Annotated in this window: 49 protein-coding genes and 1 rRNA gene (2 of these 50 running past the window's edge); 26 read left to right on the top strand and 24 right to left on the bottom strand. The window is 59.9% G+C overall.

Annotation, left to right across the window (positions count from 1 at the left end; all coding sequences use genetic code 11):
• A protein-coding gene (locus AB3G35_RS00275; protein WP_369782207.1) for an alpha-2-macroglobulin crosses the window boundary here: on the top strand, positions 1-4,729 show its 3' portion. It extends 161 nt beyond the left edge of the window; 4,729 of the gene's 4,890 nt are visible here — the last part of the coding sequence; its start codon lies off the left edge, out of view; it ends in the stop codon at positions 4,727-4,729.
• A gap of 848 nt (positions 4,730-5,577) precedes the next feature.
• On the opposite strand, the gene AB3G35_RS00270 is transcribed toward AB3G35_RS00275, so the two are convergent.
• The gene (locus tag AB3G35_RS00270; RefSeq protein WP_016783546.1) at positions 5,578-5,871 is read right to left on the bottom strand and encodes a hypothetical protein; all 294 of its coding nucleotides are present in this window, start codon (positions 5,869-5,871) and stop codon (positions 5,578-5,580) included.
• 91 nt (positions 5,872-5,962) lie between these two features.
• Between AB3G35_RS00270 and pbpC the strand changes: the two genes are divergently transcribed.
• From pbpC to AB3G35_RS00255, 3 genes are all read left to right on the top strand, one after another.
• A complete protein-coding gene (pbpC, locus tag AB3G35_RS00265; RefSeq protein ID WP_369782206.1) occupies positions 5,963-8,299 on the top strand; it encodes a peptidoglycan glycosyltransferase PbpC in 2,337 nt (778 codons plus the stop codon).
• Positions 8,300-8,623: 324 nt separating this feature from the next.
• Entirely contained in the window at positions 8,624-10,168 is a 1,545-nt protein-coding gene (locus tag AB3G35_RS00260; RefSeq protein WP_369782205.1) for a collagen-like triple helix repeat-containing protein, read from the top strand.
• Between the two features lie 193 nt (positions 10,169-10,361).
• Positions 10,362-12,044, top strand: a complete 1,683-nt coding sequence (locus AB3G35_RS00255) for a ShlB/FhaC/HecB family hemolysin secretion/activation protein (protein WP_029611736.1) — start codon at positions 10,362-10,364, stop codon at positions 12,042-12,044.
• Positions 12,045-12,104: 60 nt separating this feature from the next.
• Here the strand turns inward: AB3G35_RS00255 and AB3G35_RS00250 are convergent, their stop codons facing one another.
• Together AB3G35_RS00250 and AB3G35_RS00245 are read right to left on the bottom strand one after the other, a co-directional pair.
• Positions 12,105-12,518 (bottom strand): response regulator, encoded by a 414-nt coding sequence (locus tag AB3G35_RS00250; RefSeq protein ID WP_016783550.1) that lies wholly within the window; start codon positions 12,516-12,518, stop codon positions 12,105-12,107.
• Between the two features lie 48 nt (positions 12,519-12,566).
• The gene (locus AB3G35_RS00245; RefSeq protein ID WP_016783551.1) at positions 12,567-12,788 is read right to left on the bottom strand and encodes a Flp family type IVb pilin; all 222 of its coding nucleotides are present in this window, start codon (positions 12,786-12,788) and stop codon (positions 12,567-12,569) included.
• Between the two features lie 333 nt (positions 12,789-13,121).
• Here AB3G35_RS00245 and cpaB point away from each other — a divergent pair, with 333 nt between their 5' ends.
• From cpaB to AB3G35_RS00205, 8 genes are read left to right on the top strand one after another with little or no spacing between them, the layout of a single operon-like run.
• Positions 13,122-14,051: a Flp pilus assembly protein CpaB gene (cpaB, locus tag AB3G35_RS00240; protein ID WP_016783552.1), complete on the top strand. Its 930-nt coding sequence runs from the start codon at positions 13,122-13,124 to the stop codon at positions 14,049-14,051.
• A 36-nt stretch (positions 14,052-14,087) separates the two neighbouring features.
• Positions 14,088-15,314, top strand: coding sequence for a type II and III secretion system protein family protein (locus tag AB3G35_RS00235; protein ID WP_016783553.1), 1,227 nt, complete (start codon positions 14,088-14,090; stop codon positions 15,312-15,314).
• Positions 15,311-16,516: a protein TadZ gene (locus AB3G35_RS00230; RefSeq protein ID WP_016783554.1), complete on the top strand. Its 1,206-nt coding sequence runs from the start codon at positions 15,311-15,313 to the stop codon at positions 16,514-16,516. The genes AB3G35_RS00235 and AB3G35_RS00230 overlap by 4 nt, the downstream gene beginning before the upstream one ends.
• A complete protein-coding gene (locus AB3G35_RS00225) occupies positions 16,513-17,787 on the top strand; it encodes a CpaF family protein (protein WP_016783555.1) in 1,275 nt (424 codons plus the stop codon). The genes AB3G35_RS00230 and AB3G35_RS00225 overlap by 4 nt, the downstream gene beginning before the upstream one ends.
• 10 nt (positions 17,788-17,797) lie before the next feature.
• Positions 17,798-18,682 carry a type II secretion system F family protein gene (locus AB3G35_RS00220; RefSeq protein ID WP_083369651.1) on the top strand — a complete coding sequence of 295 codons (885 nt, stop codon included), beginning with the start codon at positions 17,798-17,800 and terminating at the stop codon, positions 18,680-18,682.
• A gap of 1 nt (position 18,683) precedes the next feature.
• Positions 18,684-19,568, top strand: a complete 885-nt coding sequence (locus AB3G35_RS00215) for a type II secretion system F family protein (protein WP_016783558.1) — start codon at positions 18,684-18,686, stop codon at positions 19,566-19,568.
• Positions 19,569-19,582: 14 nt separating this feature from the next.
• Positions 19,583-20,272 carry a lipopolysaccharide assembly protein LapB gene (locus tag AB3G35_RS00210; protein ID WP_029611737.1) on the top strand — a complete coding sequence of 230 codons (690 nt, stop codon included), beginning with the start codon at positions 19,583-19,585 and terminating at the stop codon, positions 20,270-20,272.
• Between the two features lie 17 nt (positions 20,273-20,289).
• Positions 20,290-20,556 (top strand): DUF3613 domain-containing protein, encoded by a 267-nt coding sequence (locus tag AB3G35_RS00205; RefSeq protein WP_016783560.1) that lies wholly within the window; start codon positions 20,290-20,292, stop codon positions 20,554-20,556.
• 150 nt (positions 20,557-20,706) lie between these two features.
• Here the strand turns inward: AB3G35_RS00205 and AB3G35_RS00200 are convergent, their stop codons facing one another.
• Both AB3G35_RS00200 and AB3G35_RS00195 read right to left on the bottom strand, forming a co-directional pair.
• Positions 20,707-21,489, bottom strand: coding sequence for a response regulator transcription factor (locus tag AB3G35_RS00200; protein WP_086798943.1), 783 nt, complete (start codon positions 21,487-21,489; stop codon positions 20,707-20,709).
• A 117-nt stretch (positions 21,490-21,606) separates the two neighbouring features.
• Positions 21,607-22,080, bottom strand: a complete 474-nt coding sequence (locus AB3G35_RS00195; protein WP_086798940.1) for a prepilin peptidase — start codon at positions 22,078-22,080, stop codon at positions 21,607-21,609.
• Between the two features lie 71 nt (positions 22,081-22,151).
• Here AB3G35_RS00195 and AB3G35_RS00190 point away from each other — a divergent pair, with 71 nt between their 5' ends.
• The gene (locus AB3G35_RS00190) at positions 22,152-22,595 is read left to right on the top strand and encodes a TadE/TadG family type IV pilus assembly protein (protein ID WP_016783563.1); all 444 of its coding nucleotides are present in this window, start codon (positions 22,152-22,154) and stop codon (positions 22,593-22,595) included.
• On the top strand, positions 22,585-25,329 hold the full coding sequence (locus AB3G35_RS00185) for an ATP-binding protein (RefSeq protein WP_369782204.1): 2,745 nt from the start codon (positions 22,585-22,587) through the stop codon (positions 25,327-25,329). Before AB3G35_RS00190 ends, AB3G35_RS00185 begins: the two co-directional genes overlap by 11 nt.
• Positions 25,330-25,457: 128 nt before the next feature.
• Here the strand turns inward: AB3G35_RS00185 and AB3G35_RS00180 are convergent, their stop codons facing one another.
• The 7 genes from AB3G35_RS00180 to AB3G35_RS00150 form a co-directional block, all read right to left on the bottom strand.
• On the bottom strand, positions 25,458-27,371 hold the full coding sequence (locus AB3G35_RS00180; RefSeq protein ID WP_369782203.1) for a pilus assembly protein TadG-related protein: 1,914 nt from the start codon (positions 27,369-27,371) through the stop codon (positions 25,458-25,460).
• 213 nt (positions 27,372-27,584) lie between these two features.
• The gene (locus AB3G35_RS00175) at positions 27,585-28,172 is read right to left on the bottom strand and encodes a DUF4136 domain-containing protein (protein WP_016783566.1); all 588 of its coding nucleotides are present in this window, start codon (positions 28,170-28,172) and stop codon (positions 27,585-27,587) included.
• A gap of 28 nt (positions 28,173-28,200) precedes the next feature.
• The gene (locus AB3G35_RS00170) at positions 28,201-28,815 is read right to left on the bottom strand and encodes a DUF4136 domain-containing protein (protein WP_016783567.1); all 615 of its coding nucleotides are present in this window, start codon (positions 28,813-28,815) and stop codon (positions 28,201-28,203) included.
• Between the two features lie 23 nt (positions 28,816-28,838).
• Positions 28,839-29,588 carry a methyltransferase domain-containing protein gene (locus AB3G35_RS00165; protein ID WP_086798934.1) on the bottom strand — a complete coding sequence of 250 codons (750 nt, stop codon included), beginning with the start codon at positions 29,586-29,588 and terminating at the stop codon, positions 28,839-28,841.
• On the bottom strand, positions 29,585-29,890 hold the full coding sequence (locus AB3G35_RS00160; protein ID WP_016783569.1) for a nucleotide pyrophosphohydrolase: 306 nt from the start codon (positions 29,888-29,890) through the stop codon (positions 29,585-29,587). Before AB3G35_RS00160 ends, AB3G35_RS00165 begins: the two co-directional genes overlap by 4 nt.
• A 249-nt stretch (positions 29,891-30,139) precedes the next feature.
• A complete protein-coding gene (locus AB3G35_RS00155; RefSeq protein WP_169910375.1) occupies positions 30,140-30,994 on the bottom strand; it encodes a MaoC/PaaZ C-terminal domain-containing protein in 855 nt (284 codons plus the stop codon).
• A gap of 2 nt (positions 30,995-30,996) precedes the next feature.
• Positions 30,997-32,349 carry a 3-oxoacyl-ACP reductase gene (locus tag AB3G35_RS00150; protein ID WP_169906636.1) on the bottom strand — a complete coding sequence of 451 codons (1,353 nt, stop codon included), beginning with the start codon at positions 32,347-32,349 and terminating at the stop codon, positions 30,997-30,999.
• A gap of 122 nt (positions 32,350-32,471) precedes the next feature.
• Between AB3G35_RS00150 and AB3G35_RS00145 the strand changes: the two genes are divergently transcribed.
• Entirely contained in the window at positions 32,472-33,746 is a 1,275-nt protein-coding gene (locus tag AB3G35_RS00145) for an acetyl-CoA C-acetyltransferase (RefSeq protein WP_369782202.1), read from the top strand.
• A 105-nt stretch (positions 33,747-33,851) separates the two neighbouring features.
• Here the strand turns inward: AB3G35_RS00145 and AB3G35_RS00140 are convergent, their stop codons facing one another.
• Positions 33,852-34,886 carry a bile acid:sodium symporter family protein gene (locus AB3G35_RS00140; protein WP_086798928.1) on the bottom strand — a complete coding sequence of 345 codons (1,035 nt, stop codon included), beginning with the start codon at positions 34,884-34,886 and terminating at the stop codon, positions 33,852-33,854.
• Between the two features lie 82 nt (positions 34,887-34,968).
• On the opposite strand from AB3G35_RS00140, the gene AB3G35_RS00135 reads away from it, so the two are divergent.
• Positions 34,969-35,763: a helix-turn-helix domain-containing protein gene (locus AB3G35_RS00135; RefSeq protein WP_016783574.1), complete on the top strand. Its 795-nt coding sequence runs from the start codon at positions 34,969-34,971 to the stop codon at positions 35,761-35,763.
• A gap of 126 nt (positions 35,764-35,889) precedes the next feature.
• Positions 35,890-36,783 (top strand): PA4780 family RIO1-like protein kinase, encoded by an 894-nt coding sequence (locus tag AB3G35_RS00130; protein WP_016783575.1) that lies wholly within the window; start codon positions 35,890-35,892, stop codon positions 36,781-36,783.
• Between the two features lie 162 nt (positions 36,784-36,945).
• Here AB3G35_RS00130 and AB3G35_RS00125 read toward each other — a convergent pair whose 3' ends face one another.
• Positions 36,946-37,809: an MBL fold metallo-hydrolase gene (locus AB3G35_RS00125; RefSeq protein ID WP_083369648.1), complete on the bottom strand. Its 864-nt coding sequence runs from the start codon at positions 37,807-37,809 to the stop codon at positions 36,946-36,948.
• Positions 37,810-37,902: 93 nt separating this feature from the next.
• On the opposite strand from AB3G35_RS00125, the gene AB3G35_RS00120 reads away from it, so the two are divergent.
• The 3 genes from AB3G35_RS00120 to AB3G35_RS00110 are packed head-to-tail and all read left to right on the top strand — an operon-like array spanning position 37,903 to position 40,656.
• Positions 37,903-38,232 (top strand): metalloregulator ArsR/SmtB family transcription factor, encoded by a 330-nt coding sequence (locus tag AB3G35_RS00120; protein ID WP_016783577.1) that lies wholly within the window; start codon positions 37,903-37,905, stop codon positions 38,230-38,232.
• Between the two features lie 43 nt (positions 38,233-38,275).
• Positions 38,276-39,841: a TIGR01244 family sulfur transferase gene (locus tag AB3G35_RS00115; protein ID WP_369782201.1), complete on the top strand. Its 1,566-nt coding sequence runs from the start codon at positions 38,276-38,278 to the stop codon at positions 39,839-39,841.
• An 8-nt stretch (positions 39,842-39,849) separates the two neighbouring features.
• Complete coding sequence (locus AB3G35_RS00110) at positions 39,850-40,656, top strand: sulfite exporter TauE/SafE family protein (protein ID WP_086798920.1); 807 nt, start codon at positions 39,850-39,852, stop codon at positions 40,654-40,656.
• Positions 40,657-40,780: 124 nt separating this feature from the next.
• On the opposite strand, the gene cueR is transcribed toward AB3G35_RS00110, so the two are convergent.
• From cueR to AB3G35_RS00095, 3 genes are all read right to left on the bottom strand, one after another.
• Positions 40,781-41,191 (bottom strand): Cu(I)-responsive transcriptional regulator, encoded by a 411-nt coding sequence (cueR, locus tag AB3G35_RS00105; protein ID WP_016783581.1) that lies wholly within the window; start codon positions 41,189-41,191, stop codon positions 40,781-40,783.
• 9 nt (positions 41,192-41,200) lie between these two features.
• Complete coding sequence (locus AB3G35_RS00100; protein WP_369782708.1) at positions 41,201-43,588, bottom strand: heavy metal translocating P-type ATPase; 2,388 nt, start codon at positions 43,586-43,588, stop codon at positions 41,201-41,203.
• A gap of 84 nt (positions 43,589-43,672) precedes the next feature.
• A complete protein-coding gene (locus AB3G35_RS00095; RefSeq protein ID WP_016783583.1) occupies positions 43,673-44,053 on the bottom strand; it encodes a hypothetical protein in 381 nt (126 codons plus the stop codon).
• 147 nt (positions 44,054-44,200) lie between these two features.
• Between AB3G35_RS00095 and AB3G35_RS00090 the strand changes: the two genes are divergently transcribed.
• The gene (locus AB3G35_RS00090) at positions 44,201-44,401 is read left to right on the top strand and encodes a heavy-metal-associated domain-containing protein (protein WP_016783584.1); all 201 of its coding nucleotides are present in this window, start codon (positions 44,201-44,203) and stop codon (positions 44,399-44,401) included.
• A gap of 275 nt (positions 44,402-44,676) precedes the next feature.
• Positions 44,677-45,873: a multidrug effflux MFS transporter gene (locus tag AB3G35_RS00085; RefSeq protein ID WP_086798913.1), complete on the top strand. Its 1,197-nt coding sequence runs from the start codon at positions 44,677-44,679 to the stop codon at positions 45,871-45,873.
• Between the two features lies 1 nt (position 45,874).
• Here the strand turns inward: AB3G35_RS00085 and AB3G35_RS00080 are convergent, their stop codons facing one another.
• Both AB3G35_RS00080 and AB3G35_RS00075 read right to left on the bottom strand, forming a co-directional pair.
• Entirely contained in the window at positions 45,875-46,045 is a 171-nt protein-coding gene (locus AB3G35_RS00080) for a hypothetical protein (RefSeq protein WP_016783586.1), read from the bottom strand.
• A gap of 112 nt (positions 46,046-46,157) precedes the next feature.
• On the bottom strand, positions 46,158-47,183 hold the full coding sequence (locus tag AB3G35_RS00075; RefSeq protein ID WP_134051254.1) for a zinc-binding alcohol dehydrogenase family protein: 1,026 nt from the start codon (positions 47,181-47,183) through the stop codon (positions 46,158-46,160).
• A 124-nt stretch (positions 47,184-47,307) separates the two neighbouring features.
• On the opposite strand from AB3G35_RS00075, the gene AB3G35_RS00070 reads away from it, so the two are divergent.
• Positions 47,308-48,219: a LysR family transcriptional regulator gene (locus AB3G35_RS00070; RefSeq protein ID WP_369782200.1), complete on the top strand. Its 912-nt coding sequence runs from the start codon at positions 47,308-47,310 to the stop codon at positions 48,217-48,219.
• 139 nt (positions 48,220-48,358) lie between these two features.
• On the opposite strand, the gene AB3G35_RS00065 is transcribed toward AB3G35_RS00070, so the two are convergent.
• The 5 genes from AB3G35_RS00065 to AB3G35_RS00045 form a co-directional block, all read right to left on the bottom strand.
• Complete coding sequence (locus AB3G35_RS00065) at positions 48,359-49,312, bottom strand: adenosine deaminase (RefSeq protein ID WP_016783589.1); 954 nt, start codon at positions 49,310-49,312, stop codon at positions 48,359-48,361.
• A 98-nt stretch (positions 49,313-49,410) separates the two neighbouring features.
• The gene (locus AB3G35_RS00060) at positions 49,411-50,097 is read right to left on the bottom strand and encodes an SDR family oxidoreductase (protein ID WP_106117338.1); all 687 of its coding nucleotides are present in this window, start codon (positions 50,095-50,097) and stop codon (positions 49,411-49,413) included.
• A 157-nt stretch (positions 50,098-50,254) separates the two neighbouring features.
• On the bottom strand, positions 50,255-50,857 hold the full coding sequence (locus AB3G35_RS00055) for a YigZ family protein (protein WP_315249421.1): 603 nt from the start codon (positions 50,855-50,857) through the stop codon (positions 50,255-50,257).
• 13 nt (positions 50,858-50,870) lie between these two features.
• Entirely contained in the window at positions 50,871-51,521 is a 651-nt protein-coding gene (locus tag AB3G35_RS00050; protein WP_016783592.1) for a TetR/AcrR family transcriptional regulator, read from the bottom strand.
• A 38-nt stretch (positions 51,522-51,559) separates the two neighbouring features.
• Positions 51,560-52,480 carry a LysR family transcriptional regulator gene (locus AB3G35_RS00045; RefSeq protein ID WP_016783593.1) on the bottom strand — a complete coding sequence of 307 codons (921 nt, stop codon included), beginning with the start codon at positions 52,478-52,480 and terminating at the stop codon, positions 51,560-51,562.
• A gap of 124 nt (positions 52,481-52,604) precedes the next feature.
• On the opposite strand from AB3G35_RS00045, the gene AB3G35_RS00040 reads away from it, so the two are divergent.
• The 3 genes from AB3G35_RS00040 to AB3G35_RS00030 form a co-directional block, all read left to right on the top strand.
• Complete coding sequence (locus tag AB3G35_RS00040) at positions 52,605-53,954, top strand: aspartate aminotransferase family protein (RefSeq protein ID WP_016783594.1); 1,350 nt, start codon at positions 52,605-52,607, stop codon at positions 53,952-53,954.
• Positions 53,955-54,036: 82 nt separating this feature from the next.
• Positions 54,037-55,530: a CoA-acylating methylmalonate-semialdehyde dehydrogenase gene (locus AB3G35_RS00035; RefSeq protein ID WP_016783595.1), complete on the top strand. Its 1,494-nt coding sequence runs from the start codon at positions 54,037-54,039 to the stop codon at positions 55,528-55,530.
• A 574-nt stretch (positions 55,531-56,104) separates the two neighbouring features.
• Positions 56,105-56,651 (top strand): 16S ribosomal RNA (locus AB3G35_RS00030); it runs 990 nt beyond the window's last position.

The raw sequence follows: 56,651 nt of genomic DNA, 5'->3' as shown, positions 1-56,651 counted from the left end.
GTTGAATGTGGTGGATGTCTCCGAGGTGCAACTGGACGGGGCCAGCACCTTGTCCGTGAGCTTCTCGGTGCCGCTGGACCCGCAGCAGAACTTTGCCGACAAACTACACCTGGTAGACGCCAAAACCGGCAAGGTCGATGGTGCCTGGGAGCTGTCGGACAACCTGATGGAGCTGCGCCTGCGCCACCTTGAGCCGCAGCGCAAACTGATCCTCACCGTTGACCCCGGCCTGCGTGCGGTCAACGACGCCAAACTGGCCGCCGAGTACGTCAGCCGCCTCGAAACCCGTGATCTGCAACCCACGGTCGGTTTCGCCAGCCGCGGCAATCTGCTGCCCACACGTCTGGCGGAAGGTTTGCCGGTCATCGCGCTGAACGTCGACAAGGTCGATGTCGAGTTCTTCCGGGTCAAACCCGAGTCGCTGCCGGCATTTCTCAGCCAGTGGGGGCGCAACAGCAGCCTGCAGAGCTACGAAGCCAAAGACCTGCTGAACATGGCTGATCTGGTATACGCCGGGCGCTTTGACTTGAATCCGGCACGCAATACCCGGGAAACCCTGATCCTGCCAACGGCCGGCATCAAGCCCTTGCAGCAGCCGGGCGTATACCTGGCGGTGATGACCGCGTCGGGCAGTTACAACTATTCCACTCCTGCCACCTTGTTTACCCTCAGCGATATCGGCCTTTCCGTGCATCGTTATCAGAAGCGCCTGGATGTGTTCACCCAGGCCCTGGAAGGCGGCAGTGCCCTGGCCGGGGTCGAGCTGGAACTGCTCGACGGCAAGGGGCGCATGCTGGGCCAGGGCAAGACCGGCAAGGACGGTCACGCCGAACTGGCCTTGCCGCCCAAGGCCGAAGTGCTGGTAGCACGCCAGGGCGATCAAACCAGCCTGTTGCGCTTGAACACGGCGGCGCTGGATCTGGCCGAATTCGATATCGGCGGCCCGCAGGCGCATCCGTTGCAGTTCTTTGTATTTGGCCCGCGGGATCTGTATCGCCCCGGCGAGACCGTGCTGCTCAATGCCCTGCTGCGTGATCGCGATGGCAATCCGGTCAAGCCGCAGCCTGTAAGTGTTGAAGTGCGCCGCCCGGACGAGCAGGTCAGCCGCAAGTTTGTCTGGTCAGCGGACGCTTCGGGCCTGTATCAATACCCGCTGCAACTGGCCGCCGAAGCGCCGACCGGGCGCTGGCAACTGGTGTTCGATTTTGGTGACGGCAAGCCGCAGGTGTATGAGTTTCTGGTCGAAGATTTCTTGCCGGAGCGCATGGCCCTGGAGCTTAAAGGCAGCGACACGCCGCTAAGCCCTGAGCAAACCGCCGAGGTACAGGTAACCGGGCGTTACCTGTACGGCGCTCCGGCAGCCGGTAACCGCCTGAGCGGTCAGGTCTATGTGCGGCCGTTGCGCGAAGCGGTCAACGCGTTGCCGGGCTATCAGTTCGGTTCGGTGACAGAGCCGGAGCTGACTCAGGATCTGGAGCTGGATGAAAGCGTGCTCAACGCCGAAGGCAAGGAAACCCTGCGCATCGACAGCCAGTGGAGCGATGCCAGGTCACCGCTGCAACTGATCGTACAGGCCAGTTTGCAGGAGTCCGGCGGGCGTCCGATTACCCGGCGCCTGGTGCAGCCGGTATGGCCGGCAGAGCGTCTGCCGGGGCTGCGCGGCCTGTTTGACGGCACTGAAACCGATGGCGACGGCCCGGCTGAGTTTGAGCTGCTGGTTGCTGACAGCCAGGGCAACAAGCTGGCGGCCGACAACCTCAAGGTGCGCCTGGTGCGTGAACGCCGCGATTACTACTGGAACTACTCGGACAACGACGGCTGGAGCTATCACTACAACGAGAAGTTTTTGAACCTCAACGAAGAAACCCTCAGCCTCAAGGCGGGCGCAACCGCCAAGGTCAGCTTCCCGGTGGAGTGGGGCCCTTACCGTGTTGAAGTCGAAGACCCGCAAACCGGCTTGATCAGCAGCCTGCGCTTCTGGGCCGGTTATCGTGCCCAGGACAACGCCGAAGGCGGTGCCGTGCGCCCTGACCAGGTCAAGCTGGCGCTGGACAAGGCCGCCTATGCCGATGGCGATACGGCCAAGGTCACCGTGACGCCCCCTGCAGCTGGCAAGGGCTACTTGCTGGTCGAAGGCAGCGATGGCCCGTTGTGGTGGCAGGAGATCGAGGTGCCAGCCGAGGGCAAGGCATTCGATATCAAGCTTGACCCAAGCTGGGCACGCCATGACTTGTATGTCAGCGCGCTGGTGATTCGCCCTGGTGAGCGCAAGACCAATATCACGCCCAAGCGCGCCGTAGGGGTGCTGCACCTGCCGATCGACCGCAGCCAGCGTAAGTTGGCACTTACGCTCGATGCCCCTGAGAAAATGCGCCCCAAGCAACCGCTGACGGTGAAGTTTTCGGCTAAAAACGCTGATGGCAGTATCCCCAAACAGGCCCATGTGTTGCTGGCTGCCGTGGATGTCGGGGTGCTCAATATCACTGACTACCCAACCCCCGACCCGTTCACCAGCCTGTTCGGGCGCAAGGCTTACGGTGCCGACCAACTGGATATCTACGGGCAATTGATCGAAGCCGGGCAGGGCCGTCTTGCCAGCCTGGCGTTCGGCGGTGATGCAGCGCTGGCCAAGGGCGGCAAGCGGCCAGCCACCAGCGTGACCATCGTGGCGCTGCAAAGCGCGCCGGTGACGCTCAACGAGCAGGGCGAGGGTGTAGTCAGTGTGGATATCCCTGACTTCAACGGCGAGTTGCGCTTGATGGCACAAGCCTGGACCGACGATCGCTACGGCATGGCCGAAGGCAAGACCGTGGTCGCCGCGCCACTGGTGGCCGAGCTGGCCGCGCCGCGCTTTCTGGCGGGTGGCGACGAGACCAGGCTGGCGCTGGACCTGTCCAACCTCACTGACAAAGCGCAAACGCTGCGCGTGCAACTCAATACTGAAGGCCAGTTGAGCTTGCTGGCGGATACGAACCAAAGCGTGACCCTGAGCCCCGGCCAGCGTAGTACCTTGCACATACCGGTCAAGGCGCTGGGGGGGTATGGCAGTGGTCAGGTCAAGGTGACGGTCAGCGGCCTGGAGCTGCCAGGCGAGACCCTGGCACCCTTTACCCGCGAGTGGACGCTGGGCGTGCGCCCGGCGTACCCAGCCTTGCTCAGGCACTACCGCACGGTGCTCAACGATCAGCCGTGGAGCTTGCCGGACGCCGAGCTGCAAGCCTTTGAACCGGCCGGGCGCGAAGCCCTGCTGAGCCTGTCGAGCCGTCCGCCGCTCAACCTTGGCGAGCAGATTCGTGCGCTCAAGGCTTACCCGTATGGCTGTTCCGAGCAAACCACCAGCGGCCTGTACCCGGCGCTGTATGCCGATGCTGCACTGTTGCAGCGGTTGGGCCTTGAAGGTGAGCCGGACACCGAACGCAAACGCAAGATCGAGTTGGGCATCGAACGCCTGCTGGGCATGCAGCGCTACAACGGCAGCTTTGGCCTGTGGGGCGCGGACGGTCAGGAGGAGTACTGGCTCACTGCTTATATCACCGACTTCCTGTTGCGCGCCCGCGAACAGGGCTACGCGGTCCCGCCCGAGGCCTTGAAAAAGGCCAGTGAACGGTTGCTGCGTTATGTGCAGGAACGCAACCTGATCGAGGCCGACTACAGCGACAACCTCGACCACACCCGCTTTGCCGTACAGGCTTATGCGGCGCTGGTGCTGGCGCGTAGTCAACAGGCGCCGCTGGGCGCGTTGCGCAGCATTTTTGAGCGGCGCAGCGATGCCCGTTCCGGCTTGCCGCTGGTGCAGTTGGCGATTGCCCTGCAAAAAATGGGCGATCAACCACGCGCTGACCAGGCACTGGTGGCGGGGTTGGCTGCGACGCGCAAGGCTGATCAGTGGCTGGGCGACTACGGCAGCCCGCTGCGTGATCAGGCGTTGATTCTGGCCTTGCTGGAAGAGAACAACCTGATGAGCGGCCAGCGTGAACAACGTCTGTTCGACCTGTCCGATCAACTGGCGGCAAGCCCGTGGCTGTCGACCCAGGAGCGCAACTCGCTGTTCCTCGCCGGTCGTGATCTGCTGGGCAAGCCTGAGGCTGACTGGTCAGCGCAACTCAGCAGTGGCGGCCAGATTCGCGAACTGAATAATGCCAGCTCGGGTCTCAAGCTCGACGGGCCGTTGCTGGCCTCGCCCGTGACCCTGCGCAACGAAGGCAGCGTGCCGGTTTATCAACAGTTGACGATTTCCGGATATCCACAGCAGGCCCCGGCCGCGGGTGGCGAAAACATGAGCATTCGTCGTGATTACCTGGGCATGAACGGTGAGCCGCTGGACATCAAGGCGCTGCAAAGCGGTGATCTGGTTCTGGTGCATCTGGCCGTGACGGCCAAACAGCAGGTGCCGGATGCGCTGGTGGTCGACTTGCTGCCTGCGGGCCTAGAACTGGAAAACCAGAACCTGGGCCAGAGCGCGGCGAGCCTTGAGAACGCCAGTAGCCAGGTCAAGCAATGGCGTGAGTCGATGCAGAATGCCAGCGTGCAGCATCAGGAATATCGGGATGACCGTTATGTGGCGGCGTTGAAACTGGATGGCTATGGCACCACGCACCTGTTGTACCTGGCCCGGGCCGTGACCCCGGGCAGCTACCGCGTGCCGCCGCCGCAAGTGGAGTCGATGTACCGGCCCAACTGGCAGGCGGTGGGGGATACGGTGGGGGAGATGGTGATCAAGGGGCGTTAGGTGTGTGGCTGCTGAAGGGTTTAACTGGTGTTGCGGGTACATATGCGGCATTCGCGTTTAAACGGGATATTGGTTTCGCCCTTACGGCGAGTCACTTTTTCCAGACGCCGAAAAAGTAACCAAAAAGGCTTGCCCCTGGCGTCCGGCCTTCGCTGCGCTCAGGTTCCCTCGTTCCGGTCCCGCTCCGTGGGCACGCCGCCACGGGCCATCCATGGCCCATCGCGGCTCTCCCGGCATCCATGCCGGGAGGCCCACTGCGCAGAACCTCCTCTCGGCCTCCCGATGGGGCGGGTAGATCAAATGCCTCTGAGGCGGCCGACCGGCCGGCCTGTTTGAATGCAGGATTTGCGACCGACATATTTCCCTGTGGGAGCCGGGCTTGCCCGCGATGCAGGCACCTCGTTCTATCTGGAGGAACAAAGTGCTGCCATCGCGGGCAAGCCCGCTCCCACAAGGGATTGGTGTTGTTTAAGTTTTTTGCTTTTGCTTTTGTTGTGACCACTCGATTGTGCAGGCGACGCGAATGCCCCTCACAGAAGGCCGAACGCAGGTGCTGTTATGGGGGTGGCGCGGCAGGACGCCGCGCCAGCCGCGATGGGCCATGGATGGCCCGTCGCGGCGTGCCCCCATAACAGTGCCGGAGAGAGGGAATCGGCGAGCCTTGGCGAGTCGGCCGTATGGTAGGGCGAGGACTTTTTGGTTCCTCTTTGGTCCTTCAAAAAGGGACTCGCCGTAAGGGCGAAACCAATATTTCAGTTAACCGCAGATGCCGGATATGTACCCGGTGTACCTGTTAAAACGCTAAAGCGGCAGCAGATTTGGCGCATCGCTCCCACAGGAACAAGAGGTCAACTGATGATCCAGCTCAAAATCCACAGCCCCAGCACCAGCCAGATCACACCGCCGATAATCGAGGCGCGAATAAAGGAGCGAACAGCGTTGTACAAAAACAGCAGGCCGATGATCAGCACTGCAATGCTGATGATTGAGGTGTCCATGCCCAGCGCCCGGGCCATGCCGTCGACAAAATTGCTGCCCGCCTCGGTGATGGCGCCGAACAGGCCATTCAGGGTCTCGACGATAAAACGCACCAGCGTGCCCAGCCACAGGCCAAGATTTCCGATAAAACTTTCGACGTGCATGGTCATGTTCCGATGAGTAAGGTGGCCACTGTGCCAGATATACACATTAGGCATCCATCCATCGCGCAAGTTGCGTAGCGAGTAAGTTTCAGTGGCGCCAGGGATCAAAAAATTACTGGGTTGGACGGCCGGCGGCTTGCTGGCGCTGTGTGCGTTGCTGTGGCTGGCTGACAGGATCTGGCCGCTGCCGTTGCCCAGGGATGATCAGGCCCGTGTTGTCCTGGCCGAAGACGGCACGCCACTGTGGCGCTTTGCCGATGCCAACGGTGTGTGGCGTTACCCGGTGCAGGTCAGTGAGGTGTCGCCGCTGTATCTGGATGCCTTGCTGACCTACGAGGACCGCTGGTTCTTTCAACACCCCGGGGTCAACCCGCTGGCGCTGGGCCGTGCGGCCTGGCAGAACCTTAGCGGCGGGCGGGTGTTGTCAGGCGGCAGCACGTTGTCGATGCAGGTTGCACGCCTGCTCGACCCGCATGAGCGGACGTTGCCCGGCAAGCTGCGTCAGCTATGGCGCACCGCTCAGCTGGAATGGCACCTGAGCAAGCCGCAGATTCTTGAGCTGTACCTCAATCGCGCGCCATTTGGCGGTACCCTGCAGGGTGTTGCTGCAGCCAGTTGGGCCTATCTGGGCAAGTCGCCACAGCAGCTCACCCGTTCCGAGGCAGCCCTGCTCGCCGTGTTGCCGCAAGCGCCAAGCCGCTTGCGCCCCGACCGTCACCCGCGGCGCGCACAAGTGGCCCGGGACAAGGTGCTGCGCCGGTTGGCGGAGTACCGGGTTTGGCCGCAGACGGCAGTCAGTGAGACGCTGCAAGAGCCGCTGCTGCTGGCCCCGCGCCTTGAACCGAGCCTGGCACCGTTGCTGGCTCGACGCCTCAACCGGCCCGGCAGCCCGCCGCTGATCCGCACCACGATCGATGTCGGCTTGCAGCGCCGTCTCGAAGACTTGCTGCTGGGTTGGCGCGCACGCTTGCCGGATCACACCTCGGCGGCCGTTGTGGTGGTCGAAACCGAAAACATGGCCGTGCGCGCCTACCTTGGCTCGGTGGACATTAACGATGCGCGTCGCTTCGGCCATGTCGATATGATCACCGCCATGCGCTCACCCGGCTCGACCCTCAAGCCGTTTTTGTACGGCATGGCGATGGATGCGGGGCTGATTCACTCGGAATCGCTGCTGCAGGATGTGCCCCGACGATTTGGCGACTATCGCCCCGGCAACTTTTCCCAGGGGTTCAGCGGGCCGGTGTCGGCCAGTGCGGCATTGGTGACGTCACTGAACCTGCCTGCCGTGCAATTGCTTGAGGCCTACGGGCCTAAACGCTTCGCCGCCGATATGCGCAACGGTGGCGTGCCCTTGAGCCTGCCGGCACTGGCCGAGCCCAATCTGGCCTTGATTCTGGGCGGCGCAGGCAGCCGTCTGGAAGATCTGGTCAGCGGTTACAGTGCCCTGGCGCGAGAAGGGCGCAGCGCCAATCTGCGCCTGCAACCCGATGACGCGTTGCGCGAGCGGCGCATGTTGTCGCCGGGGGCGGCGTGGGTGATTCGGCGCATCCTCAGCGGGCAGGCGCGCCCGGACCGCGACCCGACTGCCGAGTTGGTGCAGCGCCCGCAACTGGCCTGGAAAACCGGTACCAGCTATGGCTTTCGTGATGCGCTGGCGATTGGCGTGGGGCCGCGTTACTTGATCGGTGTATGGATCGGCCGCCCGGATGGTACCCCGGTGCCCGGGCAGTTTGGCCTGGCGTCGGCAGCCCCCTTGATGCTGCAAGTCCACGATGTGCTGAGCAACCGTGACAGCCAGCGCGGCATTGTCGCGCCGGTGCAGGCAGTGCCGGGCAGCGTCGGTGTAGCTGCGATTTGCTGGCCGCTGGGCCAGCCGATGAACAAGGATGACCCCAATTGTCGCCGGCAACGTTTTGCCTGGACCCTGGATCACACCACGCCGCCAACCTTGCTGGCGGCGGATCAGCCGTTGGGTGTGGGCCTGCGTGAAACGATCCGGGTCAACCCGCAAGGTTTGCGCGTTGGCCCGCAATGCGCTGACGGTCAACAACGCGAAGTGGCATTGTGGCCTGCCCCCCTTGAACCCTGGCTGCCTCGGGTCGAGCGGCGTGAAGCGCGTATGCCCGCCGCGTCCACGCAGTGCCCGCCGCCACCCTTGAATACGCTAACCCCGCTGTCGATTGTCGGCGTGCGTGATGGCGACCGCCTGCGCCGTCCTGCTGCCAGCCAGGCAGTGCTGCGCCTGGCGCTATCGGCCCTGGGCGGTGACGGTCGGCGCTGGTGGTTTATCAACGGCGCACCGATAGGCAATAGCGCACAACCAGAAGTATTCAACACCCCCCTGGAACAACCGGGGCGTTATGAGCTGAGTGTGCTCGACGAAAGCGGGCAAACCGCCCGGGTCGAGTTCAGTGTGGTGGAATAATCTCCCCCCCTGTGCGCTTGTTTTTACGCACTTACTATCAACTTAAAACCCGTCAATTAGGCTTATACCTAAAGTAGGGTCGCCGGGGGCGGTGTTTTCCGGGGGCAGTAATGGCATTGATATATATAGTTTTTTTACCGGCACTTAACGCCAAAGTATTAGTCCTCAAGAGGGAGTGCAGGCGTTGTATATAAGGGGTTAATACCAAGTTGTGAATTGTTTGATCAGGCCCGCGGCGTTGTTATGTACCCAACGGACGAATGTATCCCGGACACAGAGCAGGGAACTTCGAACTCAGGCGTAACAGGTGCAAGGGACTTAATCATGAACACTCAACTTTTTCTGAAAACCAGTACCGCTCTCCTCTTGGTCATGACTGTCAGCCTGGCTGGCTGCAGCGGTGGCGGTGGTGGCCACAAGAGCTATGTAGCCAGCAGTGATAGCGGGACTGACGCGGGTACAGGCGGTGGCACTGACGGCGGTACAGGTGGTGGAACCGGTGGCGGCACTGACGGCGGTACAGGCGGTGGGACCGGTGGCGGTACTGACGGCGGTACAGGCGGCGGAACCGGTGGCGGAACCGGTGGCGGCACTGGCGGCGGTACAGGCGGTGGAACCGGTGGCGGTACTGGCGGCGGTACAGGTGGTGGAACTGGCGGCGGCACTGGTGGCGGTACAGGTGCAGGTACTACGCCTCTGGTCACAGGCCAGGTTGTCGGTCAGGTCGGCAGCGCCCTTGGCGACGTGGGCACCACCGTCAGCGGGGTTGGCAGCACCCTGAGCACCGTGCCTGTAGTGGGCACCGTGGCTGGCGGCCTGGTGACCAACACCGGCAATGCCGTGACCTCGGTAACTGACGGCATTAGCGGTGGCCTGGGGTCGCTGGGCACCGACAAGAACTCCCTCGGCCTGACTGTTGGTGGTGTAACCAACGCGGTTAGTGATGTAGGCAAAGGCGTTTCGTCAGTGGGTACGGGTCTGACTACCGTGCTGGACAACACCCCGATCAGCCAGATCCCGCTGGTGGGTGGCGTGGTTGGCAAGGTGACAGACACCACCGGCGGTTTGGTCAACAAAGTGGGCACCACCGTGACCATGCTCGGCAACACCCTGACCACCGATGTGAGCAGTGGCAAGTTGGGCGCATTGACCGGCGGAGTGAATGACAAAGTGCTGGTGCCGGTGATTTCGCTGGTTGAAAACGTGACCGGCAAAGTGGGCACCACCACAGGTCTGGGGGCGCCGGTGGACGGTTTGCTGAACAAGGTAGGTGGCACCGTAAGCGGCCTGGGCGGCAAGGTCACGGCTACCGGTGGCGACAACCCGGTGACTTCTCTGGTCGGTGGCGTGCTGACCGGTGTGGGCGGTGCGGTTGACAAGGCTGGCGGCTACGTCAATCCGGCAGCGGGCTCCACGGGTAGCGGTACGGGTACCGGGACAGGTCTGGGTGGTCTGCTGGGTGGTCTGGGTGTGGGCGCAAGCGCCGGGGCAGGTGCTGGTGCCGGGGCTGGTACAGGCGGTGTGAGCGCCGGTGCGGGGGCCGGTGCAGGCGCAGGTGTAGGCGCCGGGGTTGGCGGTCTGCTGGGCGGCCTGGGTGTGGGGGCAAGCGCTGGCGGCAGCGTCGGGGCAGGTTCTGGCACTACTGGAACTGGTGCAGGTGCTGGTGCAGCCGGGGGTGTTGGTGGTGTCGTCGGTGGCGTAGTGGGTGGTCTTGGCGGCTTGCTGGGTGTCAAGGTGGATTCAGGCAGCAACACTGCGGGTACAACAGTGGGCGCAGCGGGCGGCGCAGCAGCAGGTGCGGCTACCGGTGGCCTGGGCGGGGTGCTTGGGGGCGTGGTAGGCGGGCTGGGTAACCTGGGCAAGAAATAACTGAAGAATATTGCACCTGGCCGGTTCGACGGCCTTACCTACAGCGCCTACGCTTGGTTGGGACGAGAGATTCAGATGAGTCTCTCGTCTTTTTTCATGTGCAGGTTGTAGGACTGATGCTCGGGCCGCTTCGCAAAGCATTCTAAAAATGAAGCCCCTCGTTATGCCGCCGTAGTTGAACATGGAGTGTCCTATGCGTAATTGCGTTCCCTTTCTATTGCTGGCGTTGGCCCCCTATGCCGGTGCCGAGTCGCTTCCGCGCTTTCTAAATAGCAACGACAGCATGCAAACCCTGCCCACGCCCAACCTGCCGGTGGATGCCTACCGCCCTGCAGCGCCTGCGCTGGAGTTGCCCAAGCCGGCAGCTGCGCAAGCCCGGCCATTGGAAATGGGCACCCGCCTGACCATTCGCAAGTTGCAGATCGAAGGGGGCACGATTTATCCGCTGCCAGAGCTGGGTGCGGTCTACAAACCGCTGCTGGGCCATGAAATCACCCTGGCCGAACTGATCGAGGCCACGCGCCAGATCACCAAGCGTTACCAGGATGACGGCTATTTATTGTCCTATGCGTTCTTGCCACAGCAGAACTTCGACCAGGGCCTGGTGCGTGTGGTGCTGGTCGAAGGCTATATCAGCGAGTACAAGGTTGACGGCGATATCGGGCGGGTAAAAGGGTTTGTGGATGAACTGGTCGACAAGCTCAAGGGCGAACGCCCGCTGACGCGTAAAACCTTCAACCGCTACAGCACGCTGCTCAGCCGCATTCCCGGGGTGACCCTGGAGGCGCAAGTGCCGCCGCCGGGCACCACCGATGGCGCATCGACGTTGCATATCAGTGCCAGCCGCAAACCTTTCACCACCAGCATGAGCCTGGTCGAAGGCAACCGCAGCAGTACCCAGGCGCTGCTTTCTGCCAGCAGCAACTCGCAAACGGCGATGGCCGAACAATTGACCCTGAGCGGGTTGTTTCCGCCGGGCAATGACAAGGAGCACTACTACCGCCTCGATTACAGCCAGTACCTGAATGCCGAAGGCACGCAGTTGAGCCTGTATGGCTCCAGCTATCGCAGCGACCCGAGCACCAACATTGCCACCACCGATGGCTTTGAACTCAAGCCGCACCGCGAGAACGACCGCTTCTCCATCGGCGTCAGCCATCCACTGATTGCCGCACCGGATCAATGGCTCAGTGTCGCTGGCCGCCTGTATGGGGTGAACGACAATACAGACTACGAAATCGTCGGCTACGGGCAGACTATCAGCGAAAAAACCAACACCCGGGCCGTGGCCCTGGAAGGGGACTGGCGCAAGTCCGATGCCAAGCAGTTGCGCATTGTCAGTGCGGGTCTGTACCAGGGCATCAATGGCTTGGGCGCCAAGAGCGAGACTAACCTGACCAGCACCCAGTACGACCTGGACTTCTTCCGTTTGCGCCTGTCGGGCGTGCAGAGTGACGGCTACTTCGACAACTGGCAGGGCGTGGTTTCGGGCGCGCTGTACTGGAGCGACGACACCCTGCCTGACAGCGAGCGGGCGGTATTCGGCGGGCAGAACTTCGGCCGTGGCTATCCGGACGACCAGGCCTCGGGGGACAAGGGTTGGGGTGTGGCTTACGAACTTAATTACAGCTTCAATCGCGACGGTGAGTGGGTGAAGTTGCTCCAGCCTTATGCCGTGTTGGACAGGGCCAAGGCCTGGTACAACGAACTGCCGCTCAAAGGCTCGGATATGTCCTCGGCAGCACTGGGTTTGCGCTTTGGTGACAAGCGCTATTACAACATTGCCCTGGAAGTTGCCAAGCCGATGTCGGATATCGCCCTGGACAGTTTTAATCGTCGGCCGCGCTATACGTTGAGTTTTAGTTATCAGTTGTAGGCCATGACAGTAAAAGCCCGCATCTATAAGTTATAGGTGCGGGCTTTTATATTAAAAAGGTCAAGTTCTGGCCAGGTGCAATTGTGTAGGCTGAGGGAAGAGGTTTTCGAGGGTGTCGAGCAGGCGCACATGGTAGATGGGCTTGCGAAACAGGTCCAGCACCTGCAGGCGCAGAAGGTCGCTTACATCGTCCATATCGGCGTGCCCGGAAATGACAATCACCGGCAAATGCTGGCGCGATGTGTGCTCGCGCAGGCGCTTTATCAGCGCAATACCGCTCTCTTCCGGCATGCGCAGGTCGGTGATGACCAGCGCAATATCCGGATGTTGGGTCAACTGCGAAAGGGCGAGTTTGACTGAAGTTGCCGTATAGCAACAAAAGCCCTCGCCCTCCAGCAGCTCAGCCAACTCCAGCAGTGCGTCCTCTTCGTCATCCACCAGGAGTAGTTGTTGGCGTGATGGGGAGAGGGGCATGTTAATTACTCTTTATACGAGTGAATGTAATGGCTCCGCAATTAAATATCAGGCAGGAGGGTTTAGACCGGTTTTGATTTTGGTGAATATACCTGTGACCGCTGTTTGTACATCAGGTGAAAGCCCCGCAATCACCACCGCCACCATCGCCGCAATAATTGCATATTCAATACCCGAGGCACCTTCAGTCCGTTTTGCAAACAACTTGGCCTGGCGCGCTACAAATACCTGTGCAGGTACATACACTTTCAGAACAGTATTTAACATCATCTGACTTCTCCTTAGTGCGCCGGGTCGGGCACTGCGTAACAAGGGTGCAGGGTGATTTCCATCTGCAGTCACAGCATTGGCAATAAATGAATTTCCCACAACTGTATCATTGGACTAATCACAAAGTATTAATCCAAATGAGTATTTAGAAAATGCGTATCAAATCAAACTATTCACAATTGACTAGAGATTTTTTAGTTCGCTAATGGCATTTTGCTTTACCTGAGCTATTTTTAAATAGCGAATGGTTGCAAAAGCATTAAAGGTTCATAGCTGCCTGATTGTGAATGGGTTTTTTAGTCTGCAGTGCGCAGTGATAAAGGGAGTTTGTGCATGAACAATCGACGCAGTCTGATACTGGCCGCCATTTTGTTTGTCGGGGCAATTGCCGCCGGTTACTGGGGGCTGGTATTGAGTCGACAGCAGCCGGTTGCCGAAGTTCCGGTGGCTCAGTCGGTAGAGCAAGGTGTAGCGGCAGTTGAAGACAAAACCCGCCAGGCGGTGGTGGTACTGGTCCGTGATGTCCCCCCGAATGTGGCCTTGACGGCCGATGATCTGACCCTGGAAAAACTCCGTACCGCACCTGCCGGCAGCCTGACTGCCATTGATCAGGCGGTGGGGCGCACTCCGTGGCGCAGCCTGAGTGCAGGCACCTGGCTGAGCGAGCAAAGTTTTGAAATGGGTGGCCCGCTGGCCCGCATGATTCGCCCGGATGAGCGCGCACTGGGGGTGATGATTGATGAAGTGAGCGCTGCAGGAGGGCAGCTCAGCCCCGGCGATTACGTCGATATCCTGTTGTTCTTGCGTCAGGACAGTGGCAATCCTCAGCAGTCGGCGCAAGTGGTATTGCCGGCAGTGCGGGTGCTGAGTGTGGGGGGCGAGCTGGGTTTGACCAGTGATGGCAAGTTGGCCAGCCAACCGAAAAACGCCGAAGAAGCGCTCAAGCAAGAGCAAAGCCGTATCAATGCGCGCTCCGCAGTTCTGGCTGTGCCTGAACTGCTTCTTAATCAACTGATGCTCGCGACCCAGGCAGGCACCCTGCGCCTGGCCGTGCGCAGCGCCGATGAACAACGTTTGAGCAAATATTGGGCGGGTGAGCAGGAATCTGCGACTAACCTTGAGAATGCCAAACGCAGTCTTTATCAATTTAACCAGTTAGCCATGGCCAGTCCGGCAAGAGTGCCAGTCAGCAGCAATCCCGCAGTCGCCCCCCGGGTGCGCGGTATTGAAGTGATCCGAGGCAATCAAACGGCTCAGCAGTAGGCCCAATAAAAATCCTTATCTGCAAGGAAAACCAACATGAGCCACCGTTGCGCTCCACTTTATAAACGTGCTGTCTGGACGCTGCTGCTGAGCAGCTTGCCCCTGCAAATGGCCTTGGCCGCAGGCGAAAACTGCGCGGCTTTCAACGCCTTGCCGTCGGTACTGGAAGTGGCCCAGGGGGCCCAAAAGGCTATGGGTTTCCCGGTGAGTATCTCGCGCATTGCCGTGGGCGATCCCACCATCGCCGATATTCGCTCCAATGGTCCCAACGCCTTTTTGCTCACCGGTATTGCTTCGGGCACCACCAGCCTGATGGTCTGGAGCGCCTGCTCGAAAGAGCCGCACCAGACCATGCTGTTCGTCAAGGGCAAGGCCGCCTCGGGTTTGACCGGTACGGCGTTGCCGCCTTCCGAAGACCCGACCTTGCCGGTGCAGGTACAAACCGATATCCGCTTTGTCGAAGTCAGCCGCACCAAGCTGCAGGAAGCCAGTACTTCGATCTTCGGCATGGGCAGCAACTTTCTGTTCGGCTCGCCGGGTTCATTCCTCAGTACCGCTGAAGGGATTATCACCGGTGGCCCAGTGGCCAATGCCAAGTATTTCAATATCGGTTTTGGCGGCGGCAAGGTCAGGGCCATGATCAACGCCCTGGAAGGCAGCGGTTTTGCCTACACCCTGGCGCGTCCCAGCCTGGTGGCCATGAGCGGGCAGAGCGCGACCTTTCTGGCCGGTGGCGAAGTACCGATCCCGGTGCCCAGCAGCGGCAGCGATAACGTGTCGATCGAGTACAAGGAGTTCGGTATCCGCCTCACGCTGACCCCGACCGTGGTGGGTCGTGATCGCATCATGCTCAAGGTGGCCCCCGAGGTCAGCGAGCTGGACTACACCAATGCGGTGAATATCGCTGGCACCCTGGTACCGGGCCTGACGGTTCGCCGCACTGATACCAGCATCTCCCTGGCCGATGGCGAAAGCTTTGTGATCAGTGGTTTGATCAGTTCGCGCAACAGTTCCCAGGTCAACAAATTCCCGGGGCTGGGCGATATTCCGATTCTTGGCGCTTTTTTCCGCGACTCCAATATCAGTCGTGAAGAGAAAGAACTGCTGATGATCGTCACTCCGCATCTGGTTCAGCCACTGGCTGTCAATGCGGCACTGCCGACGATGCCCGGGGAGCAATTGCGCAATTATGACCCCAACTGGTATCGCCTGTATTTCCTTGAGAACGGCAAATTCAATAGCCGCAGCGGGTTATCTCAATGAGCCAAAGCCTAAGCCAGACATTTCTCGCGCTGACGCGCAACAACACCGATCTTGAGTGGCTGCAGGGAGCATTAGCGCCGTTGGGTCAAGTGGTGGGTGCAGGCACAAGTAGCCTGGATGAACTGCTGGCCCTGGTTGATGTGACGTTTGCCGGCCTGATATTTGTGGGCTTGGATCGGGACAAGGTGGTTAACCAGTGCGCGCTGATCGAAGGCGCACTGGAAGCCAAGCCCATGCTGGCCATCGTTGCCTTGGGCGACGGTATGGATAACCAGTTGGTGCTTAATGCCATGCGCGCCGGGGCGAGGGATTTTGTCGCCTACGGTTCGCGTTCCAGCGAGGTGGCCGGGCTGGTCCGGCGCCTGAGCAAGCGCCTGCCACCCGTGGCACCCAACGCCCAGTTGGGTGGCTTGAGCGTGTTGTTCAGTGCGCAATGCAATGCCGATGGTGCATTGCTGGCCAGCCACTTGGGGCTGGTAGTGCAAAAGAGTGAACAAAAAACCCTGTTTCTGGACCTGGGCGTCCCCCGTGGCGATGGCCTGGCGGTGCTGGGCCTGGAGAGTTCGTTCTTTTTTGGTGATGCCCTGCGCCATTTGCGGCGCCTGGACAGCACCTTGATTGACAGCGCCTTTACCAAGACCGCCAGTGGTTTGCGTGTATTGGCCCACAGCGACAGTGACGAGCCACTGGAGCAAACCAGTGCTGCCGAGCTGTATATGTTGCTCAGCGCCTTGCGCCAGCACTTCCAGCATATTGTCGTTAACCTCACGGGGCAGCCTGACAGTGAAGCGCTGCGCACCTTTGCCACCCATTGCGACAGCCTGTTGTGGTACACCGACCAAAGCGTGCTCGATTGCCGCCGCAACCTCGACGTGCTCAGCCGCTGGCGGGCCAAGGGCATGAAGTTCGAGCATACGGGCTTGCTGATCGATCGCTACATGAGTGGCGTTGCGCCCAATGCCGATGCCCTGGGTAAAAGCTTTGGCCTGCCAGTGATGGCGACACTGCCGCCCAGCCCTGAATTGCGCATCAATGCCAAGAACCAGGCCACCACCCTGTTTGACCTGGCCCCCCGCGAAGCCCTGAGCCAGGCCCTGAAAAAACTCGGCGAGCGGCTGGTCCTGCGTTCGCAAGTCCCTGAACAAGCGGCTTCCAAGTCAGGTGCCTGGCTAAATCTGAACCGCCTGTGGGGGGCCAAATGAGCAATGAACAGCTGTTTGGCTCAGGCCTGTATAAAGACGGCCGGGCGGACCATGACGGCCTTAAACTGGTGCTGCACCGCTATATCATCGATGCCATTGAAGAAACCGGGAAAAACCTGCTGGAAGGCTCCCGTGTGTCTTTGGCCCAGTTTGTTACCGAGCGGGTAGCCGAGTATGTGTCGCGTCTGCACCTGGCCATTTCCCGTTATGAAATGGAGCGGCTGGCCGAAGAAATCGTCGACGAGCTGACCGGTTTCGGCCCCCTCGAAGTGCTGCTGCGCGACCCGGCCGTGACTGAAATCCTGGTCAACGGCCCCCATCGGGTGTTTGTCGAGCGCGAGGGGCGGCTCAGCCAGAGCGATCTGCGTTTTATCGATGACCATCATGTGGAACGGGTGATGCAGCGCATTCTGGCGCCTCTGGGGCGGCGTCTGGATGAGTCCTCGCCGATGGTCGATGCACGCCTGCCCGATGGCAGCCGGGTCAACGCGATCATTCCGCCCATTGCCCTGGATGGCCCGTGCCTGTCGATCCGGAAATTTCGCAAGGACATGCTGCAAAGCAGCGACCTGGTGGCCATGCAGACCATCGACCAGGCGATCTATGAGTTCTTTCAGGAGGCGGTGGGCAAGCGCTGCAATATCCTGATCAGCGGTGGTACCGGTACCGGTAAAACCACGCTGCTCAATATCCTCAGCCAGCTGATCAACCCCCATGAACGCCTGGTCACCATCGAGGACGTAGCCGAATTGCAGTTGGGCCATCCCCATGTGGTGCGCCTCGAAACCCGCCCGCCCAATGCCGAAGGGCATGGCGAGGTGAAATCCAGCGACCTGATCCGCAACGCCCTGCGGATGCGCCCGGACCGCATCATCCTCGGTGAGATCCGTGGTGTGGAAGTGCTCGATGTGTTGACCGCGATGAACACTGGTCACGATGGCTCCATGAGTACCGTGCACGCCAACACCGCACAGGACGCCCTGCTGCGACTGGAGACCCTGGTGGGCTTGACCGGGCGCACGGTGGCGGAAAAAACCCTGCGCCAGATGATCTGCGCCGCACTGGACGTGATTATCCAGCTGACGCGCATGCCCGATGGTCGCCGTTGCGTCAGTGAGGTGCTGGAAGTGGTGGGGGTGCGTGACGATGTGTACGTGACCAACACCCTGTTCCGCCTCGACAAGCGCACCGGCTTTGGTTTTATGCGCGAAGCCTTGAACCCGGCAAGCGACAAGTTGCGTCGTGATCCCGTCCTGAACGCCCACGGCTGAGGCACTGCATATGAACCCGGCCTTACTGCTTTTTACCATCAGTTTCCTGATGTTCGCCTTGTCGTTGAACCTGGTGTATCGCGCCCTGACCGACCCGACCACGGGCCGTGTTCTGGAGCGTCTGGGTGAAGGCCAGCCGCAATTGGCGGAGAAACACCAGGGGCTGGCCTGGCTCGACCGGGCCTTTTTGCAGGCCGGGTTGGGGCGTCCTTCAGAACGGCTGGGGGTGTGGCTGTCGCTATGGGCCGCAGCGGTGATTGTGGCGGGCCTGATCGGAGGCTGGGTGTTCTTGCTCGCGTTGCTGGTGCTGCCGCCGGTGCTGCTCAAGCTGTTTGTCAGCTGGCGTTACCATCGCCGGGTTCGGCGCATGGTTGAGCAACTGCCGTTGTTGCTCGATCACTGTGTGCGCAGCCTCAAGGCCGGGCGCACCCTGGCCGATGCGGTGCTGACCGCCATCGAGGCGTCCAGTGACCCGCTCAAGAGCAGCATCAGCCGGGTGTCGCGCAACGTGCAGATGGGGGTGAGCCTGCCTGAAGCCGTGAACGATTTTGCCGAGCTTTATGAACGTGATGAATTTCGCATGTTTGCCCTGGGGCTGAAGGTCAACCACCGTTATGGCGGCAACGCCAGTGAGTTGCTGGAGAACCTGATCGTATTGATTCGCGAGCGCGAACAGGGCGCCCGCAAGCTGCGGGCCATGACGGGTGAAACGCGGATGACGGCGCTGGTATTGGGCTCGTTGCCAGTTTTTGTGGTGGGATTCTTTATGGTCACCAACCCCAGCTACATGCTCAAGATGTGGCAGGACGGCGGCGGGCAGCACATGCTCCTGACGGCAATGGCCATGCAGATAGTCGGCAGTGTGGCGCTGTGGCGCATGGTACGGAGCGTATGACATGGCCTTTTTGATTTGTGTGGTGTTGCTGTTGGGCGCCATGGCGCTGCTGATCAATAACGTGGTCCAGGACCGCGTTAGCCAGCAACGGGTCATGCAGCGCCTGGAAGGTGACAAGACCGGGCCCGGCAAGCTCACCTTGTGGATGCGGGCGGTGGGCAACAGCAAGTTTGGCCAGCGCTCGGTGTCGATGGACAGCGAGACCCAGACCCTGCTCAACCGCATCGGCTGGCGTACCGCCAGTCAGCGCTCGCTGTTTGCCGCCTTTCAGATCGGCACGCCGATAGCCTTTGCCGGGTTGGTGTTTCTGGGCCATGAGCTGTTTTTCCCGCGTTCGGGCAATCTGCTGGTGGTGTTGCTGTTCTCCCTGGCTTTGGGCTATCTGATCCCCAAGCGATTGTTGGCCTATGCTGCAAAAAGGCGCCAGCAGGAAGTGGCGATCGAAGTTTCAACCTTTATCCCGTTGCTGCGCATTCTGTTTGAGTCGGGCATGGCAGTCGAACAGGCGTTGCGGGTATTGAGCCAGGAAGCGCGGCACTTGCTGCCGGTGCTGACCGGTGAGTTGCGTGTGGTTCTGGCCCGGGTCGACTCGGGGCTGGAGTTGAACCAGGAACTGAGCAAAACCGCGAGTCTGCTGGATGTGGACGAGTTCAATGACACCTGCGTGATTCTGCAGCAATTGATTCAGCAGGGTGGTGGCGCGATGAAGTCATTGCAGGCACTCAAGGAGCTGCTGGATGACCGTCGTTTGACCCGCATGGAGGAGTACATCTCCAAAATGTCCGCCAAAATGTCGGTAGTGATGATGGTGTTTCTGTTCCCCGCTTTGATGATCGTCTTGGCCGGGCCGAGTTTTGTCGCTATCTCGCGAGCCTTTCTCTCTTGACCAGGGGTATGAACATGAAAGCTGTCATCGTCGTGTGCGGGCTGCTGATGCTGGGCGGCTGTGCGACAGGAGGTCAGAGTAATCCGCCGTGGATGGCCATGGGCGGCAGTTGTACCAAGTTGAGTGGTGACCAGGAGCTGTCGCTGAACCTGGCCGATGACATGGCCAAGGAAGGTAAGCTGCACGCCAGCCTGGCCAACCTGCAAAACCTGCCTCAGGGCTCGGCGCAGGTTCAGCTGCGCAAGGCGCGGATCTATCGCCAGTTGGGTCGCGATGAAGCCGGGCCGCTGTACCAGGGGTTGCTGGGCTCGTGCCTGGCAGCCGAAGGCGAGCATGGTCTGGGCCAGCTGGCAGCGGGGCATGGCGATAACGCCCTGGCGATCACCCATCTGGAGCGTGCGGCACAAATGGCGCCCACCGATGCCAAGATCCGCAATGACCTGGGCGTGGTGTATCTCAATCAACGGCGGGTTGATGAGGCGCGGTTCGAGTTTTTGACCGCGCTGGAGCTCAAGCAGGATGAATCGCCGGCGGCATTGAATCTGGTGACCCTGCTGATTTATCAGGACCAGTGGAAGCAGGCCGCAGAACTGGTAACCCGCGCGGGCCTGACCCCCGAACAGGTGAGTGATGCCCAGTACCGGGCACAAGCTTTGAAAGCTCAAGCCAAGGTCGCCAGCAATCAGGTGGCTGTCGTCAAATAACGCGTTGGAGGTTTGCCATGACTTTATCTATTCGTGTGGGGGTGCTGCTGGCCCTGCTGCCGTTGGGTGCACTGGCTATCGAGCCTGGGCCTACACCCAAAAACCAGCAGCAAACCGAGAACTGGTTGCAGTTGCAGGTGAGCGGCAGCGTCCAGTCGCCCATCCGCCAGACGGCCAGTCCGGCGGAGCGTGAACTCAGCCTGCAGCGTTGGCTGGACAGCTATAAACACGAGATTCCGGAGTACTACGGGCAGAAAGAGGGTGGTAAAGCCAGTCAGGAATAAGCCCTTGCCTGCAAGAACGGGCCCTCACAGGCAGTACGCGGCGCAAGACCTGTGGGAGCGGGCTTGCCCGCGATGGGAACTGTGCGGTGTCACTTGCCTGTCGCGCCAGTTGTATCGCGAGCAGGTCGCACCGCCACAGTGATCGCAGAGTTAATGCGCAGTTTGCCGATGGGCGGTGGCGTTTGGCGACAGCGCCAGAGCCAGCTGGGTACGGTTGTTCATATGGGTCAGGCGCAGTACTTGCGACACATAGAGCTTGACCGTGTTTTCGGTGATGCCCAGGTCGCAGGCAATCTGGTAGTTGGTCTGGCCCTTGCTCACCAGCTTGGCCACGTCCAGCTGGCGTGGCGACAGCTGTTTGAAAATCGTCGGGATCTGTTGCCAGGGGCCTTCACCTGATTCCTGATTGTTCAAGGGGTGGGTGGCGGCTTGCGGAGGGCGGCGGGCGGATTCCATGTCCTGATACAGGTCATCGATGGATTCGGCCAGATACTGCAGTTTCTGGTTCAGGTGGCCCAGCTGATCGCTTTTGTGGCGTTCACGCAAAATGGCTTCCTGACGCTGGATGCCCTCAAGCAGCTCATTGAGGTCGACCGGCTTTTGATAGTAGTCGGCGATACCGATACGCAGGGCCTTGATCACATCCTGTTTGTCGGCACGACCGGTCAGCAGGATGGTTTCAAAGGCGCGCTGCTTGCCCGCCAGTTTTTGCAGGTGCTGGGTCAGTTCGATGCCGTTCATGTCGGGCATGTGCAGGTCGCACAGCACCAGACCGATTTCTGAATCGGCAACGAAAGCATCGATGGCTTCACGGGTTGTATTGCAAGGCACGCAACGGTAACCGCTGCTTTCTAGAAATTCGCACAGTTCTTCGACAATCAATGGTTGATCGTCGACCACGAGCACTTTTATTAGGGGGTTGGACGTGTTCACGCGGTTCTCCTTCCTGGTAAACCAATCAGGGACATCTTGGTCCACTTACTTGCGGCGATTGAATTAAACGTAGACCTACTTTACGACTATGTACAAGGTATTAATCCTTCGTAATGGCTAGCGAAGCAGAGCCATTGTCAGGGTAAACCCCGCGAACAGGAAGGGCGCAAAGGGAAGCTTTTTTGACATTGGGACGTCTTTGGCAAATGGGAGCGTCTTAACTCTTTGATTTATTGACGGCAGTATTTTTGACGCGAAAAACCACCAGATGCCACTACAGATGCCAGCACCGATAACGGTCCCCAGAATTGTCGGACGATCGGTTGCCAGCGCTAGGGCCATCAACAGCTTTACGTCGCCGGCGCCAAGCTTGTTCAGGGCGTAACCGGGCAGTGTCAGTGCCAGCGCGACCAGCAGCGCCCAGCCACCTTCGGCTGCGCTTGCACCGAGCCAGGTGTGACCGGCCCACAGCAGATACAGCAGCGCCAGCGCTGCGCCACCCACCGTCAGCAAGTTGGAAATATGGCGTTGGAGCAGGTCTTGAATGGAGCACGCAACAAACCACAGCAACACAACCGCTAACTGGATCACGTAAAGAGCCTCCGTTTTTTACCAATGATTCTATGATGATATTACTGTCGACAGTCAGGGTAGACGCAGTCATGAAAACAAGACTTGGCAAAAAGCAGAAGGGCGCTGCGGCGATTGAGTTCGCACTGGTGTTCGTGATTTTTTTCGCAGTGCTTTACGGCGTGGTCAGCTACAGCCTGCCGCTGTTGCTGGTGCAGTCATTCAATAATGCGACGGCCGAAGCGGTGCGTCGCAGCATGGCGGTGGACCCGACGGCGGCCAACTATGGCGGGCTGGTGGAGACATTGGCCAAGAACGTACTGAACGAGAAACTGAGCTGGGTGCCGACGGCAGTCAAGGGCAGCCTGGTCCCGGCGGCTACCTACAACGCGACAACCAAGGTGCTGACCGCCAGCGTCACGCTGCCAGCCACGGCGTTGACCTCCATCATGCCGGTGCTCAAATTGGGAATCATCACAGTGCCTAACCTGCCGACAAGTTTGAAAGCCGAATCGAGTGCTCAACTTGTCCCCTAGTGACGGGCTGTTCGGGCGCATGTTGGGACGGACCGACGAGCGCTTGCCTGAATCCAGCGATCCGCAATCACGCACCCATGCGGGTATCCGGCTGATGCTTGATCAGCAGGGGCACGTCATTGAGATCCACGGCCTGCAACGCTACGGCCTGGCCCGCAGTAGCAGCGATGGCTTGCCGCGCCAGCTCCTGAGCTATCTGGTGCCGGGCAGTACCCTGGCCCTTGAGGGCGTACCGGCGGACTGGGTTGGCCACAGCCTTGACCTGGATTTTCAATGCGCGGGGCTGCGCGTGGTGCATACCCGGGGTTGGGTACAGCCCCAGGGCGACGCCTGGCTTTTGCAGTTGCTGGATATCAGTGACCTGCGCCTTGGCAGCGAGCAAGCCCGCAGCCGCGAGCGCTGCACGCAACTGATCCTCAGCCTGGGCGAACAATTGCGCCAGTGCAGTGCTCAGCGCCTGTGCGAGGTGATGCACGAAGCATTGCGCAGCGTCGCCCAGCACGCCCGGGTGCCGTGCATGGCGCTGGCCCTGCGCGAAGACCCGCAGGTTTCCTGGTACATGCACAGCACATATCACGCCTTTGATGCGCCGCAACTGTGGCTGCCCGAGCAAAACCTGGGCAGCTTGCTTGACCCGCTTTGCGCAACGTCGCCCCTGCGTGTCGAGCGCGACGGCAACCCGCGGTTAAACGACTTGTTTGGCAATGCCGACGGCGTGCTGGTGCCTTACAGCGACCAGCAGGGTTTGTGTGCCTGGTTGATGCTGGGGTTTTATCCGGCTTCCCTGCATGGCCCGCAAATGAGTGAAAGCGACTGGATGCAGGTCTGCGCCGCCCTGGCTGCGCCGCTGCTGGACCGTTTGCGTGAGCAGCAGCACCTACAGCAGAGCGAGCGCATGGAGGCCCTGCAAGGCTTGCTCGGCACCGGCTGGTGGGAGTGGTCGCTGAACAACGAGCTGCTGGAGCTGGCCCCGCAACTGGCCATCAACCTGGATGCGGTGGCCGAGCCACAGGCCATGACCCGTCAGGCATGGCTGGCGCTGTTTCACCCGGCCGATCGGGATGAACTCAGCGGTCGCTTCAATGAGCTGCTGGAGCACGGCAAGGAATTATTGCTGTTCGCCCGGTTGCATCAATCCGGGAGCACAGAACCAGCCCGGTGGTACCGGATTCAAGGCCAGATGCTGGGCAGTGGCACCCGGCGGCGTATCGTCGGTTATATGCTGGATGTCAGTGATATCAAGAACCAGCAGCAACAGGTCGCGGCTGCCCATGCGCGGCTGGACAACCTGATCGCCAGTTCCCCGGCGGTGATTTATGTACAGCGCTATGTTGAAGGTGCGCTGGTGCCGGCATTTTTCAGTGGCAGCCTCAAGCCCCTGCTGGGCTGGACGCTGGAAGAATGCACCAGCGAAACCCTGATCGAATGGGTCCACCCCGATGACCGCGAACAGTTTTTTGGCCGTACCCGGCAGTTGCTGCGCGAAGGCAGCGCCCGCAACCGCTATCGTCTGCGCGATCGGCGTGGCGATTATCACTGGCTGCTGGATGAAGCCAAGCTGTTGCGTAACGACCTGGGTTTGCCGGTAGAAGTGGTCGGTTTGTGGCTGGACATAACCGAGGCCACCGAAGCGGCCGAGCGAGTCAAAAACAGCGAGGAGCGCTACCGGATTCTGGTTGAAGACTCGCCTGCCATGATCTGCCGTTACCTGCCCGACCTGACCCTGACCTTCGGCAACCAGCCGCTGGCCAGCTACCTGGAATGCACCACTGCGCAACTGCCGGGCATCAACCTGAGCAGTTGGTTATCCACAGAGCAGCGCGAGGCCTTTGTGCAGCGTATTGCCAGCTTGACCCCCCAGGCACCGGTCAGCACGGCGGAAATCAGCCTGCAACTGCCGGGGCGAGAATATGCCTGGTGGGTGTGGTCCGACCGGGGCATTTTCGACGAACTGGGCAACTTGCTTGAAGTGCAGGCCGTGGGCCGCGACAACACCGAAGTACGCCGCTCCCAGCAGCAACTGACCCACAGCGCGAAAATGGCCACCCTGGGCGAAATGGCCACGGGGCTGGCGCACGAAATCAACCAGCCGCTGAACGTGATGCGCATGGCCGTGGTCAACGTGCTCAAGCGCCTGGGCAATGGCGATGCGCAGATCGACTATTTACAGGACAAGCTCACCCGTATCGACGGCCAGATCCAGCGTGCGGCGCGGGTGGTGGACCACTTGCGGGTGTTTGGCCGTCGTTCTGAAATTGAACAGCAAGTGTTCAACCCGACGCAGGCCATGGAAGGTTCCGTGGCCTTGCTCGGCGAAGGTTTCCGCGGCAAGGGCGTGGAATTGCGCAACGAAGGGCAAGTGTGCGAAGTACAGGTACGCGGGCATGTAGACCAACTTGAGCAAGTGCTGATCAACCTGATGGTCAATGCCCGTGATGCACTCATGAGCAAACGTGAAACCGACCAGGATTTTGCCCCCTGGATAGCCCTGAGTATTGAGTCCGATGGGCAAAGCGTGCGTCTGCTGGTTGACGACAACGCGGGCGGTATCGACCCGCGCCTGCTGGAGCGGATCTTCGAGCCGTTTTTCACCACCAAGCCGATTGGTCTGGGTACGGGGCTGGGGCTGTCCGTGAGTTACGGCATTATCGACAACATGGGCGGGCGGTTAAGCGTCAGCAATACCGCGCATGGCGCGCGGTTTTGTGTGGAATTGCCGGTGGTAGCAGGCTGAATTCAGCGCTGCGCCTTTGATGTGGGAGCGGGCTTGCTCGCGATTCAGGCACCTCGGTACATCTGATATACCGAGGTGATGCAATCGCGAGCAAGCCCGCTCCCACAAGGTATTGCACTCCATCTAGGTCAAAGCACCAGTTGGGCGCGGCCACCCTGGTTGCAGGAGAGGTTGGCATCGACTTCCGTGGCCATGAGGTTAACCCCCAGCAGTGAAAGCAGGTTGTTGATCACAGGGTCGAGCAAGGGGCTTAGAACCCCGGAAATCAGCCCGCCAGCAATGTTGACTACCGCCAGTAGTGTCGCGTTAACAGCACTCGTCAATCCCGTCGCAAGTGCCCCGAGGATGCCTGTGCTATCCACGGGAGCATACAGTTGGATCGGCAAATTGCTCAGCGTGCTTTTCAGGCTGGCCACCACATTGGTCGTCGGACTGGCATTTTTGGCTGCCGGTGGCAGTTTCAGATTAGGCGGCTCCGAGCTTGAGGCAGCAGAAAAAAGCAGGGTGCTTTGGGTTGGCGCAATGGGTAGCTTTGCCATGATCGCAATGCCTCCGCCGCCATAATCTTTTGAAGAGCAAATGAGGGCCAAGCAGGTCTTGCTGACGATGTTCACAATAGGCAGCGGTGTAACCGTTACGGCGGCTGAAGAGGAAAAAGCCTTGCTGCCATCAATGTTGCCGACATTCAAATTGGCCAGGGCCGTGTGTGCCAAAACCGTAAGGCTTTTAGTACCGGTACTTCCCGTAGGGCAGCTATATCCGGTCACCAGCGCATCTGCGCCACCGGCATCCAGATTGACACTGAGGATTAATGGCGGCGGAAGTATTTGAGGGCTGTAGGAAGTACCGATAATGGCCCCGAGCAAGCCTGAAACAAGATCCAGGACTTTGCTCACAAGTGAAGCGACGGTATTGAGAACCGGAAGCTCAATGGTGATTAAAGACCTCACTTGGGCCGTGCGCACGAAAAGCCTGTCCTTGGCCGGGTTGCCGATGGCAGAGAACTGCGGAGGCTCGATTACTTTTACCGTGGTCGTTACCTTGGCCAGCCCCAGCACGTTGACCGGAAGGCTGACGGCAGCAGCATTATTCTTGTTGGCAATTTGAATGGCGGCTTGTATCACTGAAAATAAATTAAGGTTGGTGTCCAGACCGGCAGTTGAAGTTCCGGTTTGCAGTTGTAATAAGTCACCTACTTTGATGGGTGTGTTTTTAATGGCAGCAACTTGTAAGTTGGTCAGTGCTGTTTGTACGTCTGCCGTTGCTCCGTTGAGTTTGGCTACAGTGGCCGCCGCTTTTATAAAGTCAGTCACCGTGGCATTGGTGGTGAGTAGCGTTGTGTAATCCCCTGCCTTGACATTCAAGTTAACGGCCAATTGATTCAAGTACTGCAGTAAGTTGATGTCTGCTTTGACTAAACCGTCCCAGCCTACTGCCGAAATGGCTACGTTACCGCCCAGCAGGCCTGTAAACAGGTTATTGAGCAGCGGCGATTGTGAGGAGTCGACTGTCGCCAGTGTGGTACGAATACTGATTTGCGCGAGCGTCGGCCCCGGCGTTGAGCCCACCGCACTCGCCGTCAAATTGGTATTCAGGTTAAATCCGCCTTTGGAAAACAGGCTCCACAACCCCCCGGCCACGCTGGTAGGCACGGTGGTGGTGGCTATCACCCGGATCGCATCGGACTTGGTCGCATCCGCAGTGAATACCCGTAACTGGCTGCTGTTGGTGCTCAAAGTACCGCAAGTGGTGTTTACTTTTTGCACGCTGCCGGGCGTAAAGCTGTTGCGGGTGGCACTCTGGTTGGCGAAACCGGCAGCCGTACTGGCCCCAGTACAGTTGCCGCCCCGACTCACCGCCTCCAGCACCGCCATATCCGCCACCCGCTGCAACTTGCGTTGCTCCAGGTACAGGCGCCCGCTGTCGACCACCAGCAACATAAACAGCAGCACCATGCCCAGGGTCACGGCAGCCATCAGGCCGATCGCACCACGCTGTTGCCGGGAACCATTAAAACCCATACCGCGTAGTTGGGGAGACATCGAGCACTCCTGATGCTGGAACATTGCCCAGCGCTAACTCTCCAAAGTTTCAGCGAGTGTAGACAAGAAGTGATCAGTGCGCTGGCCAGTTGCCAGTTTTATAGGCGTGCTGTGAACGATTAATCAAAAAAACAGACAGGGCGCTAACTTGCTCACGAAAGTATTAATACCAACTTACTTATATACATCGTGAGCAAGTGAGTGCCGGGCAACTTACTTGGGTGGATAGGTAGCAAGGATCTTGGTCACCGCTTCGCTGATCGCCGCGCTGCGCTCGGCCGGGGTCGGGCTGCTGTCGATGGCTTTTTCGGCACTGCCGCGCCAGACCAGCTTGCCGTCCTTGGCATCGATCAGGTCGATCTGCAGGGTGCCCACCTGGTAGACCACGTTGCGGGTTTCGTTATACATCGGTGCGCCCCAGTAACCTTCCCACGGGCCGCCCCAGTAACCACCCCACGGCCCGCCCCAGGGGCCACCGTAACCGTAGTTGGTCACCACCTGTTCCTGGCGGTTGGCCACGATCAGCCAGGTTTGCACCAGCAAGTCCGGTTTACTGCCTGCCGCCACCGGGCGCAAGCCGCGTTGGTCCAGCTGGCTGCTCACGGCCTGGACAATCCGTTGCTCGGTCAGGTCGCTCCTGAGCATCGGGTTGTTGGGCTGGTATTGCACGGCAGGGTCTTTCCAGGCCCAAGTGCGGAACTGGGCGAAATCGACAGCAGGGTTGTAATCATGGCTGACCTGCATGGTTTCGCAGGCACTGAGCAGCAGGGCCAGGCCCAGTAATGCAATGCGACGAAGCATAATGATTTCTCCACTTCACGATTGAAACTCAATGAGGAGGGTAAGCCTGCACTGCCTTGTTCAGTGATTCGCGCAGGGCGTCACTGCGTTCGCTCAGGCTGCCTTTGCTGCTGGTTTCGGCACTGGAACTCCACACCGGCTGGCCGGTTTTGCCGTCATACAGGTTGAGTCGCACCACCATGACCTCAACCTCGTAAGTGCGGATGACGGGTACGGAGTTGTACATGCCATATTGACTGCCATAGCGGCCGTAACCGCTGCCGTAGCCAGCCCCGTAACCATAGTCGTCCTGCACCTGGCGCAAGCGTTTTTCGGTGTGCAAATCTGCACTGACCCAAAGATCCGCCGGACGGTTGGGTTGTGCCGGGCGCAAGCCGCGCTGGTCGAGGGCATTGTTCACCGCTTCGGCGATTTGCGCCGAGTCGGCCCAGGCCGTGCCAACCGGCAAGCGGCCATTGAGCCAGGCCCAGCTCTGGTAACGCCCGTAATCCCGTGGCGGTGCCGGGTAGGCGCTCAAGTCCAGGGTGTTGGCCGCCTGTGCCGGCGCCGGCGGCATGGGCATGGAGCTAGCGGTGTAAGGGTTGGGGCTCTGGCAGGCGCCCAGCCCCAGGCTCAAAACAATCAAGGCAACGCGGCGATACATGATGGTCTCCCCCGCAGGGCGATTTAAACCGGGCGGCACACCCAATGCAGATAACGTCCCAGCCCGGCAAAGGCAGGATGGCGACGGTGGGCCAGCTCCATTTCAACCAGCGCTTCAAGCTCGGCGCGGGCCTGGAATTCTACTGGCATATAGTCGTGAAATACCCGCACGCCGCTCTGGCTCTCGACCTGCCACAGGCCTTCGAGTGCCGCGGCCAGTTCCCGTGGATCAAGGGGCTGCTGCGGTGTGAGGCTCTGTTTTTCACCGGCCATGTCGTTCTTGCGCATCTTGCGAAAGTGACCCTTGAGCAGGTTGCGATAAATCAGTGCGTCACGATTGTAAAACGCCAGCGACAACCAGCCGTCCTTGGCGGTCAACTGATGCAGCACCGGCAGGATCGCGTGGGGTTCGGCCAGCCATTCCAGTACGGCGTGGCACAACACCAGATCGTAGGGCTCGGTCAGTTGGCCAAGCAGCTCCTGCCACGGCGCCTGAATAAAGGTGCCAGTCTGGCCTGCCTCGGCAAAACGCTGGCGGGCTCCTTCAAGCATCGGCGCGGCGGGTTCGGCCAGGGTCACATCGTGGCCTTGCTGGGCCAGCCACAAAGACATATGGCCCAGCCCGGCGCCGATATCCAGCACCCGCAGCGGGCGTTTTGGCAGGGCTTCCTGCAGGTCGGCCTGGAGCACGGCCAGGCGAATCGCACCCTTGGCGCCACCGTAGATTTTCTCGGCGAAGCGGGTAGCCAGTTGATCGAAGTGACGGTCACTCATTTATTGAAACGCCTTTCATTGTCAGCCAGTTTATTGCGAACCACTTCATTCATGTCCAGCCCCAGTTCGGCGCAGAGCAACACCAGATACAGCACGATATCGCCCACTTCCTGACCGGCGTGGGCGAGCTTGTCGGCGGGGAGCTGGCGGGACTGGTCTTCGGTTAGCCACTGAAAGATTTCCACCAGCTCGGCCATTTCGACACTGGCGGCCATGGCCAGGTTTTTCGGGCTGTGGAACTGCTTCCAGTCGTTGTTATCGCGGATGCGATGCATGCGTCGGGTGATTTCGTCGAGGTTCATTGCAGGTGTGCTCTCCAGAAGGCGCAAAGCTTGCGACCGAACGGGGATTGGTGCAAGTGAAAGGCACGGGCTCACATCACCCTGTAGCAGCTGACGAGCGGAGCGAGGCTGCGTCCGGCTGCGAAGCAGTCGCAGATCCTGAGTACGAGGCTTGTCTGACACACCGCACAATATGACTTCACGACTGCTTCGCAGCCGGACGCAGCCTCGCTCCGCTCGTCAGCTGCTACACAAGGAGGGGATGCCGGTTTAACTGACTGGTCGCCAGTTGCCGACCATATGTACAAGGCCGTCATGCCCGTTGATTTGAAAATCGCCACTGGAACCTGCCTCACTGCTGAGCAAAATCACTTCGCCGGGCAGACGCACCGGCTTTTTGAAGGCGACGACAATCTCTACATTGGCCGCCGGCAGGTGCGAATTGAGTACCGCCAGAGCCCGGGCTTTTATCCACAGGCCGTGGGCAATCGCACTGGGCAGGCCAAACAATTTGGCGCTGGCAGCACTGAGGTGAATGGGGTTGTAGTCGCCCGAAACTTTGGCGTAACGCCGGCCAATGTCGGCGGGTGCATACCAGCGGGTCAGTTCGCTCAGGGCCACCGGCGCAGGTTCGGTGACTTGCGGCAGGTCGCCCGGCAGTTCCACGCCTTTGCACAGCAGGGTGCTTTCGGCCTCCCATAGTGGCCCCAGCAGATCGTCTACCTGGGTAACCACCTCAAAGGTCGCGCCCTTGGGGTGTTTTTGCAGGTTGTGTACATATACCCCGATGCGCAGCTGCGTCACGCTGCCCATCGGGCGCAGCAGGCGGATCCGGTTGGTCAGATGAATCAGCCCCAGCAGCGGGAAAGGGAAGTCCTTGGCCGTCAGCAACTGCATTTGCAGACCGAAGGCCAGGATGTGTGGATAAGTGGGCGGCAGCAAGGGGCTTGGCACCAGCTCGCAAACATCGCGAAAAGCCGCCAGGGCCTTGGGCTCAACCTCGACCCAGCAGCGCAAGCCTTGCTCTGGCAAGGTGCTGCCGGTGATCTTGCGGCGGGCGGCCGCGTGGGCGTACAGCGCTGGCAGGTGCGGCGGGGTGCTGAGGTCGAGCCATTTTACGCTCATGCTTATGCTCCCAGAATGCTTTGCCCGCACACCCGCAGCGCCTGGCCGCTGACCGCACCAGAACCCGGCTGGCCGAGCCAGGCCACGGCCTCGGCGACGTCCTGGGGCTGGCCACCCTGGCCCAGTGAACTCATGCGCCGGCCCGCTTCGCGCAGGGCAAAGGGAATATGCGCTGTCATCTGGGTTTCGATAAAACCGGGGGCCACGGCATTGATGCTGATGCCGCGCTCGCCCAGCAGCGGCGCCCAGGCTTGAGCCAGGCCGATCAGCCCGGCCTTGCTGGCGGCGTAGTTGGTCTGGCCGCGATTGCCGGCAATACCGCTGATGGACGCCAGCAGGATTACCCGGCCGTTATCACGCAGGGTGCCGCTGTCGAGCAGGGCCTTGGTCAGCACTTGTGGAGCATTGAGGTTAACGGCGAGCACCGAGTCCCAGAATTCCGGGGTCATATTGGCCAGGGTTTTATCGCGGGTGATGCCGGCGTTGTGCACCACAATATCGACGCCGTCGGCCAGTTGCCCGATCAGTTGTTCTGCGGCATCGGCGGCGCAGATGTCCAGCGCGATGCTGCGTCCGCCCAAGCGCGCGGCCAGTGCATCGAGATCGCTCTTGGCGGCAGGTACGTCGAGCAGGATTAGTTCAGCGCCGTCCCGGGCCAGGGTTTCGGCAATGGCGGCGCCAATGCCGCGGGCGGCACCGGTCACCAGCGCCTTGCGCCCGGCCAGGGGGCGGGTCCAGTCCTGTACCTGGTTGGCGCAGGCTGTCAGGCGCAGCACCTGGCCGCTAATAAAGGCACTTTTGGGCGAGAGGAAAAAACGCAGTGCGCCCTCAAGCTGCTCTTCGGCCCCCTCGCCGATATACAGCAGTTGCAAGGTGCTACCGTTGCGCAACTCCTTGGCCAGCGACCGGCTGAACCCTTCGAGTGCACGCTGGGCGCTGGCAGCAAAAGGGTCGCTTAATGTTTCAGGAGCATGGCCCAGGATCACCATATGGGTGCAATGTTCGAGATTGCGCAGCAGCGGCTGGAAAAATTCGCGCAGTTGCTTGAGCTGATCGGTGTGCAACAGCTCGCTGGCATCGAACACCACCGCCTTGAGCTTTGGCCCCTGGCCTGGAATCCACGGCGTGGCGTGCAAGGGTGCGGGGCCGTAGCTGAATACGGCATCGGTGAGTTTGCTGGCAAATTGGTTCACGAGGCCTGCCAGGGCGCCGCCGCCAATCAGCAGCGGCCCTTCGACGGGGCGCAGCCGCCCGGCCTGCCAGCGTTCCAGTCGTCCCGGTGACGGCAGCCCCAACGCGCCGACCAGTCGCTGGCCGAGGGATGAGTTGACGAAGTCGATATAACGGTCTGACATGGAACACTCTCCGACAGGTGGGGTTCAAAGGGTTGACCACAAACAGGCCGTGGTCGTTCGTTATCGGCGATAAGGCCTACGCTAGTAACGATCAATGGATTTAAGAGAATAGGGGCAATCGTATGAGTCTGCGTCGTGTAGCAATTATTGGTGGTAACCGTATCCCGTTTTCCCGCGCCAACGGGCCGTATGCCACCGCCAGTAATCAGGACATGCTGACCGCGGCGCTGGAAGGGCTGATCGAGCGTTACAACCTGCACGGGTTGCGCATGGGCGAAGTGGTGGCCGGGGCGGTGCTCAAGGATTCGCGGGATTTCAGCCTGACCCGCGAATGCGTGCTGGGCTCACGGCTGTCGCCGCAAACCCCGGCCTATGATCTGCAGCAGGCTTGCGGTACAGGGCTTGAGGCGGCATTACTGGTGGCCAACAAGATTGCCCTGGGGCAGATCGAGTGCGGGATTGCCGGTGGCGTGGACTCCGCCTCCAATGTGCCGATCGAAATTAATGACGGGCTGCGCAAATGGCTGTTGCGGCTCAACCGCACCAAGGCGCCGATCGACAAGCTCAAGGCGCTGCTGCAGTTGCGGCCGGGCTTTTTGAAACCCGAATTCCCCCGTAATGGCGAGCCCCGTACCGGGCTGTCGATGGGCCAGCACTGCGAGTTGATGGCGCAAGCCTGGAACATCCCCCGGGTTGAACAGGACGAGCTGGCCCTGCACAGCCATCAGGCCCTGACGGCTGCCTATCACGCGGGCTGGGAAGATGACTTGCTCACGCCCTTTATGGGCTTGAGCCGCGACAACAACCTGCGTGCCGACCTGACCCTGGAAAAATTGGCCGCCCTTAAACCGGTGTTCGAGCGCAGTGCCAAGGGCACGCTGACGGCGGGCAACTCCACGCCGCTGACCGATGGTGCATCAACGGTCTTGCTCGGCAGCGAAGAATGGGCCAAGGAGCGCGGCCTGCCGGTTTTGGCTTATCTGCGCGATGGTGAAACAGCGGCTGTGGATTTCGTACACGGTGCCGAAGGTTTGCTGATGGCGCCGGTATATGCTGTCCCACGGCTGCTGGCGCGTAATGGCCTGACCTTGCAGGACTTTGATTACTACGAGATTCACGAGGCATTTGCCGCCCAGGTGCTGTGCACCTTGAAGGCCTGGGAGGACGGGCCTTACTGCAAAAGCCGGCTGGGGCTTGATGCACCGCTGGGTGCGATTGACCGCAGCAAGCTCAACGTCAAAGGCAGCTCGCTGGCGGTGGGCCATCCGTTTGCGGCGACGGGTGGGCGCATCGTGACCAATATGTCCAAGCTGTTGGCCACCGCCGGGCAGGGCCGAGGTTTGATCTCGATCTGCGCAGCGGGCGGGCAGGGCGTTACGGCGATTATCGAACGGTAACGATATAGGTGTGGGAGCGGGCTTGCTCGCGATGGCATCACCTCAATATGCCTGACAAACCGGGGAGCCTGCATCGCGAGCAAGCTCGCTCCCACAAGGGCAGGGTTATGCCTGACCGGCAGACGCTACTGCCGGGTTTGGCTCTGCGGCCTCCTGGCGACTACGCGTGGCATAACTCTCAGCCATCACCGAGCACACGATCAACTGCAACGGGTGGTAGATCATGATCGGCAGCAAAATCAGCCCCAGCCCCGGGTTGGCGCCGAAGATCAGGGCCGCCATCGGTGCCCCTGCGGCCAGGGATTTCTTGCTGGCACAGAACACCGCGGCGATTTCATCCGCAGTACTGAATTTCAGGGCGCGGGCGGTGCGGGTGGTCATCCACAGAATAATGGCCAGCAGGACCGCACTGCCGATCAGGGCGCTGAGGATCACCGAGCTGCCTTGCTGTTGCCACATGCCCGAAACCATCGAGTTGCAGAACGCCGCGTAAACCAGCAGCAGGATCACCACCTTGTCGCAGATATTGGTGTAGCGCTTGTGCCGGGCAAAAAAGCGTCCGCACAGCGGGCGTACCAGCTGGCCCAGCACCAGCGGCAGCAACAGCATGGCACACAGGTCGAGCAGTGTTGAGCCCAGGTCAATGCCTCCCGCGCCGCTGCCGACCACAAAGCTCACCAGCAACGGCGTCAGGAAAATCCCCAGCACGCTGGACAGGCTGGCGTTGAGAATCGCTGCTGGCACGTTGCCGCCTGCGCTGCCGGTCAGGGCCACCGACGAGGAAATGGTCGAGGGCAGGGCACACAGGTAGAAGAAGCCCAGCATCAGCAGCGGCGGGATATGGGCGCCCAGCAGCTTGTTGGCGACCACCCAGATAAGCGGGAAGACGATAAAGGTGAAGCCCTGCACCATGACGTGCAAGCGGATGTTCTTCAGGCCGTGGCTGATCTGTTCGCTGGACAGGTTGACCCCATGCAGGAAAAACACCAGAAACACACCGATATTGATGACCCATTCCGCGTGCATTGCACCGCCTGTGCTGCCGAAATGCGGGAACACATAGGCAAGAAAAGTCGCCAGTAGCATGCCGCACAGAAACCAGTCGGTGAACATGCGTTTGAGGTGTTTGAGCACAGGCATTATCGGTACCGGAATATTGTAAGAATTGATGAGTTAGCCTAACGTCGGCGGTATCTGTCGTCTTGCGATATAAGGCCAATCAATGCCGCCAAACGGACAACGTGGGCTGCCGCGCGCCATTCCACTGCTGGATGCCTTGCCACGGCCGCTGTATGCCCGGGCCGAAAGCCTGGGCGCGGGCTCGTGGACGCCGCGTCATCGGCACGATTGGGTGCAGTTTTCGTACGCGATCAGTGGCGTGTTGGGCGTGCATACCGACGAGGGCAGTTTTTTTGCGCCGCCGCAGTGGGGTATCTGGATTCCGGCCGGGCTGGAGCATGAAGTGATCACTTCGATGCGTGCGGAAATGCGCAGCCTGTATGTGCGTCGCGAGGACTGCCAGTGGGCACCCGGGCAGTGCCGGGTGCTGGAGGTCACGCCACTGGCGCGGGAGCTGATCAAAAGTTTTTGCGCGCTGCCCGTCGACTACCCCGAGGGTGGCAGCTGCGAGCAGCGCTTGGTGGCGGTGCTGCTGGACCAGTTGGCAAACCTGCCCGAGGTCGGCTTTTCGCTGCCATTGCCCCGCCATGAGCGTCTGCTGGTGCTGTGCAACGAACTGATCGAAAGCCCTGATGCCGAGGCGAACCTGGGCCTGTGGTCGGATCGTCTGGGCATGTCTGAAAAAACCCTGATGCGTTTGTTTCAGCGTGAAACAGGCTTGAGTTTTCGCAGTTGGCGCCAGCGAGCGCGGCTTCTGTCTTCGCTGCGGGTGCTGGAGGAGGGCGGCCATGTCACGCAGGCGGCGTTGTCTTGCGGGTATGAATCAACGTCGGCGTTTATCGCGGCGTTTAAAAAGATGTTCGGTTTTACCCCGGGCGACTTGTTTCGTCAGGGTTAAGTCGGTGCTCAAAACGTGTTGCTCGTCTATCATTCAAATCGTTTGCCCTCTCCCCGTGGTGAGTGGATTGCCGTATAACGAATGACATTCGCGTGTTTGGTAATAAAGGACCCACAATAAAAGCTGATGAAGACTCCAAAACGCTTAGAACCCCTGATCGAAGACGGTCTGATCGACGAGGTGCTGCGCCCACTCATGAGTGGCAAGGAAGCAGCTGTGTACGTAGTCCGCTGCGGCAATGAGCTGCGATGCGCCAAGGTTTACAAGGAGGCCAACAAACGAAGTTTCCGCCAGGCCGCCGAATATCAGGAGGGTCGCAAGGTTCGCAACAGCCGTCAGGCCCGGGCGATGGCCAAGGGCTCGAAGTTCGGTCGTAAAGAAACCGAAGATGCCTGGCAGAACGCTGAGGTTGCGGCGTTGTTTCGCCTGGCCGGTGCGGGTGTGCGGGTTCCCAAGCCGTTCGACTTCCTCGAAGGCGTGCTGTTGATGGAACTGGTGGCGGATGAGTACGGCGATGCTGCTCCGCGCCTCAATGACGTGGTGCTGGAGCCGGATCAGGCCCGCGAGTACCACGAGTTCCTGATCCAGCAAATTGTGCTGATGCTGTGTACAGGGCTGGTTCACGGTGACTTGTCCGAGTTCAACGTGTTGCTGACGCCAACCGGCCCGGTGATTATCGACTTGCCCCAGGCGGTCGATGCGGCGGGTAACAACCACGCCTTCAACATGCTGGAGCGTGATGTGGGCAACATGGCTTCCTACTTCGGGCGTTTTGCGCCGGAACTGAAGAAGACCAAATACGCCAAGGAAATGTGGGCGCTTTACGAAGCCGCCACCTTGCACCCTGGCAGTGTGTTGACGGGCGAGTTTGACGAGCCGGACGAGCTGGCAGATGTCGGCGGCGTGATGCGCGAAATCGAAGCGGCACGCCTGGACGAAGCCTTTCGTCAGGCGGTACGTGCTGCCGATGATGCGCCACCGAGCAAGGCTGAAGAGCCGCCACCCCCGTGGATGCAGTGATTGGCTAAGTAAAAAATCCGGCTCAGGCCGGATTTTTTATGCCCCTGAAACAGCCCGGGTTCTGGTGGGAGCGGGCTTGCTCGCGATGCAGGCGACGCGGTCTGTCAGGAAAATCACAGTGATGCCATCGCGAGCAAGCCCGCTCCCACAATGTGTGATGGGTCAAAACCGGTTCAGCGGAATTTTCAGGCTGCACAACCCGCTGTCATCGGCGGGCGGCAGGTTACCGGCGCGGATATTGACCTGAATGGCCGGAATCAGCAGCGCCGGAACCCCGAGGGTGGCATCGCGGGCTGTACGCATGCCGACAAAACCCTCCAGGTCGATGCTGTCATTGACATGAATATTCTGTGCCCGCTGTTCACCAACGGTGGTCGACCAGCAGGCTTCGCGCCCGGCTGGCGGGTAGTCATGGCACATATACAGGCGGGTCTGCTCCGGCAATGCCAGCAGGCGCTTGATCGATTGATACAACTGCCGCGCATCGCCCCCCGGGAAGTCGCAACGGGCGGTGCCCACATCAGGCATAAACAGGGTATCGCCCACAAACAGGCTGTGGTGTTCGACTTGGTAAGCCATATCGGCCGGGGTATGCCCGGGCACATGCAGCGCCCGCACCTCTAGTCGCCCGATATGAAACAGCTCGTCGGGCGCAAACAGGCGGTCGAACTGCGAACCGTCAAGCTTGAACTCCGGCTCAAGGTTGTAGATATCGCGAAACACCCCCTGGACCTGGGTGATGGCCGCACCGATGCCGATCTGCCCGCCCAGCTTGCGCTTGAGGTAAGCGCTGGCAGACAGGTGGTCGGCATGGGCGTGGGTCTCCAGCAGCCATTGCACCTTCAGGCCTTCAGCCTGGACGAAAGCGGCGATGGCGTCGGCACTGGCGGTGCTGATGCGCCCGGCGGCGGCATTGTAGTCCAGCACCGGGTCGATGATGGCGCATTCCTCGGCGCCCGCGGCATGCACCACATAGCTCACGGTCGACGTCGCAGGGTCGAAGAAACCTTGAATTTCGGGGTGCATGAGGGGGCCTCGTGGTTGTCAGTGAATGATCAATATATTGAAAGATATATTATCGAGTCGTAGACTGTCGACCATCACGCCCCGGAGCTTTTCATGACTGCTCAGCTAACCCGCGAAGAAATCGGCCTTCTGCGCGACTCTGCCTCCAAAGCCTGCACCCTTCTCAAAGCGTTGGCCAATGAAGATCGACTGCTGTTGCTCTGCCAGTTGACTCAAGGTGAGCGCAATGTCGGCGAACTTGAAGCGCTGACAGGCATCAGACAACCCACACTGTCGCAACAACTCGGCGTGTTGCGCGATGAAGGCATGGTCAATACCCGAAGGATGGGGAAATATATTTTCTATTCACTCGCCAGCTTTGAAGTGGTTTCTGTGATGCAGACCCTGTCGGGGCTGTATTGCGGGCAAGCACTGAAAAAGTAACGCCCGCCCAATCCATTCATTTTTGTTGTGCCTGGAGTGCTCAATGGAGCAAAGCATCAAGCGAATCGACGCGTCATTTTCCGTGACCGGTCAGATCGAGCTGTCTGATCTTCAATCATTGGCCGAGCTGGGTTTTGCCAGTGTGATCTGCAACCGACCTGACTTCGAAGGTGGCCCCGAGCAGCCTGATCACGCCTCGATGCAGCTGGCTGCGCAGGCCCTGGGGCTGAGCTTTGCGTATTTGCCGGTAATGACCACCGGCGCCACAGCCGGGCAGGCGCAAGAGATGCGTCAATTACTCAGCGAGCTGCCAAAGCCGGTGCTGGCCTACTGCCGCACGGGGAACCGCTCCTCCAGGCTTCATGAAGCTGCAACCCAGGCCCCACGAGAGGTCAGGCAATACGATGTAGTGGTGGTTGGCGGTGGTTCGGCCGGTATCTCGGTGTCGGCCAGCTTGCTCAAGCGCGACGCCGGGTTGCGTATCGCCGTGATCGAGCCCAGCACCGAACACTATTACCAGCCCGCCTGGACGCTGGTCGGGGGCGGTGCCTACGATATCAAAGACACCGTTCGCCCCACCGCTGCGGTCATGCCCAAAGGTGCTGACTGGATCAAGGCATCACTGTGCGCCTTCGCCCCGCAGCGCAAGGTTGTGCTGCTCAGCGACGGTAGCGAGCTGAGCTATCAGCAACTGATCGTCTGCCCCGGTTTGCAGCTGGCCTGGGAGAACATCGAAGGCCTTGAAGAAACCCTCGGCAAGCACGGCGTAACGTCCAACTACCGGCATGACCTGGCGCCTTACACCTGGGAGCTGGTGCGCAGCCTGAATGGCGGCAAGGCACTGTTTACCCAGCCGGGCATGCCGATCAAGTGCGCAGGAGCGCCGCAAAAAGCCATGTACCTGGCCTGTGATCACTGGCGCAAGCGCGGTGTGCTGGATTCGATTGCGGTGGAGTTCAACCTGGCCGGGGCGGTGTTATTTGGCGTAGCCGCTTTCGTTCCGCCGTTGATGAAGTACGTTGAGGCCTACAACGCTCAACTGGCTTTCCAGTCCACTCTGGTCAAGGTCGACGGGCCGGGCAAGACGGCGTGGTTTGATGTGACTGACGCAGCAGGCGGCGTGACCCGCGTGGCCAAAACGTTCGACCTGCTGCATGTGGTACCACCGCAGCAGGCGCCCGATGTTATTCGCCGCAGCGAGCTGGCGGACAAGGCCGGCTGGTTCGAGACCGACCCGGCAACGCTGCAACATCCGCGCTACCCCGAGATTTTCGCCCTCGGCGATGTGTGCAATACGGCCAATGCCAAGACGGCTGCAGCCACCCGCAAGCAAGTGGTCATCGTGGCCGAAAACCTTCTGGCGCTGCGCAAGGGCCTGGCTTTGCCCAAGCGCTATGACGGCTATGGTTCGTGCCCGCTGACCGTGGAAAACGGCAAGGTGATCCTGGCCGAATTCGGTTATGGCGGCAAACTGCTCCCCACTTTCCCTCTGGACCCCACCGTACCGCGCAAGTCAGCGTGGCTGCTCAAGGCCACATTGCTGCCGTGGTTCTACTGGCAGGGCATGCTCAAAGGCCGCGAGTGGTTCACTGACTGCAAGCCGGATTGACCCTGACCATGTTGATTATTCTGTTAGGCATGCTGGTGGGGTTAGTGCTCGGGCTGACGGGGGCCGGCGGCGGTATCCTGGCCATACCGGCGCTGACCCTGGGGCTTGGCTGGACATTGGCGCAAGCCACGCCGGTGGCCCTGCTGGCGGTTGGCATGGCGGCCGCTCTGGGCGCACTGGACGGTTTGCGCAGGGGCCTGGTGCGTTACAAGGCGGCTGCATTGATGGCAATCGTGGGTTCGAGCACTTCGCCGATCGGCTTGCATCTGGCCAGATTGCTGCCCGCCAAGGCGCTGGTATTGATGTTCAGTGCCGTGATGATGTTTGTTTCGCTGCGCATGTTTATGCAGGCCAGAGCCGATGCACGCGAAGACGCCAGCATTGGCGCGCTGGAGAAAAACTGCATGCTCAACCCGGCCACCGGGCGGCTGACCTGGAATGCCCGCTGCAGCATGACGCTGGTATCGATTGGTGCCACTTCGGGGTTACTGACGGGGTTGTTGAGTGTCGGTGGCGGTTTTTTGATCGTGCCGGCGTTTCGCAAATTCAGTGACGTGCGCATCCACGCGGTGGTCTCCACTTCGTTGATGGTCGTGGCGCTGGTCTCGCTGGGCACCTTGGGCAACCTGATGAGTCAGGGCGTGAGCCTGTCGAGTGAAGGGGTAATGTTTATTGCCGCCACCCTGGCTGGGATGGTTGTCGGGCGCGTCACTGCCCCGCACGTCTCGGCCCAGTGGCTACAGCAGGGCTTCGCGGGGCTGTGTGCGGTGATTGGCGTGCTGATGCTGGCTAAAGTGCTGCTAACGGCTTTCTGATTAACGTTCCTGTGGGAGCCGGGCTTGCCCGCGATGGCATCACCCTGGTCAGCCAGATACACCTTGGCGCCTGAATCGCGAGCAAGCCCGCTCCCACAGGATTATCAGCCGGTCATGCAGATATTCATGCCCTTACGACGCAGCAGGGGCCTGACTCCAGGTCCTTGAGAATCGGGCAGTCAGGGCGGTGGTCGCCCTGACAGCTTTCGACCAGGTCCTGCAATGTATCGCGCAGGCTGCTCAGCTCGGCGATTTTGCGGTTCAACTCATCAATATGCTGGCGCGCCAGAGCCTTTACATCACCGCTGGCGCGCTGGCGATCCTGCCACAGGGTCAGCAGCTTGCCGACTTCCTCCAGCGAAAACCCAAGGTCCCGCGAGCGCTTGATAAACGCCAGGGTGTGCAGGTCGTCATCGCTGTACAGGCGGTAGCCGCTATCACTGCGACTGGCGGGCTTGAGCAGGCCAATGGATTCGTAATAACGAATCATCTTGGCGCTCAGGCCGCTGTGTCTGGCGGCTTGGCCGATATTCATCACAACTCCTTATTCAAGGTCCCTGGGTTTCCAGAATTTGAGCAGCAACGCATTGCTGACCACGCTGACACTGGAAAAAGCCATCGCCGCGCCTGCCAGTACCGGGTTCAAAAAACCGAAGGCCGCCAGCGGAATGCCGATCACGTTATAGATAAACGCCCAAAACAGGTTTTGCCGGATTTTGGCGTAGGTCTTGCGGCTGATCTCCAGTGCCGCCGGCACCAGGCGCGGGTCGCCACGCATCAGGGTGATGCCCGCTGCATGCATGGCCACATCGGTGCCACCGCCCATGGCGATACCGATATCGGCTGCGGCCAGTGCCGGAGCGTCGTTGATACCGTCGCCAACCATTGCCACCACACCGGTTTTTTTCAGTTCGGCCACGGTCGCGGCCTTGTCGGCGGGCAGCACTTCGGAGTGAACATCGCTGATCCCCAGTGCCTCGGCCACCACTTTGGCGCTGCCGCGGTTGTCACCGGTCAACAGGTGGCTGCTGATATGCCGTGCATTGAGCTGGGCGATGGCCGACTGGGCGCCGGGCTTGAGTGTGTCGCCAAAGGCAAACAACCCCAGCACCTGCGGCTGCGGGCTTTGCTCGATCAGCCAGGACAGGGTGCGGCCTTCGGTTTCCCAGGCGCTGGCCGATGCGGCAAGCGAGCCTGGGGCCAGCCCGGTTTCTTCCAGCAAACGACGGTTGCCCAGCGCCAGACGGCGGCCCTCCAGGGTGCCGGCAATGCCACGGCCGGTCAGCGACTGGCTGTCGGTAACGTCCGGCACGTTGAGGTTACGCGCCGCGCAGGCATCCAGCACGGCCTTGGCCAGCGGGTGTTCGCTGCCGCGCTGCAGGGCGCCGGCCGCTTGCAGCAAGCGTGCCTCATCACCGTCGAGTGCGCTGAAGTGAGCGATTTGCGGAGTACCGGAGGTCAGGGTGCCGGTTTTGTCGAAAACCACGGCGCTGACTTCATGGGCGCGCTCCAGCGCTTCGGCGTCCTTGATCAGGATTCCGTGACGGGCGGCAACGCCGGTGCCGGCCATGATCGCGGTGGGTGTCGCCAGGCCCAGGGCACAAGGGCAAGCGATCACCAATACGGCCACGGCGTTGATCAGTGCGGTTTCAATCGGCGCGCCATACAGCCACCAGCCCAGCAGCGTGGCCAGGGCAATCAGCAGCACCACGGGCACGAACACCTGACTGACCTTGTCCACCAGCTTCTGGATCGGTGCTTTGGCAGATTGTGCGTCTTCCACCAGGCGGATGATGCGCGCCAGTACGGTTTCTGTCCCCAGCGCCAGGGTCTTGATCAGCAACCGGCCTTCACCATTGATGGCACCGCCAGTAACCTTATCCCCAGGCTGTTTCGGTACCGGCAGGCTTTCGCCGCTGATCAGGGCCTCGTCGGCATGGCTTTGCCCTTCGACCACTTCGCCATCGACCGGGAAGCGTTCACCGGGTTTGACCAGCACCAGGTCATTGAGGCGTAAATCGCTGATGGCAACGTCCTGTTCCTGGCCATCGACCATGCGCAGGGCGCGCTCGGGGCGCAGGGCTTCAAGGGCGCGGATGGCGCTGGCAGTCTGGCGCTTGGCGCGGCTTTCCAGGTATTTACCCAGCAGCACCAGGGCGATCACCACCGCCGAGGCTTCAAAGTACAGATGGGGCATGGTGCCGGGTTCGGCGATGGCCCACTCGTACAGGCTCAGGCCATAACCGGCGCTGGTGCCCAGGGCGACCAGCAGGTCCATATTGCCCGCGCCGGCCTTGACGGCTTTCCACGCGGCCACATAAAAACGTGCGCCCAGCACGAACTGCACTGGGGTCGCCAATACAAACTGGGCCCAGGCGGGCAGCATCCAGTGGATACCAAAAGGCGCCAGCAGCATGGGCAGTACCAGCGGCAGGGCCAGGACGATCGCCAGGGTCAGTGCCCAGCGTTCACGGTGCAGGCGTTTGTGCTGGTCGTCTTCGGTGTTTTTTTCGCTCTGGTGCAGGCTGGCGCCATAACCGGCCTGAGTGACCGCGTTGATCAGCAGGCCGGGATCAACCTGACCGAGTAATTCGACGTGAGCCCGCTCGGTGGCGAGGTTGACGCTTGCGCTCTTGACCCCGGGCACTTTGGCCAGGGCTTTTTCGACGCGCCCTGCGCACGAGGCACAGGTCATACCGCTGATATCCAGCTCCAGGCTATGGGCGGGCACGCTGTAACCGGCCTGCTGCACGGCCTCGACCAGCGCTGGCAGGCTCTCGGCAGGTGCTTCGACGCGGGCCTGTTCGGTGGCCAGGTTGACACTGACCGAACGCACGCCGGGCACTTTGGCCAGGGATTTCTCTACACGGCCTGCGCAACTGGCACAGGTCATGCCGTCAATCGGCAGATCGAATTGGGTGGGCACGAGCAGTCCTCCTCAAGAAGTTGTCTATCCATAGAATCGACCTTGACCCCGTGGCAAGGTCAAGGCTTCTTGCTGTTCGTTATTTGCCGCTCAATATTCCAGTTTGGCGGGCTTGAGGTACATACCCTGCTTGCCCAGGGCGATGCGGTATTTGCGCACATCCCCTGCCTTGAGGGTGAACTGCTGCGCGGGCGGCACCAGCATGCCGGGCAGGCAGCCGGGAGCTTGCCCGGGGAGCAGCTTGAGGCGGATATCGACGCTGGCGGGCGGCAGGTTAAAGGCCAGGGCCTGTTCCTGAAACAATCGCCCGGCCAGTTGATCGTCGATATACACACCCACCTCGCAGTTGGTCGGCACCTCAAGGCGCTCGCGGGAAATAATCAGCACACCGTAGTCCTGATCGGCATTTGCCCACAGCGGCACACTGGCAAGACCCAAAAGGCTGACTAGGCTCAAAGCGGTCCAGCGCATGGCTAAGTATCCTGTTTTCAAATCGCAAGGCTTGCAGCTTGGCCGAGCAGGGCATGGATTGCCAGTCAACGCGTAAAACAACGGGCTTGACCTTGCCACGATGGCAAGGTCGAAGCTGTAGGCATATCTCAAACAGGAGGCGTAATCATGCAAACGTTCAAGGTAGACGGTATGACCTGTGGTGGCTGTGTTGGCGCGGTGACCCGTGCGGTGCAGACGGTGGATAAAGACGCGAAGGTTGAAGTGGACCTGGCGAGCAAAACCGTCAAGGTCGACAGCAATGTGTCGCCTTTGCAGATTATCGACGTGATCACCAATGCCGGTTTTGAGGCGCGCACGGCGCACTAACCTGTATGTAGCAGCTGCCGAGGAACGAGGCTGCGTCCGGCGACGTAGTCGTCGTGAATGCTAAGAGCAAGCTCTGACTGGCGCACCGCGATGTCAGACTTACGACTGCCGCGCCGCCGAACGCAGCCTCGTACCTCGGCAACTGCTACGGGGGTGTTGTTTCAGGACGGGCTCAAGGTGATTTATTAGCTAGCTCGCTAACTTAATGTTCAGGGCCGGTAACCACGGCTAGACTGTCAGGCTGCGCTAACCGCAGCCTGATCCTTGGATACCTGATGAACCTTCGAACAATCTTGATTCTTGGCGCCCTGAGCGCCTTCGGTCCGTTGGCGATCGACTTTTACCTGCCGGGCTTCCCGGCGATGGCGCAAGCCTTTGCAACCGACGAAACCCAAATCCAGCTCACCCTGGCCGTGTACTTCCTGGGCCTATCCATCGGGCAACTGGCCTACGGCCCGGTAGCGGACCGCTTCGGCCGGCGCGTGCCGCTGCTGGTGGGCGTCGGCCTGTTCACTGTCGCGTCACTGGCGTGCGCCTTTGCCCCGACCCTGGAGTGGCTGATTGGCGCGCGGTTTGTCCAGGCGCTCGGAGGGTGTGCTGGCATGGTGCTGTCGCGGGCGATTGTCAGTGACAAATGCGACGCCGTTCAGTCGGCCAAAGTGTTTTCGCAATTGATGCTGGTCATGGGCCTGGCGCCGATTCTGGCGCCGATGCTGGGCGGGTTGCTGGTCAACCTGTATGGCTGGCAGTCGATTTTCCTGGTGTTGACGGTGTTCAGCGCATTGGCCGCAACCGCCGTGGCGCTGGGCCTGCCTGAAAGCCTGCCGGCCAATGTGCCGCGTCAGCCGCTCTCGGGGGCATTGCGCCAGTACGGGCGTTTGCTCAAGGACCGCGAGTTCCTGGGCCATGCCCTGACCGGGGGGATCGCAATGGCCGGGATGTTTGCCTACATTGCCGGCTCGCCTTTCGTATTTATCAAACTCTATGGCGTACCTGCCGAGCATTACGGCTGGCTGTTTGGCACCAATGCGGCCGGTTTTATTCTGGTGGCGCAGTTGAACGCCCGCCTGCTGGCCAAGCGTGGCCCGGCCTTTTTGCTGGCGCGCATGGTGTGGGTGTATCTGGCGGCGGGGCTGGTTTTGCTAGGAATCAGCAGTTTGCATACCGAACAACTGTGGCCGCTGCTGGTGCCGCTGTTTATCTGTATTGCCAGCCTGGGCTGCATTATTCCCAACGCCTCGGCCTGCGCCATGAGCGGGCAGGGCGCGCGCGCCGGCAGCGCTTCGGCGATGCTGGGTTGCTTGCAGTTCAGCGTGGCGGCGGGGGCGGCATCGTTGGTGGGGGTATTGCACGACGGCAGCGCCATGCCAATGGCAATGGTCATCACCCTGTGCGGGCTTCTGGCCGTGGGCCTGGCAATGGCGACCCGGCGTTTGTACACCGCGCGGATCGCCGCAGAGCAGTCGGCCTGACTCAGCCGGCCAAACGTTCGGGCAGGCGGTGCGGGGCTTGCAGGCGTGATTGCAGCTTGTCGACAAAGGCCCGGGCCTCGGCCTCGCTGCGGAAATTGACGGCCTGCTGGTCGATCTGAACCTGCCATTTGCAGTCGCGGGATCTTGCTAACGCTCTTATCAGGATTTTCATGACTGGCCTCCTTCGGTTCGCAAAGGAGGCCAGTGTAAGCCGAAAAACCGGGGCAAATATGTCCGGGATCAAGTCTCTGACTGACGGTTAAAAAATGACCGTATGGGTCCCGTCATGCGTCTTGCCGGAACCCTTCGAGCACAATCTTGCCCTTGGCCTTGCCGCTTTCCAGCAGCGCATGGGCGCGGCGCAGGTTGGTGGCATTGATGCTGCCAAAGTGCTCGCCGACCGTAGTGCGCAGGGTGCCGGCATCGATCAGCCCGGCGACGCGATTGAGCAGGTGATGCTGCTCGATCATGTCCGGGGTCTGGAACAGCGAGCGGGTGTACATGAACTCCCAGTGCAGTGACAGGCTCTTGCGCTTGAGCTTGGTGATATCCAGCGCCTTGGGATCATCAATCAGCGCCAGTTTGCCTTGTGGTGCCAGGGCCTCCACCAATTGGTCCAGATGCTGATCGGTCTGGGTCAGGCTGGCCACATGGGTGACGGCGTCGATACCGTGGCGCTTGAGTTCTTCGCTCAGGGGCTGGCTGTGGTCGATAACCAGATCGGCGCCCAGCTCACGGACCCAGGCCTGGGTTTCAGGGCGCGATGCGCTGCCAATCACCTTGAGTGCGGTCAACTGGCTGGCCAGTTGCGTCAGGATCGAACCCACGCCACCCGCCGCGCCAACGATCAGCAGGCTTTGTTGCCCGGCGGCCTTGCCCTCGCTGACGCCAAGGCGTTCGAACAACAACTCCCAGGCCGTGATGGCGGTCAACGGCAATGCTGCAGCCTGGGCGAAGTCGAGGCTGTTGGGCATGTGCCCGACGATGCGTTCATCGACCACATGGCGTTCGCTGTTGGCCCCGGCGCGGGCAATGGAGCCGGCGTAAAACACCTTGTCACCGACCTTGAACAGGCTGACCTCACTGCCGACAGCCTTGACCACGCCGGCCACATCCCAGCCCAGCACCTTGGCGCTGTCGGCCTCGGGCTGCACGTTCTGGCGCACCTTGGTGTCCACCGGGTTCACGGAAATGGCCTTGACCTCGACCAGCAAGTCACGAGGGCCAGCCACCGGCTCTGGCAACTCGATATCTTGCAGGGCCAGCGGGTCTTGAATTGGCAGCGAATGGTAGTAAGCGACAGCTTTCATGGGACATGTCCTGAAGATGAGTAAGAAACTGGCTGTGATAATTGGCTATTTCACAGCGCGATAAAACCGGCTAAAACAGCAGTCTCTTTCAATATTTTATTGATAATGGCTGGGTGGGCTCTGCATGCTGCGTTTCGATGATCTGCAATTGTTTGTGCGCGCGGCTGATTTGGGCAGCCTGTCGGCGGCGGCCCGGGTGATGGACATGTCCCCGGCGGTGGCCAGCGCCGCCCTCAAGCGGATAGAAACGCAGTTGGGCGCACGGTTGCTGGCGCGCTCAACCCGCAGCTTGCGCCTGACTGCCGAAGGCGAAGGGTTTCTTGAATATGCGCGCACGGCGTTGGCCAGCCTTGATGAGGGGCGCCGCTTGCTGGCGCGTGGGCAGGATCAGGTCAGCGGTGTACTGCAACTGTCAGCACCCTCCGATTTCGGCCGTAATCTGTTACTGCCCTGGCTGGACGAATTCCAGCGCGAACATCCGCAACTCACTGTGCGCCTGTTATTGGGTGACCGGATTGCCGACCTGTTCCGCCAGCCGGTGGATGTCGCCTTGCGTTACGGCGAGCCGGAAGACTCCAGCCTTGTGGCCCTGCCGGTGGCCCCGAACAACCGCCGGGTGCTGTGCGCGTCCCCCGACTACCTGGCGCGCCAGGGCGAGCCGCATCAGCTCGAACAACTGCTGCAACACAATTGCCTGCTGTACATGCTCGGCACGCGGGTTCATGACCATTGGCAATTCAATGACGGCAAGCGCGAACTGGGGCTGACGGTAAGCGGTAACCGCTTTAGCGATGATGCCGACGTGGTGCGTCTGTGGGCGATTGCCGGGCAGGGCATTGCCTACAAGTCGTGGCTGGATGTGGCGGGGGATGTGCAGGCCGGGCGGCTCAAGGTATTACTCCCGGAGCTGGTGTGTGAGCGGGCGCCGCTGAATCTGTTGTGTGGCCATCGTGCGCAGTTGAGTAAACCGGTGCGGTTGTTGCACGACATGCTCAGTGAGCGATGCAAGCAGATGGCGCATACCCTGCATTCGTAGCAGCTGCCGCAGGCTGCGTCCGGCGGCGAAGCCACCGCAAAATCAGCAGGCGTGGTCTTTCAGCCAAGCCGTGCTGTTAGCGTTTACTATCGCTGCGCAATCGGACGCAGCCTTCGGCAGCTGCTACGGGCTATGCGTGTTACGGCTTGACCAGCCGCGCATCCAGACCGTTTTGCGCCAGGCGTTTGGCCTGGTCCTGGGTCATGCCCAGGTCGGTGTACAGCGCGTGGAAGTTCTCGGTCATGTAACCGCCAAAGTAGGCCGGGTCATCCGAGTTGACCGTTACTTTCACGCCACGCTCAAGCATGTCGAGAATGTTGTGTTGCGACATATGATCGAACACGCACAGCTTGGTGTTGGACAGCGGGCATACGGTCAGCGGGATTTGTTCGTCGATGATGCGCTGCATCAGGCGTTCGTCTTCAATGGCGCGCACACCATGATCGATACGCTGGATCTTGAGCAGGTCCAGGGCTTGCCAGATGTACTCCGGCGGGCCTTCTTCGCCAGCGTGGGCAACGGTCAGGAAGCCTTCATCACGGGCACGGTCGAATACGCGCACAAACTTGCTCGGCGGGTGGCCCATTTCTGAACTGTCGAGGCCAACGGCGACAAATGCATCGCGAAATGGCAGGGCCATATCGAGAGTTTTTTCCGCTTCTTCTTCACTCAAGTGGCGCAGGAAGCTGAGGATCAGGCCGCTGGTGATGCCCAGCTGCTGTTCGCCATCTTTAAGTGCGCTGGCAATGCCATTGAGCACGACTTCAAACGGCACGCCACGATCAGTGTGGGTTTGCGGGTCGAAGAAGGGTTCGGTGTGAATGACGTTCTGTTCCTTGCAACGCAACAGGTAGGCCCAGGTCAGGTCGTAGAAGTCCTGAGAGGTGCGCAGTACGTCAGCGCCCTTGTAGTAAAGGTCGAGGAATTCTTGCAGGTTGTTGAAGGCATACGCCTTGCGCAAGGTTTCCACGTCGTTCCACGGCAAGGCGATTTTGTTGCGCTCGGCCAGCGAAAACAGCAACTCGGGTTCCAGGGAACCCTCCAGGTGCATGTGCAGTTCAGCTTTTGGCAGGGCGTTCAGCCAGTCATACATAAAAGGTTTTCTCATCAAATCGGGTACAGATGGCGACATTCTACAGGCGAGGGGCTACACAATTTGTAAAAAAGCCCCTGCCATTTGTCGCAGGCTGCCTACCAGGGAATGGTCTGCCCCTTGTAGTCGATAAAGTGATGACCGCCTTTACCGGCAAAAGCCTTGACCTGTTCAACCAGGCCACGGGTACTGGTTTGCACATCGATATCGGCGCCTTCGCCGCCCATATCGGTTCTTACCCAGCCCGGGTGCATGGACAGTACGGTGGGGTTGTTGTCACCCAGCTCGTGGCACACAAAGGTGTTGGTCATCGAATTGAGTGCCGCTTTACTGGCCTTGTAAAGGGCCATTTCGGGTTCCTTCGGTTGCGTGACGCTGCCCAGGGCTGAACTCATAAATGCCAGTACGCCACTGTCTTTACGGATCCGGCTGACAAACTCGCGAGCCAGATTGATCGGTGCCACGCTGTTGGTGAAAAACAGCTGCCCCACTTCGGCCAGCGTTGCGTTGCCCGACAACTGGTTTTCCGGGCCTTTGACCCCGGCATTGATAAATAGCAGATCAAAGACCTCATTGTGCAATGCACTGCTCAATGCCTTGATGGCCTGGCGATTGTCCATATCCAGTTGTTCAATGCGCACTGCCCCCAACGCCTTCAGGGCATCGGTTTTTTGTGGGTCGCGCACGGTGGCGGTCACGGTCCAGCCATCGGCAAGCAGTTCTTTGACCAGACCCAGGCCCAGGCCGCGCGAAGCTCCGATGATCAGTGCATGTTTTGCAGTCATGAGTAGCGTCCTCTAGAAAGCGGATGTGCGTTGGTTAAAAAGCATACAATTGTCTGAAGCGCATGCCCGGCAAGGGCTGTAGCGGTATGTGCTCAGGTTATCCACAGGCGGGTGCACAGTGGTTGTGGGCAACTCTGGATGCAGGAAAATAGCACTTTTACTCGTCAGCATTGAAGGCATGGCGTAGCAGTAGAATTCTGCCGCGGCTGAGGTCCGCCAGTTGTTGCTGTGCAGGGGCAATCTGTTCTTCGGCCAGCGCCAGTTGCAGATCCACGCCATTGGCGGTGAATGCTTCGTCGATGACCACGCCGTTCAACTCGGTGACGCGCAGTTTGACCAGGGCAAGCTCACTGAAACTGCATGAGCAACTGAGCGCTACGCGGCTGACCAACTGCAGTTTTTCGGCGTTTTGCAGGCACTTGTTCGCGCCACCGCCATAAGCCCGGGCCAGGCCTCCGGTGCCCAGCTGGATACCGCCGTACCAGCGGATAACCAGTACCGCGACCTGATCGCAATCCTGCGCGTCGATGGCCGAGAGTATCGGCCGGCCGGCGGTGCCACCGGGTTCGCCATCATCACTGCTGCGGTACTGATCCCCGAGCTTCCAGGCCCAGCAATTGTGCGAGGCATTCAGATCGCTGTATTGCTCGATAAAATCGAGGGCCTGCTGGGCGCTGGTGATGGGGGCGGCGTAAGTAATAAAGCGGCTTTTACGGATTTCTTCGCGGTACTCGCAAAGCCCCGTGAGGGTCGAAGGCATGTCGGTTCCAGGCTTAGACTGTGGGCGTCAGGCCGCAGCCCTTGAGAATGATACGGATCAGGTTGTCGCAGGCCGCCTGCATATCCTGTTTGCTCAGGTGCCTGCGCCCCGTTACGCGGCAAATTTGTGTCGAAAAGTCGGCGTAATGCTGGGTACTGCCCCATAACAGGAAAATCAGGTGGACCGGATCGACCGGGTCCATCTTGCCTGCGTCTATCCAGGCCTGGAACACCGCTGCGCGACCTTGAAACCAGGCTCTGTAGTCTTGAGTGAAATACTCGGTCAGGCAGGCCCCACCACTGATGATCTCCATTGCAAACACGCGCGAAGCCTGGGGCTGTCGGCGAGAGAACTCCATTTTGGCGCGAATGTATTGGCTCAGGGCTTGAGCCGGATCGTCGTCAGCAGTCAAGGCGTTGAAGGTGCTGTCCCATAGCTCGAGGATATTGCTCAGCACAGCGATATAGAGGCTTAGCTTATTGGTGAAGTAATAATGCAGATTGGCTTTGGGCAGCCCGGCACTCAACGCGATGGCGTTCATGCTGGTGCCTCTGAAACCGTGGCGGGCAAACTCATCTTCGGCGGCCTTGAGAATGGCCTCTTCGTTTTTCTGCCGGATACGGCTGGGAGGCTTGCCGTCATGGGCAGGGACTTCAAGGGGCATGGGCACTCCGGGCAATGTGTGTAGCGAAGTTTTTCACGTTAACGCGTCGCTTCCAGGCTCTCAAGGAAACTTTCCAGGACCAGATGCGGGCGCCGGCCTTTGCGTGTCACTGAAGCCAGGCTCAAGTCGTAGAAACGTGTTTTTGCCTTCAGCGCCCGCAAGCGGCCCTGCTGAACCCACAGGCTGGCGTAATGGTCGGGCAGGTAACCGATATAGCGCCCGGTCAAAATCAAAAAGGCCATGCCTTCGCGGTCAGATGCGCTGGCAGTGCAGTTGAGCGCCTGATAATGGGCCTGAATCTCCGAGGGCAGGCGAAAGGTCGGGGCGATGGCATCCTGAGTGTTCAGCCGTGCGTCTTCCAGCTGCCGGTCGTCAACATAAAACAGCGGATGGCCCACGGCGCAATACAGCAGCGAGCGCTCGCTGTAGAGCGGTTGATACTCCAGCCCGGACAATGTGCTGGCCTGGGGCACAACGCCCACATGCAGGCGACCGTCGAGCACTCCCTGTTCGACTTCATGGGGCGAGATCATACGGATGTGGATCTGCACATCAGGCCCGCGCTCCTTGAGTTGGGCCAGGGCGTGGGTGATACGCATATGGGGCAGGGTGACCAGGTTATCGGTCAGGCCAATGGTCAGCTCGCCGCGCAAGTGCTGGTGCAGGCCGTTGACCTCGGTACGAAAACTCTCAAGTGCGCCGAGTAATTGCAGCGCGGAGTGATAGACCTCACGGCCTTCTTCTGTCAGCGAAAACCCTGCACGTCCCCGTTGGCACAGGCGCAAGCCCAGGCGCTGTTCAAGGTCGCTCATCTGCTGGCTGATGGCAGAGCGGCCGATGCCCAGCACCGTTTCTGCCGCCGAAAAACCGCCGCACTCCACGACGCTGCGAAAAATGCGCAGCAATCGAATATCAAAGTCGCTGACCTGGGCCAGTGCATCGGGGCGACGGCTGCTCATAGTTTAGTAAACGCCTAACTAAAGGTTAGAAGAGTTGGATTTCATCGACTTTATAGCCGTGGCAATTTAGACGCAACAACGCTTTCAACATCCCACGCCGCTTTTGCCTTGCGAGGTTTTGCTGATGAACATGCCTGAGAACGCCGAATTGAATCTGACCAGCCAGCTCAAGCTGGATGCACACTGGATGCCTTACACCGCCAACCGTAACTTCCATCGTGATCCGCGTTTTATCGTGGCCGCCAAGGGCAGTTACCTGACGGATGATAAAGGTCGGCAGATTTACGATTCGTTGTCAGGTTTGTGGACTTGCGGCGCAGGGCATACCCGTACAGAAATCCAGGAAGCCGTTGCCAGGCAATTGGGCACCCTCGATTACTCGCCGGCGTTCCAGTACGGCCACCCGCTGTCGTTCAAGCTGGCAGAAAAAATTACCGAGCTGACTCCAGGCAATCTGAACCACGTGTTCTTCACTGACTCAGGCTCGGAGTGTGCCGATACTGCGGTGAAAATGGTGCGTGCCTACTGGCGCCTGAAAGGCCAGTCGACCAAGACCAAGATGATTGGTCGTGCCCGCGGTTATCACGGGGTGAACATTGCGGGCACCAGCCTGGGTGGCGTGAACGGTAACCGTAAACTGTTTGGCCAGGCCATGATGGATGTGGATCACTTGCCGCACACGCTGTTGGCCAGCAATGCATTTTCCCGTGGCATGCCGGAGCAGGGTGGTATTGCCCTGGCTGACGAATTGCTCAAATTGATCGAGTTGCACGATGCCTCGAACATTGCTGCCGTTTTTGTTGAGCCGATGGCAGGCTCTGCGGGGGTATTGGTTCCACCTCAGGGATATCTGAAACGTCTGCGTGAAATCTGCGACCAGCACAATATCCTGTTGGTATTTGATGAAGTGATCACCGGGTTTGGTCGTACAGGCTCGATGTTCGGTGCTGACAGCTTCGGCGTGACCCCGGACTTGATGTGTATCGCCAAGCAAGTCACCAACGGTGCAATTCCGATGGGCGCCGTGATTGCCTCCAGCGAGATTTATCACACGTTCATGAATCAGCCGACGCCTGAGTACGCGGTTGAATTCCCGCATGGTTATACCTATTCGGCTCACCCGGTGGCTTGTGCTGCAGGCCTGGCGGCGCTTGATTTGTTGCAAAAGGAAAACCTGGTGCAGAGCGTGGCTGAAGTCGCGCCGCATTTTGAGAATGCATTGCACGGTTTGAAGGGCGTGAAGAACGTTATCGACATTCGTAACTATGGCCTGGCGGGGGCGATCCAGATTGCGCCGCGTGATGGCGATGCCATTGTGCGTCCGTTCGATGCTGCGATGAAGCTGTGGAAAGCCGGTTTCTACGTGCGCTACGGTGGCGACACCCTGCAGTTCGGGCCAACGTTCAACAGCAAGCCGCAGGACCTGGATCGTTTGTTCGATGCAGTCGGCGAAGCACTGAACCAGATCGACTGATCCTTCTATATAGAAGCGACACTTATGGCATTCACCCAGGCGCGCAGCGTTCGCGCCTGTGGACAACTTTTCTGGAGCATCCATGAGCACCATTCAACACCTGATCAATGGCGAGTTGCTGAACGATTCCGGCCGCACCGCTGATGTTTACAACCCGTCTACTGGCAAAGTGATTCATCAGGTTCCATTGGCCAGTCGCGAGACGATTCAACAAGCCATTGATGCGGCCAAGGCTGCCTTCCCGGCGTGGCGCAATACACCGCCGGCCAAGCGTGCCCAGGTCATGTTCCGTTTCAAGCAGTTGCTGGAGCAGAACGAAGCGCGTATTTCCCAATTGATCAGCGAAGAGCATGGCAAGACCCTGGAAGATGCTGCGGGTGAACTCAAGCGTGGGATCGAGAACGTCGAATACGCGTGTTCGGCTCCTGAAATCCTGAAGGGTGAATACAGCCGTAACGTAGGGCCGAACATTGATGCCTGGTCGGACTTCCAGCCACTGGGTGTGGTTGCAGGGATTACCCCGTTCAACTTCCCGGCCATGGTCCCGCTGTGGATGTACCCATTGGCGATTGTGTGCGGTAACTGTTTCATTCTTAAACCGTCGGAGCGTGACCCCAGCTCCACGCTGCTGATCGCTCAACTGTTGCAAGAAGCCGGTTTGCCTAAAGGCGTGATGAACGTGGTGCATGGCGACAAGTCAGCGGTGGATGCGCTGATCGAAGCGCCGGAAGTCAAAGCCTTGAGCTTTGTGGGCTCGACGCCGATTGCCGAATACATCTACGCCGAAGGCACCAAACGCGGCAAGCGCGTGCAGGCGTTGGGCGGGGCGAAGAACCATGCGGTATTGATGCCGGATGCGGACCTGGATAACGCAGTCAGCGCATTGATGGGCGCGGCCTATGGTTCGTGCGGCGAACGTTGCATGGCCATTTCGGTTGCAGTGTGCGTGGGTGATCAGGTGGCCGATGCCCTGGTGGCCAAGCTGGTTCCGCAAATCAAGGCGCTGAAAATTGGTGCGGGCACTTCGTGCGGGCTGGACATGGGGCCTCTGGTAACCGGACAGGCGCGGGACAAGGTCAGTGGCTATGTCGACGATGGCGTTGCAGCAGGCGCCGAGCTGGTGGTTGATGGTCGCGGGTTGAGCATCAAGGGGCATGAAGAAGGCTTCTTCCTCGGTGGTTGTCTGTTCGATCGCGTAACGCCAGAGATGCGCATCTATAAAGAAGAGATCTTTGGTCCGGTGCTGTGCATCGTGCGGGTCAAGAGCCTGGAAGAGGCGATGCAACTGATCAACGATCACGAATACGGTAATGGCACCTGCATTTTCACCCGTGATGGTGAAGCGGCCCGTTTGTTCTGTGATGAGATTGAAGTCGGTATGGTAGGCGTCAACGTTCCGCTACCGGTACCTGTTGCCTACCACAGCTTCGGCGGCTGGAAGCGTTCGCTGTTTGGCGACTTGCATGCCTATGGCCCGGATGGTGTGCGTTTCTACACGCGTCGCAAGGCAATCACGCAACGCTGGCCGCAACGTGCCAGCCATGAAGCGTCGCAGTTTGCCTTTCCGAGCCTGTAACCAGGGCGTCAGCCCAGTGTCTATATAGAAGAAGAGAGGCCAGCCGCCAGGCTGGCCTCTGCTTTTAGGGCGCTTTTAAGGCTATATGACAGAATTGTGAAACTAGTGCTTGACCCAGATTTGTAACTGTCTATAATTCGCCCCACTTCCGGCGCAGTCGAAACGGAAAACTCCTTGAGTTTCAATGAGTTGGATGGTTTTCGGCGGTGCTAGCTTCAAGTCATCGAAGCAGGAAATGAGGTGTTGACAGCAGCGTGTAACGCTGTAGAATTCGCCTCCCGCTAACGAGAGATCGAAAGCGCAAGTGGTTGATGTTACAGAGGAAACTTTGAAAACATCTTAAAATAACCGCTTGACAGCAACAGAGGCTGCTGTAGAATGCGCGCCTCGGTTCAGCGAAAGCTAAACCAACCGCTCTTTAACAATTGAATCAAGCAATTCGTGTGGGTGCTTGTGGAGTCAGACTGATAGTCAGCAAGATTATCAGCATCACAAGTTACTCCGCGAGAAATCAAAGATGTAACCAACGATTGCTGAGCCAAGTTTAGGGTTTCTTAAAAACCCAAAGATGTTTGAACTGAAGAGTTTGATCATGGCTCAGATTGAACGCTGGCGGCAGGCCTAACACATGCAAGTCGAGCGGTAGAGAGAAGCTTGCTTCTCTTGAGAGCGGCGGACGGGTGAGTAATACCTAGGAATCTGCCTGGTAGTGGGGGATAACGTTCGGAAACGGACGCTAATACCGCATACGTCCTACGGGAGAAAGCAGGGGACCTTCGGGCCTTGCGCTATCAGATGAGCCTAGGTCGGATTAGCTAGTTGGTGAGGTAATGGCTCACCAAGGCTACGATCCGTAACTGGTCTGAGAGGATGATCAGTCACACTGGAACTGAGACACGGTCCAGACTCCTACGGGAGGCAGCAGTGGGGAATATTGGACAATGGGCGAAAGCCTGATCCAGCCATGCCGCGTGTGTGAAGAAGGTCTTCGGATTGTAAAGCACTTTAAGTTGGGAGGAAGGGCATTAACCTAATACGTTGGTGTCTTGACGTTACCGACAGAATAAGCACCGGCTAACTCTGTGCCAGCAGCCGCGGTAATACAGAGGGTGCAAGCGTTA

This window comes from Pseudomonas sp. WC2401, from assembly GCF_041200115.1.
GTDB lineage: Bacteria > Pseudomonadota > Gammaproteobacteria > Pseudomonadales > Pseudomonadaceae > Aquipseudomonas > Aquipseudomonas fragi.
The sequence above is the reverse complement of the archived record's forward strand: the minus strand, read 5'-3'. Positions and strand labels throughout refer to the sequence as shown.

Excerpts from the sequence above, each read along its gene's own strand:
- AB3G35_RS00165 (WP_086798934.1), bottom strand. The coding sequence starts at position 29,588 with ATGAGTGACCGTCACTTCGATCAACTGGCTACCCGCTTCGCCGAGAAA.
- AB3G35_RS00160 (WP_016783569.1), bottom strand. The coding sequence starts at position 29,890 with ATGAACCTCGACGAAATCACCCGACGCATGCATCGCATCCGCGATAAC.
- AB3G35_RS00260 (WP_369782205.1), top strand. The coding sequence starts at position 8,624 with ATGAACACTCAACTTTTTCTGAAAACCAGTACCGCTCTCCTCTTGGTC.
- AB3G35_RS00070 (WP_369782200.1), top strand. The coding sequence starts at position 47,308 with ATGCTGCGTTTCGATGATCTGCAATTGTTTGTGCGCGCGGCTGATTTG.
- AB3G35_RS00250 (WP_016783550.1), bottom strand. The coding sequence starts at position 12,518 with ATGCCCCTCTCCCCATCACGCCAACAACTACTCCTGGTGGATGACGAA.
- AB3G35_RS00210 (WP_029611737.1), top strand. The coding sequence starts at position 19,583 with ATGAAAGCTGTCATCGTCGTGTGCGGGCTGCTGATGCTGGGCGGCTGT.
- AB3G35_RS00235 (WP_016783553.1), top strand. The coding sequence starts at position 14,088 with ATGAGCCACCGTTGCGCTCCACTTTATAAACGTGCTGTCTGGACGCTG.
- cpaB (WP_016783552.1), top strand. The coding sequence starts at position 13,122 with ATGAACAATCGACGCAGTCTGATACTGGCCGCCATTTTGTTTGTCGGG.
- AB3G35_RS00155 (WP_169910375.1), bottom strand. The coding sequence starts at position 30,994 with ATGAGCGTAAAATGGCTCGACCTCAGCACCCCGCCGCACCTGCCAGCG.
- AB3G35_RS00050 (WP_016783592.1), bottom strand. The coding sequence starts at position 51,521 with ATGCCCCTTGAAGTCCCTGCCCATGACGGCAAGCCTCCCAGCCGTATC.
- AB3G35_RS00220 (WP_083369651.1), top strand. The coding sequence starts at position 17,798 with ATGAACCCGGCCTTACTGCTTTTTACCATCAGTTTCCTGATGTTCGCC.
- AB3G35_RS00080 (WP_016783586.1), bottom strand. The coding sequence starts at position 46,045 with ATGAAAATCCTGATAAGAGCGTTAGCAAGATCCCGCGACTGCAAATGG.
- AB3G35_RS00180 (WP_369782203.1), bottom strand. The coding sequence starts at position 27,371 with ATGTCTCCCCAACTACGCGGTATGGGTTTTAATGGTTCCCGGCAACAG.
- AB3G35_RS00125 (WP_083369648.1), bottom strand. The coding sequence starts at position 37,809 with ATGCACCCCGAAATTCAAGGTTTCTTCGACCCTGCGACGTCGACCGTG.
- AB3G35_RS00150 (WP_169906636.1), bottom strand. The coding sequence starts at position 32,349 with ATGTCAGACCGTTATATCGACTTCGTCAACTCATCCCTCGGCCAGCGA.
- AB3G35_RS00115 (WP_369782201.1), top strand. The coding sequence starts at position 38,276 with ATGGAGCAAAGCATCAAGCGAATCGACGCGTCATTTTCCGTGACCGGT.
- AB3G35_RS00145 (WP_369782202.1), top strand. The coding sequence starts at position 32,472 with ATGAGTCTGCGTCGTGTAGCAATTATTGGTGGTAACCGTATCCCGTTT.
- AB3G35_RS00190 (WP_016783563.1), top strand. The coding sequence starts at position 22,152 with ATGAAAACAAGACTTGGCAAAAAGCAGAAGGGCGCTGCGGCGATTGAG.
- AB3G35_RS00215 (WP_016783558.1), top strand. The coding sequence starts at position 18,684 with ATGGCCTTTTTGATTTGTGTGGTGTTGCTGTTGGGCGCCATGGCGCTG.
- AB3G35_RS00110 (WP_086798920.1), top strand. The coding sequence starts at position 39,850 with ATGTTGATTATTCTGTTAGGCATGCTGGTGGGGTTAGTGCTCGGGCTG.
- AB3G35_RS00225 (WP_016783555.1), top strand. The coding sequence starts at position 16,513 with ATGAGCAATGAACAGCTGTTTGGCTCAGGCCTGTATAAAGACGGCCGG.
- AB3G35_RS00175 (WP_016783566.1), bottom strand. The coding sequence starts at position 28,172 with ATGCTTCGTCGCATTGCATTACTGGGCCTGGCCCTGCTGCTCAGTGCC.
- AB3G35_RS00045 (WP_016783593.1), bottom strand. The coding sequence starts at position 52,480 with ATGAGCAGCCGTCGCCCCGATGCACTGGCCCAGGTCAGCGACTTTGAT.
- AB3G35_RS00270 (WP_016783546.1), bottom strand. The coding sequence starts at position 5,871 with ATGCACGTCGAAAGTTTTATCGGAAATCTTGGCCTGTGGCTGGGCACG.
- AB3G35_RS00230 (WP_016783554.1), top strand. The coding sequence starts at position 15,311 with ATGAGCCAAAGCCTAAGCCAGACATTTCTCGCGCTGACGCGCAACAAC.
- AB3G35_RS00085 (WP_086798913.1), top strand. The coding sequence starts at position 44,677 with ATGAACCTTCGAACAATCTTGATTCTTGGCGCCCTGAGCGCCTTCGGT.
- AB3G35_RS00140 (WP_086798928.1), bottom strand. The coding sequence starts at position 34,886 with ATGCCTGTGCTCAAACACCTCAAACGCATGTTCACCGACTGGTTTCTG.
- AB3G35_RS00060 (WP_106117338.1), bottom strand. The coding sequence starts at position 50,097 with ATGACTGCAAAACATGCACTGATCATCGGAGCTTCGCGCGGCCTGGGC.
- AB3G35_RS00170 (WP_016783567.1), bottom strand. The coding sequence starts at position 28,815 with ATGTATCGCCGCGTTGCCTTGATTGTTTTGAGCCTGGGGCTGGGCGCC.
- AB3G35_RS00120 (WP_016783577.1), top strand. The coding sequence starts at position 37,903 with ATGACTGCTCAGCTAACCCGCGAAGAAATCGGCCTTCTGCGCGACTCT.
- AB3G35_RS00095 (WP_016783583.1), bottom strand. The coding sequence starts at position 44,053 with ATGCGCTGGACCGCTTTGAGCCTAGTCAGCCTTTTGGGTCTTGCCAGT.
- cueR (WP_016783581.1), bottom strand. The coding sequence starts at position 41,191 with ATGAATATCGGCCAAGCCGCCAGACACAGCGGCCTGAGCGCCAAGATG.
- AB3G35_RS00135 (WP_016783574.1), top strand. The coding sequence starts at position 34,969 with ATGCCGCCAAACGGACAACGTGGGCTGCCGCGCGCCATTCCACTGCTG.
- AB3G35_RS00130 (WP_016783575.1), top strand. The coding sequence starts at position 35,890 with ATGAAGACTCCAAAACGCTTAGAACCCCTGATCGAAGACGGTCTGATC.
- AB3G35_RS00065 (WP_016783589.1), bottom strand. The coding sequence starts at position 49,312 with ATGTATGACTGGCTGAACGCCCTGCCAAAAGCTGAACTGCACATGCAC.
- AB3G35_RS00255 (WP_029611736.1), top strand. The coding sequence starts at position 10,362 with ATGCGTAATTGCGTTCCCTTTCTATTGCTGGCGTTGGCCCCCTATGCC.
- AB3G35_RS00040 (WP_016783594.1), top strand. The coding sequence starts at position 52,605 with ATGAACATGCCTGAGAACGCCGAATTGAATCTGACCAGCCAGCTCAAG.
- AB3G35_RS00205 (WP_016783560.1), top strand. The coding sequence starts at position 20,290 with ATGACTTTATCTATTCGTGTGGGGGTGCTGCTGGCCCTGCTGCCGTTG.
- AB3G35_RS00055 (WP_315249421.1), bottom strand. The coding sequence starts at position 50,857 with ATGCCTTCGACCCTCACGGGGCTTTGCGAGTACCGCGAAGAAATCCGT.
- AB3G35_RS00075 (WP_134051254.1), bottom strand. The coding sequence starts at position 47,183 with ATGAAAGCTGTCGCTTACTACCATTCGCTGCCAATTCAAGACCCGCTG.
- AB3G35_RS00035 (WP_016783595.1), top strand. The coding sequence starts at position 54,037 with ATGAGCACCATTCAACACCTGATCAATGGCGAGTTGCTGAACGATTCC.
- AB3G35_RS00090 (WP_016783584.1), top strand. The coding sequence starts at position 44,201 with ATGCAAACGTTCAAGGTAGACGGTATGACCTGTGGTGGCTGTGTTGGC.
- AB3G35_RS00245 (WP_016783551.1), bottom strand. The coding sequence starts at position 12,788 with ATGATGTTAAATACTGTTCTGAAAGTGTATGTACCTGCACAGGTATTT.